Origin of the sequence: Nocardia sp. NPDC051570, assembly GCF_044454005.1 — a bacterium.
Taxonomy (GTDB): Bacteria; Actinomycetota; Actinomycetes; order Mycobacteriales; family Mycobacteriaceae; genus Nocardia.
In genome coordinates this window covers 342013-385406 of the sequence record NZ_JBITDI010000001.1, presented here as the reverse complement: position 1 = coordinate 385406, position 43394 = coordinate 342013, and the positions used below count along the sequence as shown (strand labels likewise).

Here is a 43394-nt window from a genome sequence, read left to right as displayed (position 1 = left end):
AGGTGGAGTCGTGAGCGAGCGGAGCGAGGGAACCATCAGCGCAGCGGCCTTGTGCCTTACGGCGGAGCCGAGCGTTAGCGAGGTGGAGTCGTGAGCGAGCGGAGCGAGGGAACCATCAGCGCAGCGGCCTTGTGCCTTACGGCGGAGCCGAGCGTTAGCGAGGTGGAGTCGTGAGGCACCTGCTGTCCGTCACCGATCTGGATCGCGACAGCGCGAGCGAATTGCTCGACGACGCCCAGCGTTTCGAACAGGCGCTGCTGGGGCGCGAGGTGCGTAAGCTGCCGACGCTGCGTGGGCGCACGGTCATGACCGTGTTCTTCGAGAACTCCACCCGCACCCGGGTCTCGTTCGAGGTCGCGGGGAAGTGGATGAGCGCCGACGTGATCAATGTCAGCGCGTCGAGTTCCTCGGTGTCCAAGGGCGAATCGCTGCGCGATACCGCGCTGACCCTGCACGCGGCGGGCGCCGATGCGCTCATCGTGCGGCATCCGGCCTCGGGTGCGGCCCATCAGATCGCCCGCTGGTTCGGCGAATTGGAAACGGGCGCGAGCGGCTACGCGGGAACGGGCCCGGCGGTCATCAACGCCGGTGACGGTATGCACGAGCATCCGACCCAGGCCCTGCTCGACGCGCTCACGCTGCGCCAGCGCCTCGGCGATCTCAACGGTAAGCGGATCGTGCTGGTCGGCGACATCCTGCACAGCCGGGTCGCGCGCTCGAACGCGTTCCTGCTGGCGATCCTCGGGGCCGAGGTGGTGCTGGTCGCGCCGCGCACGCTGCTGCCCGTCGGCGTCGACGCCTGGCCGGTGCGGGTCGCGCATTCGCTGGACGCCGAACTGCCCGGTGCGGACGCGGTCATGATGCTGCGGGTCCAGGCCGAGCGGATGAACGGCGGGTTCTTCCCGTCGGCGCGCGAGTACTCGATCAACTATGGACTGAACGAGCGGCGCATGGCGCTGCTCGACGAGCACGCGGTGGTGCTGCACCCGGGCCCGATGCTGCGCGGCATGGAGATCGCGTCGGCGGTGGCCGATTCGCCGAAAGCGGCGGTGCTGCAACAGGTTACCAATGGCGTGCATATGCGCATGGCGGTGCTGTTCCGCCTGCTGATCGGAACCGGGGAGGCGGTGGCATGAACGGTCAAGCCCGGAGGCGGCAGCGGAGCGTAACCATGGAGGGCTGCGTTCATGCCAGGGAGGACAGAGCATGAACGGTCAAGCCCGGAGGCGGCAGCGGAGCGTAACCATGAAGGGCTCCGTTCATGCTAGGGAGGACAGAGCATGACCACTATCGTGATCAAGAATGTGCGCCTCTACGGCGAGGGCGAGCCGGTCGACGTGCTGCTCGCCGACGGTGAGATCCGCGATATCGCAATGGATCTGGGCCCGATGGATGCCGAGACCATCGACGGCGCCGGGCAGATTCTGCTGCCGGGCTTCGTGGATCTGCACACACATCTGCGCGAACCGGGCCGTGAGGACACCGAAACCATCGAAACCGGTTCGGCCGCGGCCGCTCTCGGCGGCTACACCGCGGTGTTCGCGATGGCCAACACCAGCCCGATCGCCGACAGCGTCGTGGTCACCGATCACGTGTGGCGGCGCGGACAGGAGATCGGCCTGGTCGATGTGTATCCGGTCGGCGCGGTGACCGTCGGGCTCGAGGGTAAGCAGCTGGCGGAGATGGGCACCATGGCCGCCGGTGAGGCCGGGGTACGGATGTTCTCCGACGACGGCCACTGCGTCTACGACCCGCTGATCATGCGCCGCGCCCTGGAGTACTCCAACTCTCTCGGCGTGCTCATCGCCCAGCACGCGGAGGAGCTGCGGCTGACGAAGGGCGCTGTGGCGCACGAGGGTCCGAACGCCGCGCGGCTGGGCCTGCAGGGCTGGCCGCGGGCGGCCGAGGAGTCGATCGTGGCCCGCGACGCGCTGCTGGCCCGCGATGCCGGTGCGCGCGTGCATATCTGCCACGCCTCCACCGCGGGCACCGTCGAACTGCTGAAATGGGCCAAGGGTCAGGGCATTTCGATCAGCGCCGAGGTCACTCCGCATCATCTGCTGCTCGACGATTCGCGGCTGGAGACCTACGACCCGGTCAACAAGGTGAATCCGCCGCTGCGCGAGGCCTCCGATGCCCAGGCCCTGCGCCGGGCCCTGGCCGAGGGCATCATCGACTGTGTGGCCACCGACCACGCCCCGCATGCCGTACAGGACAAGTGCTGCGAATTCGCCGCCGCCCGGCCCGGCATGCTGGGCCTGGAGACCGCCCTGTCGGTCATCGTCGAGACGATGGTGCGTACCGGACTGCTCGACTGGCGTGGCGTGGCGCGGGTGATGAGCGAAAACCCTTCGCGCATCGCGGGTCTGGACGATCAGGGCCGGCCGCTGGCGGTCGGCGAACCGGCCAATCTGACGCTGGTCGATCCGGAGACGGAATGGACCGTGCGGGCAACGGAGCTCGCGAGCATATCCACCAACACGCCTTTCGAGGCGATGACCCTGCCCGCGCGGGTGACGGCGACGTTCCTGCGCGGCCGGGTCACGGCCCGCGACGGTAAAGCGAGAGTGAGAGGCTGATGGAGCGACTGCTGTGGGTGCTCGTGCTGCTGGCACTGTTCCTATTGTTCCTGTGGCTGATGTATCGGGCCTGGCAGAAGAAGGCGCGGACGCAGGCCGCCTCGGTCGGTGAATTGCCGCCGGTGCCTGCGGAATTGGGTGCGCAACTGCTGGAGCCGACCACGGGCCTCTACACCGGAACAACGCTGGCGCCCAGCTGGCAGAACCGCATCGCGGTGGGTGATCTGGGGTTCCGGGCCACGGCGGAGCTCACCCGATTCGAGCGCGGCATCCTGCTCGAACGCGACGGCGCGATGCCGATCTGGATTCCCCAGGAATCGGTCACCGCGGTACGCACCGAGCGGGGCCACGCGAACAAGGTCATGACAAAAGATGGTGTGCTGGTAATTCGCTGGAAGCTGCCGACCGGGACCGAGGTGGACACCGGATTCCGAGGGGACGACAAGTCGGTGTATCCGGCCTGGACGGCGAGCGCGATCAGCACGATGACGGGAGAAGAGGCATGAGCGACGCTGTGATGGTGCTGGAGGACGGTCGCGTATTCCGCGGCGCGTCCTTCGGCGCCACCGGAGAAACGTTGGGCGAGGCGGTGTTCTGCACCGCGATGACCGGCTATCAGGAGACCCTGACCGATCCCAGCTATCACCGCCAGATCGTGGTGGCCACGGCCCCGCAGATCGGCAATACGGGCTGGAACGACGAGGACGACGAGTCGAAGAAGATCTGGGTCGCGGGCTACGTCGTGCGTGACCCGGCCAAGCGCGCCTCCAACTGGCGCGCCACCACCACGCTGCAGGACGAGCTGGAACGTCAGCAGGTCGTCGGCATCGCGGGGATCGACACCCGCGCGCTGGTGCGGCATCTGCGCAGCCGCGGCTCGATGAAGGCGGGCATCTTCTCCGGCGCCGCCGCGGCCGCCTCGGCCGAGGAGCTGCTGGCCCGGGTCACCGGCCAGCCCTCGATGCTGGGCGCGGATCTGGCCGAACAGGTCAGCACCGACGACGTCTACACGATCGAGCCCATCGGCGAATATCGCTTCACCGTGGTCGCGGTCGACCTGGGCATCAAGACCAACACCCCGCGCATGTTCGCCGAGCGCGGTATGCGGGTGCACGTGGTGCCCTCGGGCGTCACCCTGGACCAGATCAAGGAGCTCAACCCCAACGGGGTGTTCCTGTCCAACGGCCCGGGCGACCCGGCCACCCAGGACAACGCGGTCGAGCTCACCAAAGCCGTTCTCGGCGAGGGCATTCCGCTGTTCGGTATCTGCTTCGGCAACCAGATCCTGGGCCGCGCACTGGGTTTGCGGACCTACAAGATGAAGTTCGGCCACCGCGGTATCAACGTGCCGGTGATCGACCACACCACCGGGCAGATCTCGATCACCGCGCAGAACCACGGTTTCGCGCTCGAGGGTGAGGCCGGGCAGCGCTTCGACACCCCGTTCGGCGCCGCCGAGGTCAGCCACACCTGCGCCAACGACGGCACCGTCGAGGGCGTGCGACTGATCGACGGTCGCGCCTTCTCCGTGCAATACCACCCCGAGGCCGCCGCGGGTCCGCACGACGCCGCCTATCTTTTCGACCGCTTCGCCGGTCTCATGGAGGGAGTCTGATGCCACGCCGCGAGGATCTGCACCACATCCTGGTGATCGGCTCGGGCCCGATCGTGATCGGCCAGGCCTGCGAATTCGACTACTCCGGCACCCAGGCGTGCCGGGTGCTGCGATCCGAGGGCCTGCGGGTATCGCTGGTCAACTCGAATCCGGCCACGATCATGACCGATCCGGAATACGCCGACGCGACCTACGTCGAGCCCATCACCGCCGAATTCGTCGAGAAGGTCATCGAAAAGGAGCGCCCCGACGCCATTCTCGCGACGCTGGGCGGCCAGACCGCGCTCAATACCGCGGTCGCATTGCATGAGCGCGGTGTGCTGCAGAAGTACAACGTCGAGCTGATCGGCGCGGACTTCGAGGCAATCCAGCGCGGTGAGGACCGGCAGAAGTTCAAGGACATCGTCGCCAAGGTCGGCGGCGAATCGGCCCGCTCCCGGGTCTGCTACACCATGGACGAGGTCCACGACACCGTCGCGGAACTGGGTTTCCCGGTGGTCGTGCGCCCGTCGTTCACCATGGGCGGCCTCGGTTCGGGTATGGCCTACAACGATGCCGACCTCGACCGGATCGCCGGCGGCGGCCTGTCCGCCTCGCCGACGGCCAATGTGCTCATCGAGGAGTCCATCCTGGGCTGGAAGGAATTCGAGCTCGAGCTCATGCGCGACAGCCGCGACAACGTCGTGGTGGTCTGCTCGATCGAGAACGTGGACCCGATGGGCGTGCACACCGGTGATTCGGTGACCGTCGCGCCCGCGATGACGCTGACCGACCGCGAGTACCAGAAGATGCGCGATCTGGGCATCGCCATCCTGCGCGAGGTCGGCGTCGACACCGGCGGCTGCAATATCCAGTTCGCCGTCGACCCCAGCGACGGCCGCCTGATCGTCATCGAGATGAATCCGCGTGTGTCGCGCTCGTCGGCATTGGCTTCCAAGGCAACGGGTTTCCCGATCGCGAAGATCGCCGCGAAGCTGGCCATCGGCTACACCCTCGACGAGATCGTCAACGACATCACCAAGGAGACGCCCGCCTGTTTCGAGCCGACGCTCGACTACGTGGTGGTCAAGGCCCCGCGATTCGCGTTCGAGAAGTTCGTCGGCGCCGATGCGACCCTCACCACCACCATGAAGTCGGTCGGCGAGGCGATGTCGTTGGGCCGCAACTTCTCCGAGGCGCTGGGCAAGGTGCTGCGTTCGCTCGAGACCAAGGCCGCGGGCTTCTGGACCCAGCCCGACGGGCGCTGGACCGATGTCGCGGCGATCCTCGACGATCTGCGGGTACCGGTCGAGGGCCGCCTCTACCAGGTGGAGCGCGCGCTGCGCCTGGGCGCGAGCATCGAGGACGTCGCGGCGGCCTCGGGTATCGACCCGTGGTTCGTCGCCGAGGTCGCCGGTCTGGTCGATCTGCGTGTCGAGATCCTCGCCGCGCCCGTGCTGGACGAGCCGCTGCTGCGCCGCGCCAAGCACAACGGCCTGTCCGATCGCCAGATCGCCGCGCTGCGACCGGAATTGGCGGGCGAGAACGGCGTGCGCGAGCTGCGTCATCGCCTCGGCATCCGGCCGGTGTACAAGACCGTGGACACCTGCGCTGCCGAATTCGAGGCCAAGACGCCGTACCACTACTCGAGCTACGAACTGGATCCGGCCGCCGAATCCGAGGTCGCCCCGCAGCTCGAGCGCGACAAGGTGATCATTCTGGGCTCGGGGCCCAACCGCATCGGCCAGGGCATCGAATTCGACTACTCCTGCGTGCACGCCGCGCAGACGCTGTCGGCGGCCGGGTACGAGACGGTGATGGTCAACTGCAATCCGGAGACCGTCTCCACCGACTACGACACCGCCGATCGTCTCTACTTCGAGCCGCTGACCTTCGAGGATGTGCTCGAGGTGTATCACGCCGAGCGCGAATCGGGCACGGTCGCGGGCGTGATCGTGCAGCTGGGCGGGCAGACCCCGCTGGGCCTGGCGCAGCGGCTGACCGATGCCGGTGTCCCGCTGGTCGGCACCTCCGCCGCGGCCATCGACCTGGCCGAGGATCGCGGCGAATTCGGTCATGTGCTGGTCGAGGCCGGCCTGCCCGCGCCGAAGTACGGCACCGCCACCACCTTCGACCAGGCCAAGAAGATCGCCGCGAGCATCGGCTATCCGGTGCTGGTGCGGCCGTCCTATGTGCTCGGCGGGCGCGGTATGGAGATCGTCTACGACGAGGGCTCGCTGGAGGGCTACATCTCCCGGGCCACCGAGCTCTCGCCGGAGCATCCGGTGCTGGTGGACCGGTTCCTGGAGGACGCCATCGAGATCGACGTCGACGCGCTGTGCGACGGCGAGGAGGTCTTCCTGGGCGGCGTGATGGAGCATATCGAGGAGGCCGGTATCCACTCCGGCGACTCCGCGTGCGCGCTGCCGCCGATCACACTGGGCCGCAGCGATATCGAGGCCGTGCGCCGCAGCACCGCCGCGCTGGCCCAGGGCATCGGCGTGCGTGGCCTGCTCAATGTGCAGTACGCGCTCAAGGACGATGTGCTCTACGTGCTCGAGGCCAATCCCCGTGCCAGCCGGACGGTTCCGTTCGTGTCCAAGGCCACCGCGGTGCCGCTGGCCAAGGCGGCGGCGCGAATCATGTTGGGCGCCACCATCGCCGAGCTGCGCAAGGAGGGCATGCTGCCCGCCGAGGGCGACGGCGGGCACGCGCCGATGGACGCGCCCGTCGCGGTCAAGGAGGCCGTGCTGCCGTTCCACCGCTTCCGCCGCCCGGACGGTTCGGGCATCGACTCGCTGCTGTCGCCGGAGATGAAGTCGACCGGCGAGGTAATGGGCATCGACGCCGACTTCGGTACCGCATTCGCGAAGAGTCAGACCGCGGCCTATGGCTCGCTGCCGACCGAGGGTACGGTATTTGTGTCGATCGCCAACCGTGACAAGCGAGCCATGGTGTTCCCGGTGAAGCGGCTGCACGATCTGGGTTTCCGGATCCTGGCCACCGAAGGAACGGCAGAAATGTTGCGGCGCAATGGAATTCCGTGCGAGCGGGTACGCAAGCATTCGGAGCCGTCGCCGACCGACAAACCGACGATCGTCGATCAGATCAAAGATGGCGAGATCGACATAGTGTTCAACACCCCTTACGGCAATTCGGGGCCTCGGGTCGACGGCTACGAGATCCGGACCGCCGCGGTGGGTGCGGACATTCCATGCATCACCACGGTGCAGGGCGCGGCCGCGGCCGTGCAGGGCATCGAGGCAACGATCAACGGCGGCATCGGGGTGCGCTCACTACAAGAGCTGCATGCCGTGCTGCGCGGCTGACAGGTAACAGGAGAGGACAACTACGGTGGGAGCCATCGGGTTTGGGGCAGGTGCCCGTCCCGTCGGCGCAGGACGGGTCAAGCCCCGTCGGCGTCGGGCGTTCGATACCGGTGAGGCGGCATTGCCGGGCGGTGGGGATATCCGGGGCATGCGGAAGGTCGGCGGGTATTCGACCGTCGGATTCCGCGACACCCCGCCCATGGGCCGGTACGCACTCGTTATCGACGAGGATCCGATCGAACCGGAGCTGGCGACCGCCGGCGCCGACGCGGAGGGCCGGTGACGTCGTTCGGTGAACGGTTGCGCGAGTCCACCGGGCGACACGGCGCGCTGTGTGTGGGCATCGATCCGCATCCGCCGCTGCTGCGCGCCTGGGGCCTGACCGAGGACGTCGAGGGGCTCAAACGCTTCGCCGATACCTGTGTCGAGGCGTTCGAGGGCCGCGTGGCGGTGGTCAAGCCGCAGGTGGCCTTCTTCGAGGCGTACGGCTCGGGCGGGCTCATGGTGCTCGAGGACACGATCGCCGCGTTGCGGGCGGGCGGCACGCTGGTGCTGGCCGATGCCAAGCGCGGTGATATCGGATCCACGATGGCCGCCTATGCGGCGGCCTGGCTCGGTGACGGTCCACTAGGCAGCGACGCCGTCACCGTCTCGCCCTATCTGGGCTTCGGATCGCTCACTCCCGCAATCGAAGTGGCGATGACCAACGATCGCGGCGTGATCGTGCTCGCGGCCACCTCCAATCCGGAGGCCGCCGCCCTGCAACGCACGGTGACCGCCGACGGCCGCACGGTCGCCCAGACGATGGTCGACGACGCGGCCGCTTGCAATGCGGGCGCGTCGTTCGGTTCGGTCGGTGTGGTGATCGGCGCGACGCTCACCGAGGCCCCGGATCTGAGCAAGCTCAACGGCCCGATCCTCATGCCGGGCGTCGGCGCTCAGGGCGGGGGAGCGGGGTCGATCCGTGCCCTGGTGCCGCCGGAGAGCCTGTCGGCGGTGCTGCCCAACGTGTCTCGCGAGGTGTTGGCGGCCGGGCCGTCGGTCGCGGCCCTGCGCACTCGCGTGCATCAGCTCGCCGAGGAGTTCGCCTTCCTGCAGGCATGACGCATGACAACCCCCGAACGGGCCGGTCTCGAATGAGACCGGCCCGTTCGCTTTCTGTGCCCCGCTGCGGTTTTCGAAGGCCCGGATCGGATGAGGGCTACGGATCTGTGTTTTGCCGCGTCAGCGTGCGTTTGAGGCGTTGTTTCGGCCCCGACCCGCGCGGTCGCCATCGATTCGGTCGCGCGACTCGGAGCGCGGGAGTGCGTGACATGCGACACGCAGGGGCAGAAAACTGCGACACGCCGAGAATCTCGAGAAAGTTCCTGGTCGGGGGATAACGACCGGATTACAACCGCTGCGGGTACCCCGGCTGTCCGGCATCGACGCCGGTCAGAGGGCGGAAAATCGCAGGTCATCACGTAAATCGCGAGATCGGCGGTAGGATCTGCGCTATCGGTCCGATGGGACGCGACGGGGCGTCCGCACGCGCGATACCGTGCCCGAATCCCGCGCTGACCTGGGGGGTGGGTTCGCAATCGGCAGGCGGCGTGGGTACGGTCGCACAGACCGCCGGGTTACCGGCGGGAGATCATGCAATGAACGATGAGACGGAGGAACCGTGGCCCTTCCCCAGCTGACTGACGAGCAGCGCGCCGCTGCTTTGGAGAAGGCGGCTGCCGCTCGCCGCGCTCGGGCAGAGCTCAAGGAGCGCCTGAAGCGTGGCGGCACCGACCTGAAGACGGTCCTGAAGGATGCCGAGACCGATGAGGTCCTGGGCAAGATGAAGGTGTCGGCGCTGCTCGAGGCCCTGCCCAAGGTTGGCAAGGTCAAGGCCGCCGAGATCATGACCGAGCTCGAGATCGCCCCGACCCGTCGCCTGCGCGGCCTGGGTGATCGTCAGCGCAAGGCGCTGCTGGCGAAGTTCGACCAAGCCTGATCACGAGGGTGGTCGAGCACACGCAGAAGGGTCGACTGGTAGTACTGGTCGGCCCCTCGGCCGTCGGCAAGTCGACGATCGTCCGGTGCGTCCGAGAACGACTGCCGGACTTGGTCTTCAGTGTCTCGGCCACCACTCGGGCCCCCCGGCCCGGGGAGGTCGACGGCCGCGATTATCGCTTCGTGACCAGGGCCGAGTTCGACGTCATGATCGAACAGGGGGACCTGCTCGAATGGGCCGATATTCACGGCGGCCTGCAGCGGTCGGGAACACCGGCCGCACCCGTGCGCGACGCACTCGCCGCCGGGCGCAACGTTCTGGTGGAGGTGGATCTGGAGGGGGCGCGCCAGGTCCGCAAGGTGATGCCCGAGGCTCATCTGGTCTTCCTGGCACCGCCCACCTGGGAGGAGCTCGTCGCCCGACTGACCGGGCGCGGCACCGAATCGCCCGAGGTCATCGAGCGTCGCCTGCAGACGGCGAAGATGGAATTGGCCGCCTGTGACGAGTTCGACACCGTGATCGTGAACGACGATCTGACCAGCGCCTGTGAGCAGTTGGTATCGTTGTTTGTTAGCACAATTCTGAAATGAGTGCGGCCGGATCCGGCCGAATTCACACCACCCGAGACCCGCAGGAGCCTCCCTAGTGAGCGATACCAAGGCCGTGCCCACCTATGACACCCCCATCGGCCTGACCAACCCGCCGATCGACGAGCTGCTCGAGCGCACGTCGTCGAAGTACGCGCTGGTCATCTATGCGGCCAAGCGGGCCCGTCAGATCAACGATTACTACAACCAGCTCGGCGACGGCATCCTCGAGTACGTGGGTCCCTTGGTCGAGCCGGGCCTGCAGGAGAAGCCGCTGTCGGTGGCGCTGCGCGAGATCCACTCCGATCTGCTCGAGCACTCCGAAGGCGAGTAACGGCTTTGGGGCGTTGGCGTCAGGGCCCGGAGGCGGCAGCTTGCGTAACCACGCAGGGCCCCGCGAACGCCCCCGTCGTATACAGCCGCCCACCACACCCGGACCCCGAAGAGGCGTAGTCAGATGCGGATCGTTGTCGGCGTGGGCGGCGGGATCGCCGCCTACAAGGCCTGCTCTCTCATTCGCAAGTTCACCGAGACCGGGCATCACGTCCGAGTGATCCCGACCGAGTCGGCGCTGCAGTTCGTCGGCAAGGCGACCTTCGAGGCGCTGTCCGGAAATCGGGTCGACACAGGCGTTTTCGCCGATGTCCCCGAGGTACCGCATGTGCGGATCGGCCAGGAGGCCGACCTCGTGGTGATCGCGCCCGCGACCGCCGATCTGATGGCACGCGCCGCGATGGGCCGTGCCGACGATCTGCTCACCGCGACGCTGCTGACCGCGCGATGTCCCGTGCTGTTCGCCCCGGCCATGCATACGGAGATGTGGGAGCATCCGGCCACGGTGGCGAATGTGCGGACGCTGCGCGAGCACGGCGCGATCGTGATGGAACCCGCCTCCGGCCGCCTCACCGGCGCCGATACCGGTCCGGGCCGGCTGCCCGAGCCCGAGGAGATCTTCGCGCTGGCCTCGCTGCTGCTCGAGCGCACCGATGCCATCCCGCGCGATCTGGAGGGCCGCCGCATCGTGGTGTCTGCGGGCGGCACGCGCGAACCGCTGGATCCGGTGCGGTTCCTGGGCAATCGCAGTTCGGGTAAGCAGGGCTATGCCATGGCCCGGGTGGCCGCCCAGCGTGGCGCCCATGTGATCTTGGTCGCGGGCAATACCATCGGACTCGAACCCCCCGCCGGCGTCGAGGTGGTGCATGTCACCACCGCCGAGCAGCTCGGTATCGCGGTGGACAAACACGCCGCGGGCGCCGATGCGGTCATCATGGCCGCCGCGGTCGCCGACTTCCGGCCCGACCATGTGGCCGCCGCGAAGATCAAAAAGGGTGCCGGAGAACCGGATTCGATCGGCCTCACCAAGAATCGCGACATTCTCGCCGGGCTGGTGCAGGCGCGCCGCGACGGCCGGCTGCCGGGTCTGGCGATCGTCGGATTCGCCGCCGAAACCGGTGACGAGCAGGGCGATGTGCTGACCTACGCCCGCGCGAAGCTGAAGCGAAAAGGCTGTGACCTGCTGGTAGTCAACGCGGTTGGCGAAGGTAAGGCCTTCGAGGTCGACAACAACGACGGTTGGCTACTCGGCGCCGACGGCACCGAACAGGCCCTCGATCACGGATCGAAGGCGTTGTTGGCCAGCCGGGTGCTCGACGCGCTGGGACCCCTCCTGCGCTGACGCGCCGCCGGTTCCGGCTTATCCTGAAATATGGCACGCAATGCGTCATGGCATTGTGTGTGTCAGCGCACCGGCCGCCGAAACGGAGCCCTGTGGAGGTGTTGTCGCTGGTGGGGGCGTCGCGCCAGCGGCGTCATCGCCCACCCCGTCGGTGGTTTGGAATAGTCTGAGTCAAAGGACTGTGCGATGACGTCATGCCGTTACCGTCGCAGTCCCGAGACAGAAACCCGTTGAGGGAGAGGGATTAACTGTGCGCACGTCCGGTAGCCGGCTATTCACTAGTGAGTCCGTGACCGAGGGTCACCCCGACAAGATCTGTGATGCCATCAGCGATTCCGTACTCGACGCGCTGCTCGCGCAAGATCCGCGCAGCCGTGTCGCGGTGGAGACCTTGGTCACAACCGGCCAGGTCCACGTGGCCGGTGAGGTCACCACATCGGCCTATGCGGACATTCCGACGATCGTGCGCGAGAAGGTGCTCGAGATCGGGTACGACTCCTCGGCCAAGGGCTTCGACGGTGCCTCCTGCGGCGTGAACGTCGCCATCGGCGCGCAGTCGCCCGATATCGCCCAGGGCGTTGATCATTCGCACGAGGCGCGCGTCGGCGGCTCCGACGACGAGATCGAGCGGCAGGGCGCGGGCGACCAGGGCCTGATGTTCGGTTATGCCACCAAGGAGACCCCCGAGCTCATGCCGCTGCCGATCGCGCTGGCGCATCGCCTGTCGCGGCGGCTGACCGAGGTTCGCAAGTCCGGCGTGCTGCCGTACCTGCGTCCCGACGGTAAGACCCAGGTCACCATCGAATACGACGGTGCGCGCCCGGTCCGACTGGACACGGTGGTCATCTCCACCCAGCACGCCGCCGATATCGATCTGGACAACCTGCTCGCCCCCGATATCCGCGAGAAGGTCGTGGATTCGGTGCTCGCCGAGCTGGAACTGCCCGAGCCGCTGGACATCTCGAACATCCGGCTGCTGGTGAACCCGACCGGCAAGTTCGTACTCGGTGGCCCGATGGGTGACGCGGGCCTGACCGGCCGCAAGATCATCGTCGACACCTACGGCGGCATGGCTCGCCACGGTGGTGGCGCGTTCTCCGGCAAGGATCCGTCGAAGGTGGACCGTTCGGCCGCTTACGCCATGCGCTGGGTCGCCAAGAACGTGGTCGCCGCAGATCTGGCCGAACGGGTCGAGGTGCAGGTCGCCTACGCCATCGGCAAGGCCGCACCGGTCGGTCTGTTCGTCGAGACCTTCGGCACCGAAAAGGTCGATCCCGCAAAGATTTCCGCGGCCCTGGCCGAGGTCTTCGACCTGCGTCCCGGCGCGATCATCCGCGACCTGGACCTGCTGCGCCCGATCTACGCCCCCACGGCGGCCTACGGCCACTTCGGCCGCACCGACGTGGACCTCCCGTGGGAGCACACCGACCGTGCGGACAAGCTCCGCGCGGCTGTCGGCCTGTAAGGAGGCGGCTGGATGGGTTGCTGTGGGAGGCCGCATCTGATGCGCGCGGACAAGCTCCGCGCGGCCGTCGGCCTCTAGTTGGCCACCCCGGTGCCGGAAGCGGCGGCAGTCGCGCGTCCCATCGCGCGCGTTCTGCCGCTGCTCGAACCGGCCCATCTGGACCGGGATTTCGACTACCTGGTTCCCGCAGACCTGGACGCGCACGCCCAACCGGGCGTGCGCGTCCGCGTGCGTTTCTCGGGCCGCCTCATCGACGGCTTCATCCTGGCCCGCCTCGAAACCTCCGACCACACCGGCAAACTCGTCCGCCTGGAGCGAGTCGTCTCCCCTGAACGGGTCCTCACCCCCGAGATCCTCCGCCTGGTCGAGGCCGTCGCCTCCCGCTACGCGGGCACCCGAGCCGACGTCCTCCGCTTGGCTATCCCACCCCGCCACGCCAAGGCCGAATCGGAAACCCCGAAGCTCAAAACCACACCGTCCCAGGACGTTCCGCCCGGGCCCGGTCCGACGGATTCCACCGAGTCGGACGACAACCCGAACACCCCCGCCCCCTCGGAGTCGGCTACTCCGGCGAACGACGTCTCTCATCCATTCACCCAGCAGGACAACCCTTCTGGCCCCCTCACCGACCCCGACGACCACTCGGACGCTCCCGTCCAGGCGGCCGACCCCGCTGATCCCCCCACCAAGTCCGACGGCCCCACTCATCGCCCCACCCGGGCAAAGCCTTTCTCCGACTTGCCCACTCAGGCGGACAACCTCGCTGGTTCTCCCGCCGGGGCGAATGCCCTCTCCGTTTCCCCTGCCGAGGCGGACGCTCCCTCAGAGTCCGTTGGTGAGGCGGATGCCCGCTCGGTGTCCGTTGGTGAGGCTGACGTCCGTTCGGTGTCCGTTGGTGAGGTGGACGCTTGCTCGGTGCCTGTTGGCGGGGCGGATGCTCGCTCAGAGTCTGTTGGTGAGGCTGACGTCCGCTCGGTGTCCGTTGGTGAGGCAGATGCCCGCTCGGAGTTTGTTGGCGGGGCGGATGTCCGCTCGGTGTCCGTTGGCGAGGCGGATACCCCTTCGGAGTCCCCTGACGAGGCGGCTGCCCTCTCAGAGTCCCCTGCCCGGACGGAGTCCGGGCAGGGGCAGCACCGGGATGGGGCTGTGGCCATGGATGTTTCGCAATTCCCCGGTTGGCGGAAGTATCGGCATGGGGAGTCGTTTCTCACGGCGCTGGGACAGGGGCGGGGGCCGCGGGCGGCGTGGCAGGCCTTGCCGGGGGAGGAGTGGGCTCGGCGGATTGCGGAGTTGGCGGCGGTGACCGTCGCTGGTGGGCGCAGTGTGCTGGTGTTGGTGCCGGATCAGCGGGATCTGGATCGGGTGTTGGGGGCCTGCACCGAATTGGTGGGGGATGCGGTGGTGGGGCTGGCGGCGGGGTTGGGGCCCGCGGCGCGGTACCGGCGGTGGCTGGCGTCGTTGCGGGGGAGTGCCCGGGTGGTGGTGGGCACGCGCAGCGCCGTCTTCGTGCCCGCGAAAGAGCTTGGGCTGATCGTCATCTGGGACGATGGCGACGACACGTATGCCGAGCCGCGATCGCCGTATCCGCACGCACGCGAGGTGGCGATGTTGCGGGCGCACGAGACGGGGGCGGCGTTTCTGGCGGGCGGATTCTCGCGGACCGCGGAGATTCAGGCCGTGGTGGAATCGGGATGGGCGCACGATCTGCTCGCCGATCGGTCCGTACTGCGCGAGCAGATGCCGCGGATCAGCGCGCCGGGCGATAGCGACGTTGCGCTGGAACGAGATCCGGTCGCACGGGCGGTCCGCATCCCCGGCGTCGCCTTCACCGCCGCCCGCAACGCGCTGGCGGCGGGGGAGTCGGTACTCGTGCAGGTTCCCCGGCGGGGATACGTCCCGGCATTGTCGTGCGCGAAATGCCGGACGCCCGCGCGCTGCCGGCAATGCAACGGGCCCTTGGCATTGCCGGACAATGCCCCGACGAGCCGGTCGAGAGGTGCGGGAGCCCAGTCCGATCGGGCCGGGGCCAAGGTCGAGGGTCGATCCGATGGCCGGGTACGACCCGAGCGAGCCGCAGGACCCGACGGCGGCGAGCAGCACCGCACACAACTACTCACCGGCTCCGCCCGGGATCTGGGAGTCGCGTTCTCGCGCAGCACATCCGGCGAGGTCGCGCACAGCCCCAGCTGCCGATGGTGCGGTAAGACCGAGGCCGCGTTCCGCTGCGGATCCTGCGGTTCGCGGGCGCTGCGGGCCGTGGTGATCGGCGCCGCGCGCACGCAGGAAGAACTGGGCCGGGCATTTCCCGGCGTGCCGATTCGCGGATCCGGCGGCACGGCCGTACTGGATTCGATACCCGAGGGTCCGCAGGTGGTGGTGGCGACCATCGGGGCCGAGCCGGTGGCGCCCGGCGGATACGGAGTAGCCCTGCTGCTGGACGGCTGGGCCTTGCTGGGCCGGGCGGATCTGCGCGCGGCCGAGGATGCGTTGCGCCGCTGGATGACCGCGGCCACGCTGGTCCGCTCGACCGGCCGAGTGATCGTCATGGCCGATCCCGCCGCCCCCACGGTGCAGGCCCTGGTCCGTTGGGATCCGGTGGGCCACGCGGATTTCGAACTCGCCGCCCGCACCGAGGTCCGCTTCCCCCCGGCCGTGCGCCTGGCCGCCATCGACGGCACCGCCGACTCCATCGCCGAATTGCTCGGCGAGGCAAAGCTTCCCCCCGAGGTCGAAATCCTGGGTCCGGTCGCCCTGCCCCCGGGCGCGCGAAAGCCCTTCTCCTCCGGCGATTCCCCCATCGAGGTCGAACGCATGATCCTGCGCGCCACCCGCCCCGCCGGCATGGCCCTGTCCCGAGCCCTCGCCGCCGCCCAGGCCGTCCGTAGCACCCACCGCTCCGACGCCCCCCTCCGCGTCCAGATCGACCCGATCGACATCGGCTGATCCCCCCCGGCCCTACGAACTCATCCACGCGATTCAGTCGGCCCGGCCGAAGATCGTTTCGGCTGCTCGGGTCAGCGAGGACTCGATGTGGGTGCGGTCGGCGCCCATGCCGACGAGGATGTCGACCGTCGCGGGGATCAGGATCTGGGTGATCGCGCGGTCCTCGGCGCCGAAGCTGCCCGAGAGGTCTAGCAGGACGATGCCGTGGATGAGGCTCCACAGGCGGGCGGCCACGTCGCGGATCGGGTCGGCGCGGATGCGTTCGGCGGCGATCATGCGGTCGACGACGGTGACCAGCTGTTCGAAGGTCTCCGCGCCGATCGCGTCGGTCACCGGGGCAGCGGTGAAATCGTGGGTCGTGGCGGGCGGTTCGGAGGGGGTGGCGAGTCCGAACATCAGGCGGTAGCGCTGCGGATTGTCCAGGGCGTACCGGCGGTAGGCGTACCCCATGACGAAGAAGTCGGCGACTGGATCCGCACTCGGCGCCACCGCGCTCAGCGCCGCGCCGAATCGGGCGAACGCCTCAGCGACGATCGCGCCGAGCAGTTCGGTCATCCCGCCGAAATGCGTATACACCGCCATCGTCGACGCGCCGGCCGCGGCCGCGACCCGGCGGGCCTGCAGCGATTCGGGGCCATCGGTCTCCAGCAGCTCGATCCCGGCCTCGATCAGCTGCGCCCGCATGGCCGAATTCGTCTGCCGGGAGCGGGAATTCACCATTGCCACACCTCCATAACAGCGTTATCCTAACCCCATAACAACGTTATTCCTTAATGGGAGCCTGCCATGGGTAATCGCTATCTCGAGGGCGTCTTCGCCCCGATCGAACACGAGTACACGCTGACCGACCTGAAGGTCACCGGCGCTATCCCGGACCATCTCGACGGCCGCTATCTGCGCAACGGACCCAATCCGGTCGGCGAGCTGGATCCCGCGCTGTATCACTGGTTCATCGGGGACGGCATGGTGCACGGCGTGCGCCTGCGCGACGGCCGTGCCGAGTGGTACCGCAATCGCTGGGTGCGCGGCCCGGTCACCGCCCGCGCGCTCGATGAGCGGTTGCCGCGCAGGATGGACGACGTCTCGGGCATCGGCGCCAATACCAACGTCATCGGTCACGCCGGGCGCACCCTGGCCCTGATCGAGGGGGGAGTACCCAACTACGAACTCACCGAGGAACTCGACACCGTCGGCGTCTGCGATTTCGACGGCACCCTCACCGGCGGCTACACGGCCCATCCCAAGCGCGATCCCGAAACCGGTGAGCTGCACGCGGTGTCGTATTCGTTCCAGCGCGGCAACAAGGTCCAGTATTCGGTGATCGGCGTCGACGGCCGGGCCCGGCGCACGGTCGATATCGAGGTGAGCGGTGCGCCGATGATGCACGACTTCTCACTGACCGAGAACTACATCGTCTTCTACGATCTGCCGGTCACCTTCGACGCGCGCCAGGCGGTCGAGATGACCGTGCCCCGCGCACTGCGCCTACCGGTGCGACTGTTGTTGTCCGCCTTGGTCGGTCGCGTACCGATCCCGAATCCCCCGGGGACGCGGCAGAATCGCCCCTCCCGGGACCGGCGGATGCCCTACCGCTGGAATCCGCGCTATCCGGCGCGCCTGGGCGTCATGCCGCGCGCGGGCGGCAACCAGGACGTGCGCTGGTTCGATATCGAACCCTGCTACGTCTTCCACCCCATGAACGCCTACGAGGACGGCGACACCATCGTGCTCGACGTGGTGCGCTACGCGACGATGTTCGCCGGCGACTACCACGGCCCGAACGACGGCCCGCCCGCCCTGGACCGCTGGGAGATCGATCTGAGCGGGAGCAAGGTCCGGCAGAACCGCGTCGACGACCGCGCCCAGGAGTTCTCGCGGGTCGACGGGCGGCGCACCGGTAGGAGGCACCGCTACGGATACGCGCCCGCAGTCGGCGTCGACCTGGGCGGCAGTCCGCAATTGCTCAAGCACGATTTCGTCGCGGGGACCACCGCCGCACGATCCTTCGGACCCGGAAAGTCCTTGGGCGAGTTCGTCTTCGAGCCCTCCGCCCCCGACGCCGCCGAGGACGACGGCGTACTCATGGGCTTCGTCTACGACGCCCCCTCCGACACCAGCGATCTGGCCATCCTCGACGCGGGCACGCTCGAGGACGTGGCCCGCGTACATCTGCCGCACCGGGTACCGGCGGGATTCCATGGCAACTGGATACCGTCCGCCTAGTACGGTCCGGTCGGTTCGTGTCCCTCCTCACACTTGTCGATGATGCATTGCCGATATATCGTCAATAGCGTCAACGTAAGGACAAGCCTGAGGAGGCAAGCCATGGAAAACATGGAGAACATTGAGATGCGCGGCCGTTGGCGCGGCCGCCGACCGGGTCGCGAACAGGGCGGCCCGGAACAGTTCCACCGTCATCCGCGCGGCCGGCGCGGCGGCGGGCCCGAGTTCGGACCGTTCGGTCCGGACTTCGGCCAGGGCGGACACTTCGGCCGGGGTCGCGGTCGCGGCGGCCGGGGTCGGCGCGGCGATGTGCGCGCGGCGATTCTGCTGTTGCTGCAGGAGCGTCCGATGCACGGCTACGAATTGATCCAGCAGATCCGCGAGCGCAGCGAGGATGTCTGGCGGCCCAGCCCGGGATCCATCTACCCCGCGCTGGCGCAGCTCGAGGACGAGGGTCTGGTGATCATCGAGCGCGTCTCGGGTCGCAAGACCGCCAAGCTCACCGATGAGGGCGTCGAGTACATCCGGGCGCACGCCGAGGAACTCGGCGATCCCTGGCAGGAGGTGCGCGACGGCATCGGCGATCAGGCGCTGGATCTCCGCGAACTGGTCGGTCAGCTGATGGGCGCGGTCGCCCAGGTGGCCCGGGCCGGCACGCCGGAACAGGCGGCCAAGGCGGCCGAGGTGCTCACCGAGGCCCGGCGTTCGCTCTATCGGATCCTGGCCGACGACGACACCCAGGAAAAGTAGCGGCTCCGAAACGTTGTGCCCAGGCGCGTAATTCCCCGGTCCATACGGAATGATCGTGACATGGTACAGCGGTGGAGTTGGTGGGCTCGGGGTGTCTCACAAGGGTGGCGAACGGTGATCACGGGTGGAGCGGTGTGCGCGCTGGTGCTGGGCACCGGCGCGTCCGCCCTGGCAGATCCCGTCGCGGGCGATATCGCCGAGGCGACGCAGTATCGGCCGGCGGCCGTGCCCACCCAGCACGGTCCGGTGCAGTCGGAACATCTGACCGCGTCGTGGTACATGAAGAACCATCCCGACGCGGCTCCGCTGGGGGCCAACGACTTCGGCTGCCGCCCGACCGCCGAACATCCGCGCCCGGTCGTGCTCGCGCATGGCACCGATGCCTCGGCCTACTCCGACTACTCGGCGATCGCCCCTCAGATTCACGACGCCGGATTCTGCGTCTTCGCGCTGAACTACGGCGGTAAGCCGGGCGCGACCAGTTACGGCACCGAGGATCTGCGCGTATCGGTGCGGCAGATGGGCGAATTCGTCGATCGGGTGCTGACGGCGACCGGTGCGCGGCAGATCGATCTGGTCGGATTCTCCCAGGGTGCCACCGTGACTCGCTACTACGTCAACAAGGCGGGCGGCGCGGCGAAGGTGGGGAACTGGGTCGGCCTGGCCTCGCCGACCTACGGCGGAGTCATGTACGGCCTGGTGCCGGCGGCCAATGCGGTGCCGCCGCTGTGGAATGCGTTCGAGAAGGTCACCTCCACCGCCGCGGTGCAGCAGGCGCAGGGCGCGCCGTTCATGGTCGAGCTCAATGCCGGTGGCGACACCGTGCCGGGTGTGCGTTACACCACGGTCGGTAGCCGGGTCGACGAGATGATCCAGCCCTTCGACAACATCGCTCTCCGGGGTCCGGGCGCGACGAATCTGGTGCTGCAGGATCTGTGCTCGATCGATCTGACCGGGCATTTCCATATGGTTTACGACCCCTATGTGCAGCAGCTGCTGCTCAACACCCTCGACCCGGCGCACGCGCGCGAACCGGTCTGTCGATTCGTCCCGCTGGGCACCGGAATTCCGGAGGTCGTGCTGGGGGCGCACTCCTGATCGTGGGACATCCGTAAACTGAGATGTCCGTATTCGCTCGCCCGGGGAGTTTGCTCGTGACCGTCCAGCCCGTTCGCCTGTTCGGCGATCCCGTCCTGCGCGCCCGCGCCGACGAGGTCACCACCTTCGACCGGGAGCTGCGCCAGCTGGTGACCGATCTGACCGATACCATGCGCGCCAGCGGTGGTGTCGGGATGGCAGGCCCGCAGATCGGGGTCGGCCTGCGAGTGTTCGTCTACGACACCGGTGATGCCGCGGGGCATGTGGTGAATCCGAGTTATGAGGTGCTCGGCGAGGAGGAGCAGACCGGGCCCGAGGGCTGCCTGTCGATTCCGGGGCTACGTCACGACGTCACGCGCGCCCTGCGGGTGCGGGCACATGGGGTCGATATGACCGGCACCGCAGTGGAATTCGAGGGCCGCGCCCTGCTGGCGCGCTGTGTACAACACGAGACGGACCATCTCGACGGTGTGCTCTATCTGGACCGTCTGAATCCGGCGACACGGAAGGAGGCGATGCGCGCGGTGCGCGAATCGGAATGGTTCACCACGGGCAAGACAGTGATGTCGGCCGCTGAAGTAGCCGCCACCAAGGCCGCCGCGGCGGCGGAGCGGAGTAGCTGATGCGCCTGATCTTCGCGGGTACGCCGGAACCGGCGGTGCCCTCGCTGCGGCGATTGATCGAGTCCTCGCGTCACGAGGTGATCGCGGTGGTGACCCGGCCGGATGCCGTGGCGGGCCGGGGTCGCAAGGTGACCCGCTCGCCGATCGGGCGGCTGGCCGACGAGCACGGCATTCCGGTATTCACCCCGCGTAAACCGTCGGAGCCCGAATTCGTCGCAACGCTGACCGAATTGGCCCCGGACTGCTGTCCGGTCGTCGCCTACGGCGCGCTGCTGCCCCAGCAGGTGCTCGACATTCCGCGGCACGGCTGGGTGAATCTGCATTTCTCGCTGCTGCCCGCCTGGCGCGGCGCGGCGCCCGTCCAGGCGGCGCTGCTGTCCGGCGATGAATTCACCGGCGCGTCGACCTTCCGGATCGAGGCCGGTCTCGACACCGGTCCGGTGTTCGGGGTGATCACCGAGAAGATCGCGGTCACCGATACGGCAGGAGTTCTGCTCGATCGCCTCGCCGAAACCGGTGCGCACCTGTTGGAATCGACCCTGGACGGCATCGAGGACGGCATCGTGCAAGCCGTCCCGCAGGCCACCGAGGGCGTGTCCTACGCGCCGAAGGTCGACGTCGACGCCGGCCATATCCGTTGGCATCAGCCCGCATTGGCGATCAACCGCCGAATCCGCTCGGTGACCCCCGCCCCCGGCGCGTGGACCGAGGTGGACGGCAAACGCCTCAAGCTCGGCCCGGTGGAAATGGTCGAGGAGTCCCTGCCCGACGCAACCATCGAGATCCGCAAATCCGGCGTCTACGTCGGCACCACCACCACAGCCGTCCGCCTCACACAGGTCCAGCCCGAGGGCAAACGCATGATGCCCGCCCTCGACTGGGCACGCGGCGCTCGCCTGCAGCCGGGCACGGTCATCGGATGACCCGCCCGGATCGCAGACAGGGCGACAAGCCGGCCGATACAAGCGGTTCCGCCGCCGGGCGCGATCGTCAGCGCCGAGGCGACGACAAGGCCCGAGATGGACGGCCACGCGCGCAGGGAGCGGGCGGCGACACGCCCACCCGGCGAGCGACCGGCGGCCCCGGTAACAGCGCACGAGCCGAAGAGAATTCGCGTGGGCGGTCGGTGACCGGTGGTTCCTCGGGACGTGGTCGCGGCAATGGCTCGCGAGATGAACAGGATTCGCGAGGTCGCGGGCGGCCCGCGGGCGGCGGAACATCGGGTCGTAGTGGGCGTGAGGATGTTTCGCAGTCGAAGGGGCGTTCGCGGGCGGGGGGTCCGGGTACGGACCGGGCCGATTCGGCGAAGCGGCCGGGGCGGGGTGCCGCGCCGATCGACGCCCCGCGGCTGGTGGCTCGGGATGTGTTGCGGGCGGTGCGGGAGCGTGACGCCTATGCGAATCTCGTACTGCCGGGGCTGCTTCGGGAGCGCAAGATCACCGGGCGGGATGCGGCGTTCGCGACCGAACTGGCGTATGGCTCGTGCCGATCGCTGGGACTGCTCGACGCGGTGATCGCGGCCGGGGCGGGGCGTGCGGTCGAGGAGATCGACGGCGCGCTGCTGGATGTGCTGCGGCTCGGGGCCTATCAGATGCTGCGGACCCGGGTCGGGGCGCATGCCGCGGTCGATACGTCCGTGGAGCTCGTGCGCGCCGAATCCGGGGCCGGTAAGGCGGGATTCGTCAACGCGGTACTGCGCCGGGTGGCCGAGCGCACGCCCGAGGAGTGGGTCCAGGCGCTGGCTCCGCGGGATCCGCTGGGGCACGTGGCCTTCGAATACGCCCATCCGACGTGGATCGCGCAGGCCTTCGCGGATGCGCTCGGGGCGCGGGCCGGTGAGCTGAAGGATCTGCTCGCCGCCGACGACGAGCGCCCGGCCGTCCATCTGGTGGCCCGTCCGGGCGAGATCAGCGCCGAGGAGCTGGCGCTGGTGACAGGCGGCGAGGAGGGTCGCTGGTCGCCGTATGCGGTGTATCTGGACGGCGGCGATCCGGGCAAGCTCGAACCCGTGCGCGAAGGCCTGGCCGCGGTGCAGGACGAGGGCAGCCAGCTGGTGGCCCTGGCGCTGACCCGCGCCCCGCTGCTCGGCCCCGACACCGGCCGCTGGCTGGACCTGTGCGCGGGACCGGGTGGTAAGGCGGCACTGCTGGGCGCGCTCGCCGATATCGACGGCTTCGCGGTGGACGCCGTCGAACCGGCTGAACACCGCGCCGAACTGGTCCGCAAGGCCACCGCCGCGCTGCCGGTGACCGTGCATGTGACCGACGGCCGGGCCAGCGGACTCGAACCGGGCTACGACCGCATCCTGGTCGACGCGCCCTGTACGGGCCTGGGCGCGCTGCGCCGCCGCCCGGAGGCCCGCTGGCGGCGCACCCCCGGTGACGTTCGCGATCTCACCGTGCTGCAGCGCGAATTGCTCACCGCCGCATGGGATCTGCTGCGCCCGGGCGGCGTGGTGGTGTACTCGACGTGCTCGCCGCATCTGCCCGAGACCGTCGCCGTGGTCGCCGATCTGGTCCGCCGCACCGACGCCGAACAGCTCGACACCGCGGCGCTGCTGCCCGATGTGCCCGAGACCGGCGACGGCCCCGCCGCGCAGCTGTGGCCGCACCGGCACGGCACCGACGCGATGTTCCTCGCGGCCCTGCGCAAACCGGGGCTCGCCGAAGGCTGATCGGCTATAGCAGTTCGGTATCGGGAGAGTTAAACTCCCGTGCGGATCGGAACTCCATGCTCGAACCTCACGAGATCGGAGAAAACCACATGTCGAAGGCCACCTTCTCGGTCGACGGACTGCACTGCTGGGGCTGTGTGGGCACCGTCGAGAAGAGCATCTACGCCATCCCCGACGTCCACTCGGTGACCGTGGATCTGAACATGAAGGGCGTCTCGAAGGTGATGGTCGAGGCCGACCATCAGCTGCAGGCCGAGGAGATTCAGCGGGCGCTGAGCCACGAGGGCAACTTCACCGTCGTCTGAGTTCAGGCGTCGGGCACGTTGCGCTCGAGCTCGTCGAGCCAGGCGGTCGCGACGGCATCGCTGGGCGCCCGCCAATCGCCGCGCGGCGACAGCGAGCCGCCGGACCCGACCTTCGGGGCATTGGGCAGGGTCGAGCGTTTGAACTGACTGGTCTGCACGAACCGCCGCAGGAATTCGGCGAGCCAATGCTTGATCGTCGGCAGATCGTATTCGTGGCGGTCCGCGGGGTCGATGAGGTCCGGCCAGCGCCCGCGGGTGCGGTCGGACCAGGCCTGCCGGGCGAGGTAGGCGATGCGGCTGGGCAGATAGCCGAAGCGCAGCAGGTAGTACAGGTGGAAGTCCTGCAGTTCGTACGGGCCGACGGTGGCCTCGGAGCTCTGGCCGGGCTGGGCCGTGCCGCCGGTCGAATCGGCCTCGGCGGGAACGAGTTCCGGTGAGATCTCGGTCGCGAGAATCGAGGTCAGCACCTCGTCGGCGGCCGCGCCGAGCTCACCGGTGTCGACGGACCAGGCGATGAGGTACTTGATCAAGGTCTTCGGGACCGACGCGTTGACGCTGTAGTGCGCCATCTGGTCGCCGACGCCGAAGGTGCACCAGCCCAGCGCGAGCTCGCTGAGATCACCGGTGCCCAGCACGAGCGCGTGATTCTGATTGGCCAGCCGGAACAGATGTGAGGTCCGGTCCCCGGCCTGCACGTTCTCATAGGTCACGTCGTACTGCGGAACCCCTTCGGCGGCGGGATGATTCAGATCCCGCAGCATCTGCGTCGCCGACGGGCGGATATCGATCTCGTGCGCCGAGACACCCAGGGCGCGCATGAGCCGATGCGCGTCGCCTCGGGTGCGCGTGCCGGTGGCGAAGCCGGGCATGGTGTAGGCCAGCACATTCCCGCGCGGCAGGCCGAGCCGATCCATCGTCTTGACCGCGACGATCAGGGCGAGCGTCGAATCCAGACCGCCCGACACCCCGATCACCACGCGCTCGGAACCGGTCGCGGCCAAACGGGTGCTCAGCCCCTCCACCTGGATGTGATGCACCTCGGCGCAGCGTTCGTTGCGGACCGCCGGATCGGCGGGAACGTATGGGAAGCGCGGGATCTCGCGTCGCAGTGGCGCCGCCCCGACCGGGATGTCGAGCTCGACCTCGATCCGGCGCAGGCGGGTCAGCCGGTCGCGGTGATCGTGCACGTTATCGGCGAAGCTGGTCATCCGCAGCCGATCGGCGGCCAGCCGGTGCAGGTCCACCTCGGCGGTCACCAGCTGAGGATGATCGGCGAAACGCTCACCCTCGGCGAGTAATTCACCGTTCTCGCACACCAGGGCCTGACCGTCGAAGGCCATATCGGTGGTCGATTCCCCGTGTCCCGCAGCGGAATACAGATACGCCGCGAGATAGCGGGCCGAATGCGATGCGCACAGCTGCCGCCGATAGTCGGCCTTGCCGACGACGATATTGCTCGCCGACAGGTTCACCAGCACGGTCGCCCCGGCCAGTGCGGCGAAACCACTGGGCGGCAACGGAACCCAGCCGTCCTCGCAGATCTCCAGATGAAAGACGAAGCCGTCGAGATTGTTCGCGACGAACAGCAGATCCGCACCGAAGGGCGCCCGCTGACCGGCGAGGGTGATGTGGTCGTCGAGCACCTCCCGCGCGGCCGCGAACTGCCGCTCCTCGTAGAACTCGCGATAGTTGGGCAGATAGCTCTTGGGCACCGCGCCGAGTACCCGACCCCGATGGATCACGATGCCGCAGTTGAACAGCCGTCCCTGGGTCCGCACCGGCGCGCCGACCACGAGCACGGGCGCCAGCCCCGCGCTCTCGGTCACGATCCGATCGAGCGCCCGGACCACGGCCTGATCCAGCGCGTCCTGATGGAACAGATCGTCGGCGGTGTAGCTGGACAGGCCGAGTTCGGGAAAGACCGTCAGCACGACCCCGTCATCGTGGGCCCGGCGCGCCAATCGCAGCGTCTGGGCGGCATTGAAGTCCGGATCGGCCACCCGCACCGGGGGCACCGCCACCGCCACCCGCGCGAATCCGTGCCGATACAGCGAGTCGAACGACAGTTCCTGCGGCACACCGACCCCCTACTCCTCGGGACGAGGTGATCATGGTCGGTACGCAATCTACCCCGTGATCACTCCCGGGCCGATTGGTCGCGGAGGCGGGCAAGGGTTTTGGCGAGGATGCGGGAGACGTGCATCTGGGAGATGCCCATGCGCTGGGCGATCTGGGTCTGGGTCATCGATTCGAAGAAGCGCATGGTGAGGATGCGGCGCTCGCGTTCGGGCAGGCCCGCGAGCAGCGGGCGGATCGCCACGTACTCCTCTACCCGATCGAACTGCGATTCCTCCTCGCCGAGCGTGTCCAGCAACGAGGCCTCCGAATCGCGGCCCACCGAGACCGCATCGATCGAGGAGGGCTGATAGGCGTTGCCCGCGATGACGGCCTGGGTCACCTCATCGGCGGAGATGCCGAGTTCGGCGGCGATCTCCTTGGCGGTGGGGGAGCGGCCCAGGCTCTGCGACAGCGCATCGATGGCCGCACCGATGCGCAGATGAGTCTCCTTGACCCGCCGGGGAACCCGCATGGCCCAGGTGTTGTCCCGGAAGTATCGGCGGACCTCGCCCATGATCGTCGGCACGGCGAAGGACAGGAAGTTCGAGCCGCGCGAGATGTCGAAGCGGTCCACCGCATGCACCAGGCCGACCCGGGCGACCTGGGTCAGATCGTCGAACGGCTCACCACGTCCGCTGAACTTGCGGGCGATGTGATCGGCCAGCGGGATGCAACGCTGAATCAACTGGGCGCGCAGCACGGCGTGGCGCGGTTCGTCGGCGCCGGTCGCGGCCAACCGCTGGAAAAGCACTGCGACGTCGTCATATCCGGAGACCGATTCGGTGACCTCGTCCACCTCGTCGTCGATCTCGGTGTCGTTCTCGTCGAGGTCGTCGTCGGTCTCGGCGGCTTCGTCGGATGCCGCCGCGGGCTCGGGCGGGGTGGCGGGGGTAGCCGGGGTGGAATCGAACACGGTGTCCTCGTCAGCCACTACGCCTTCCCCCGGGCCCGCCGGAATTCCACGATCGTCGGATAGCCGGCGGCCTGCTCGTCGAAGGCCTCCTGGGTCGCGCCGATCTCGTCGGTGAGCGTGCGCAGCACATGCCAGCCGAAGGCGTGCTCATCGGGCAGGCCTTCGTGGGCGGCGATTCCACTGACGCGCACCAGCAGATCCTTGTCGCCGACGGTGAATCGGCATTGCAGCGTCGTACCGGGTGCGGCGAGCGCGATGAGCGTCGAACAGGCCTCGTCGACCGCGAGTCGGATATCGGCTACCTCGTCGAGGGTGAAATCGCTGAGTAGGACGAGGGTTTCGGCGAGTCCGCGCACGATCGGCAACTGTGACACGGTGGCGGCGACGCCGATCTCCACCGGGGTACTGCGCAGTCCCTGTTCCGCCGAAATGTTGATCACCCTCAGAAGGTTACCCAAATCCACCCCAGGTAATCGGGGGTATCCCCGCAGTGGCCGGGCCGTGACCGGGCGTCGCTACACTCTGCGCCTGTGTCCACCTCCTCGAACGCGTCGTTCCATCGCCCATCGCCGATGATCGCCCCGTCCATCCTGTCCGCGGACTTCGCGCATCTGGCCGAGCAGATCGACGCGGTCGCGGGTGCGGATTGGCTGCACGTGGATGTGATGGACAACCACTTCGTGCCGAATCTGACCCTCGGCCTGCCGGTGGTGCAAAGCCTGTTGAAGGCCACCGACATTCCGCTCGACTGCCACCTGATGATCGAGAATCCGGACCGCTGGGCACCGCCGTATGCCGAGGCCGGCGCCTACAACGTGACCTTCCACGCCGAGGCCACCGACGATCCGGTCGCGGTGGCGCGTGATATCCGCGCGGCCGGGGCCAAGGCCGGACTGTCGGTCAAGCCGAACACCCCTATCGAGCCCTACCTCGAGATCTTGCGCAACTTCGACACCCTGCTGGTGATGAGCGTCGAGCCCGGTTTCGGTGGGCAGTCGTTCATCGCGCAGGTGCTCGACAAGGCGCGGACCGTGCGGAATCTGGTGGATTCCGGCGAGCTGCGCCTGGTCGTCGAGATCGATGGCGGCATCAATATGGACACCATCGAACAGGCCGCCGAGGCGGGTGTGGACTGCTTCGTCGCCGGTTCCGCGGTCTACGGCACCGACGATCCGGCCGCGACGGTGGCGAAGCTGCGCGACCGGGTCATCGGGGTCGAGGCCGCGAACTAGTCAGCGCGCCTGCGATTTTCGGCCGCCCGCGGCGCGGGTCGCGTCGATGACCGCCTCCATCGGCGGCACGGCGTCGGCGGTCTCGGGGGCCTGCACCCAGGTGCGGTAGCCGGTGCGCTCGTCGTCGGCCGAGGGCAGCACCACCTGGCTGCCGGCGCAGGCGACGGTGGCGTAGAGCCGGAACAGTTCCGCGGAGACCGAGGTCGTGAGCGTGTCCGGGCGGGGAGCCCCGGTGATGAAGGTCCAGCGCCGGGCGCGTGGATGATGGACGACGGGACCTGCCAGATCGGCCTGCGCCAACCGCTGCTGGACGCGCTCGCCCAGTTCGGCCGGCATGGTGATGGCGCAGTATCGGGTGCCGATCTCCAGCAGGATGTGGCGTGAGGCCGGATCGATCGAGGCCGGCAGATGGAATTCGCGACGGTACTGAACGCAGCGAACCTCGAGTGTCGAATCGAGAAGCGTGGTCACGCCTACCCCCATCTATTGGTTGCAGAAGTTGAACGTTTGGATTCAACTGCATAACAATATTGCGTCCGATTCTATCCAGACGCAAGCTTCGCGTGTAAGCGCGTCGTCGAATGGGTAAACATTCTTCTTCGGCCTGTGGCCTGCGCGTTTGATGCACCGTGCGGGAAAACGTCGAATCAATTTACAGACCGGTTGGATTATTTCCATATCGAAGGTCTTTTGGTTTGGCAAGCCCGTGAAATTCGGGGGTCTATTCATTCGTTATTGCAGATATCAGGTCCTGCTGTCTGCTTCAGCGGCGTTTCTCCGAACCGTAGTCTCGAACCGACGGCCGGGTGTTGCGTACCACCCGGCGTCGTTACGCTGATGACGTACCGGTCCGGCGGCGGGGAACAGTCGCGTCGGCCGGGCTGTTGGCGCTAGCGGGAGGCCCGCGCGGCGGGCATCGGTGACGGGAGATAGAGGGCATGTTCACAGGCATCGTCGAGGAACTCGGTGAGATCGTCGCGCGCGAGCCGTCGGCCGACTCGGCCCGGCTGACCATCCGCGGCAGGCAGGTGACCTCCGATGCCAAACACGGCGACTCGATCGCCGTGAACGGTGTATGCCTGACCGTCGTCGACATCGTCGACGGCGACAGTTTCACCACCGACGTGATGGGCGAGACGCTCAATCGCTCCGGCATCGGCAAGCTCGACGTCGGCTCGAGGGTGAACCTCGAGCGCGCCGCGGCGGTGAACAGCCGCCTGGGCGGGCATATCATGCAGGGCCACGTCGACGGCACCGGCGGCATCCTCGCGCGCACCCCCTCGGAGAACTGGGAGGTGGTGCGAATCTCGTTGCCCGACAGCCTCGCCCGCTACGTGGTCGAGAAGGGCTCGATCACCGTCGACGGCATCTCGCTGACCGTCTCCGGCCTCGGCGTCGACGAGGCCCGCGAGCCCGGCCACCGCGACTGGTTCGAGGTCTCGCTCATCCCCACCACCCGTGAGCTCACCACCCTCGGCGCCGCCCAGGTCGGCGCCACGGTCAACCTCGAGGTCGACATCATCGCCAAGTACGTCGAACGGCTGCAGCAGCGCAGATAGGCCTCACCGCCGAGTTCGCGGCCCCGGCTCGTTTCTGGACTGACGGAGCGGGGGAGCGAAGCGGAGGAGCGGAGGAGGGAAGAAACGAGCCCCAGGGGGCCGCGAACCGCCGCGACGAAGGAGCGGCAATCGAACACCGTAGTGTTGTAAGGGCACCGAATTCGAGATGGAGCACAACAGACGTGACCAGGTTCGACACCATCGAGCGCGCCGTCGCCGATATCGCCGCGGGTAAGGCGGTCGTCGTCGTCGACGACGAGGGCCGGGAGAACGAGGGCGATCTCATCTTCGCCGCGGAGAAGGCCACCCCCGAGCTGGTGGCCTTCATGATCCGCTACACCTCCGGCTACATCTGTGTGCCGCTGACCGGCGCCGACTGCGATCGGCTGGGACTGCCGCCGATGTACGCGGTCAATCAGGACAAGCACGGCACGGCCTACACCGTCTCGGTCGACGCGCGCGAGGGCGTGAGCACCGGCATCTCCGGCGCCGATCGCGCCACCACCATGCGCCTGCTGTCCGATCCGCTGGCCAAGGCCACCGACTTCACCCGCCCCGGACATGTGGTTCCGTTGCGCGCCAAGGACGGTGGCGTGCTGCGCCGTCCCGGCCATACCGAGGCCGCCGTGGATCTGTCGCGCATGGCCGGGCTCGAGCCCGCGGGTGTCATCTGCGAGATCGTCAGCCAGAAGAACGAGGGCGATATGGCGCGCACCGAGGAGTTGCGCGTCTTCGCCGACGAGCACGACCTCGCGTTGATCTCCATCGCCGACATGATCTCCTGGCGCCGCAAGCATGAGAAGCAGGTCGAGCGCGTCGCCGATGCCCGGATTCCGACCCGGCACGGCGTCTTTCGCGCGGTCGGCTACAAGAGCATCTACGACGAGGTCGAACATGTCGCGCTCGTGCTCGGCGATATCGGCGTCGGCGGCGGCGAGGATGTGCTCGTGCGGGTGCATTCGGAATGTCTGACCGGTGATGTGTTCGGCTCGCTGCGCTGCGACTGCGGCCCGCAGCTGGACGCGGCCATGGAGATGGTGGCCGGCGAGGGTCGCGGCGTGGTGCTGTACATGCGCGGGCACGAGGGCCGCGGCATCGGGCTGATGCATAAGCTGCAGGCCTATCAGCTACAGGACAGCGGCCACGACACCGTCGACGCCAATATCGAACTGGGTCTGCCCGCCGACGCGCGCGACTACGGCACGGGCGCGCAGATCCTGGTCGACCTCGGCATCACCTCGATGCGCCTGCTGACCAACAACCCCGCCAAGCGCGTGGGCCTGGACGGCTACGGCCTGAGCATCACCGAGCGTGTCCCGATGCCGGTCCGCCCCACCGCGGAGAACCTGCATTACCTTCGCACCAAGCGCGACCGCATGGGCCACGATCTGGTCGGCCTGGACGACCTGGACCTCGGCGAAACCGCCCAGTAAACAAAACCACGGAAGGTGGATCTGTCACCATGAGCGGTACCGGCGTACCGGATTTCGCGCTCGAGGATGCCAAGCAGCTCAGGCTCGGCATCGTCGCCTCGCGCTGGCACAGCAAGATCTGCGACACGCTCGTGGCCAATGCCGAGCGAGTGGCTCGGCAGGCCGGGGTCGAGGAGATCACGGTGGTGCGGTGTGCGGGCGCGATGGAGCTGCCGGTGGTGGCGCAGGCGCTGGCCCGCGGGCACGATGCGGTGGTCGCGCTGGGCGTCGTGATCCGCGGTGAGACACCGCATTTCGAGTACGTCTGCGATGCCGTCACGGCCGGGCTGACGCGGGTGTCGCTGGACGAGGGCGTTCCGGTCACCAACGGCGTGCTCACGGTCAACACCGAACATCAGGCCCTCGATCGCGCCGGACTGCCGGATTCGGCCGAGGACAAGGGCGAACAGGCCGCGGCGGCCGCGCTGGACGCGGCCCTGACCCTGCGGGCGCTGCGACAGGACGCGTGATCGCGTGCCGGTCGTCCGAATCTGGAAGCGCGAACCCCAGCTGGCGACTCCGGCGCCGGAATGGGATCTCGAGGTTCGCCCGCGTCGCTCGGCACGCACCGCGCGCATCGTGGCGGCGGTCATCGCGATCGCCTTCACCGTCGCCGGAATCGCGACCCCGCACACCTCGACCGGCGTGAATCTGCGCGTGGCCGATCAGGTCGCGATCGTCTGCTTCGGCCTGCTGCTGGCCGGGGCGACCCTGCTGCTCACCCGGCCGCGGGTCCGGGTCGGCCCGGGTGGGGTGTCGATCCGCAACATCCTGGGCGACACCGATTTCCGCTGGAGCGATATCCGCGGCGTGTCGATTCCGGACAAGAAGTCCTGGGCCCGGCTGGAACTGGCGGGCGACGAGTATGCGCCGATGCTCGCGATTCGGGTCAACGATGGTGAGCATGCGGCCCGGGCGATGGACCGGTTTCGGGAGCTGGGTGCGAAATACACTGGGGCGCAGGGGAACTGAGCGTGTTCGCGGCCGCCGCGGCCGAGCTCGATTGTGAATGCTGGTAATTCGCTGATCTCGTGCCGCTCGCGTTCGTGTGGCCGAAGTTCGCCAGGCGTGATAGCACTTCTTAGCTCGGTGACCGATGAGGGGTCCCGACCGAAGAAGTCGAAGGGTTATTCGTACATGCGTCGTTTGTTGCTCCTGCTGCCGATCCTGATCGCCGTCGGCTGTTCGTCCGGCTCCGGACACTCCGCTGTCGACGAGAAGGACACCACGGCCGCGATCGTCGATCTGTTCCAGAAGAATGCGGCCGAGGCGCCCGCGAAATCGTCGTGCGACGGCACGCTCGATGCGACGGCCGGTGCGACCGTGAAGTGCAAGGCCGACGACAGCGCCGGCAAGACCTGGCCCGTCACGGTCAAGGTGGCCAAGGTGGACGGCGGCAAGGCCGATGTCGAGGCCGCGTTCGACGATCCGATGGTCGCCGCCGACGACGCCAAGGACAAGGTTTCCCGGATGTACCGGCAGATCGCCGACGGTGAGGTCACGGGCGTGGACTGCAAGGGCCTGCAGAAGTTGGAGCCCAACAGCTCCCGCAAGTGCACGGTCACCGAGGCGGGCGGTAAGAACGTGCCGGTCACGTTCGTCGTGTCCGCGGTGAAGGGCGACCAGTACTCCTACTCGGTCGGCCTCAGCAGCTGAATTCGGTGAGCGGGCTGGCCCGCGGCCAGCCCGCCGATCGTGGCCGACGCTACTTCGTATCGCCCATCACCGCGCCCTCGCGGCGCGGATCCGCGCCACCGATCCAGCCGTCGCTCTCCCGTTTCAGGGCGCTCAGGCCGCTGGATTGCGGATCCACCGAGACCTGATGTCCGAGTTCGCGCAGCCGCTGCACGAGCGGATCGTGATCGCCGTGGTCGGTGGCGTTGATCGCCGGATGTTCGCCACCGACTCCGGTCACCGGGCCGTTGGCAGCGCCGAAGGCCACCTGGCCCACCGCCTGCTGCGGATCCAGACCCCAATCCAGCAGTCCGACAAGGGTTTTCACGACGAACTGGATGATCACCGAGCCGCCGGGCGAGCCGACGACATAGTTCAGATTCCCGCGTGAGCCGTCGGGGGCGCGATCGAAGACCAGCGTGGGGCTCATCGAACTGCGCGGCCGCTTATCCGGCTGCACCCGGTTGGCCACCGGGGTGCCGTCCGGCGCGGCCGGATCGGCGTTGAAGTCGGTGAGCTGATTGTTGAGCACGAATCCGTCGACGACGTGGAACGCGCCGAACTCCGATTCGACCGTGGTCGTCAGCGATGCGGCGTTGCCGTACTTGTCGACCACCGAGATGTGGCTGGTGCCGTGTTCGGGGGGCTGCGGACCGTTGCCCACCGGGACCGGTCCGAAGTTGCCGGGCTGGGCCGTGCCCATGCTGTGATTCGGATCGATCAGTCCCGCACGCTGTTTCAGGTAGTCCTTGTTCAGCAGCGCGTCGGGGGAGTTCCCGGGCATCGGAATGAAGTCGGAGTCGGCGACGTACTTGTCGCGGTCGGCGTAGGCCAGCCGTTCGGCCTCCGAGATCAGATGCACCGCTTGCACTTTGGGTTTACCGCCGTTGCGATCGAGATTGTCCGGCGGCAGCGCCGCCAGGTCGAAGTTGGCCAGGATGCCCAGCGTCGCGGCGACGGTGATGCCGCCCGAGGACGGGTTGGGCATGCCGCAGACCTCGTGGCCGCGATAGTCGGCGCAGATCGCGGTCCGCTTCTTGGCCTGGTAACCGCTCAGATCCGCGAGGGTGATCTGCCCGGGTGTGCGGCCGCCGGAGGTGGTTGCCGTGGCGTCCACGACGTCCTGGGCGATGGCCCCGGTGTAGAAGGCGTTCGGGCCGTCGGAGGCGATGGCGCCCAACGTCTTCGCGTAGGCCGGGTTGGTGAGGTGGTAGCCGGTGGGTTTCGCCGATCCGTCCGGCTGCAGGAAGTATGCCTTGGCATTGGCGTCGCGGGCCAGATCCGGTGCGGCGTCGGCGATCTCGCTCGCCAGCCGCGGGCTGATCGAGAAGCCCTGGTCGGCAAGGGAGATGGCCGGGGTGAACAGATCCCGCCACGGCTGCTTACCGTGTTCGTTATGTGCCATCTCGAGTAGTCGCAGGATGCCCGGCACACCGATGGATCGGCCGCTGGCGCGCGCATTCGGTTGCGGCACAGTCCGATCGGTGTCGCTGACCCAGCGCAGATAGTTCTCCGTCGCCGAGGCCGGCGCCACCTCGCGGCCGTCGTAGGCGTCGACGGTCTTGGTGTTCGCGTCGTAGTACATCAGGAAGCCGCCGCCGCCGATTCCGGAGCTCTGTGGTTCGGCCAGACCCAGCACCATCTGGGCCGCGACCAGCGCGTCGGCCGCGGTGCCGCCGTCGGCCAGCACATGGCAAGCCGCTTGGGACGCAAGCGGATTCGCGGTCGAGACGGCGAAGCTGCGGGTGCGTACCGGGGTCATGTTGGTGCGGTAGCCGGTGGCGGCCTCCGGAGTGGTGGACAGGTTGGTGCCGGTCCCGGTCGAGGCCGGTGCGACCGGTGTTCCGTTGGGGGTGTCGGTGCACGTTGCGCCCGACGAGGAGGGATTCGACGATGAGCAGCCGGTCAGTACCGCCGTGGCGAGTAGCAGTGCGGCGGCCGCACCGGACAGGGTGTGTCGCATGCGCCTCATGGTCGGACCTTATCGTCCGGATCCGAGGGCGGGCGGGCATTTCGCGGCGTCGAGAAGGCCGCTCGACAAGAGCGTTTCGGCAGTTATTTCCAGCCGGCTGGACCTGATTCGACCGAAATGACTCTATTGTGTTGGCAAGCCGCCACCCAGGCCGCTGTGCGAGGTCCGGCTATTGACCAGGTAACGTCAGGGCCTCACGGAGTCGACGAAGGAACAACCGACAGATGACCCAAGTGCGAGGCAACGCGCACCTCGACGCGGAAGACAGTGGCTATCACAAGAGCCTCAAGCCACGTCAGCTGCAGATGATCGCCATCGGCGGCGCGATCGGTACCGGACTATTCCTCGGTGCCGGCGGCCGCCTCCACAGCGCCGGGCCGGGACTGTTCCTGGTCTACGGCGTGTGCGGCATCTTCGTATTCTTCATCCTGCGAGCGCTGGGCGAGCTGGTGCTGCATCGGCCGTCGTCGGGATCATTCGTGTCCTATGCGCGCGAATTCTACGGCGAGAAGGCGGCGTTCGTCGCGGGGTGGATGTACTTCCTGAACTGGTCGATGACCGGCATCGTGGACACCACCGCGATCGCGACCTATCTGCACTTCTGGGGGCCGTTCCAGCCGATCGCACAATGGATTCTGGCGCTGATCGCGTTGGTTCTGGTGCTGAGCATCAACCTGATCTCCGTGAAATGGTTCGGTGAGCTGGAATTCTGGGCGGCGCTGGTGAAGGTGATCGCGCTGGTGTCGTTCCTGATCATCGGCACGATCTTCCTGGCCGGGCGGTTCGAGATCCAGGGCCACGCAACCGGATTCGGCGTGATCTCCCATACCGGGGGCTGGTTCCCGACCGGCATTCTGCCGCTGGTGACCGTCACCTCCGGCGTGGTGTTCGCCTATGCGGCCGTGGAGATGGTCGGCACCGCGGCGGGCGAGACGGAGAATCCGCAGAAGATCATGCCGCGAGCGATCAATTCGGTGATCTTCCGCATCGCGGTGTTCTACATCGGCTCGCTGATACTGCTGGCGCTGCTGCTGCCCTATACGGCGTATTCGTCGGGGGAGAGCCCGTTCGTCACATTCTTCTCCAAGCTCGGTATCGGCAATGCCGGATCGATCATGAACTTCGTGGTGTTGACCGCGGCGTTCTCGAGTCTGAATGCCGGACTCTATTCGACGGGCCGAATTCTGCGATCGATGTCGATGAACGGCAGCGCGCCGAAGTTCACCAGCCGCATGAACAAGCGCGGTGTGCCTTACGGCGGCATCCTGCTGACCAGCGTGGTCGCCCTGTTCGGCATCGCGTTGAACTACTTCGTTCCGGCGCGGGCCTTCGAGATCGTGCTGAATGTGGCGTCGCTGGGCATTCTCGCGTCATGGGCCACGATCGTGCTGTGCCAGCTGCAGCTGTGGCGCTGGTGGAAGCGCGGCGAGGCCGAGCGGCCCTCGTTCCGGATGTTCGGCACGCCCTACACCAGCTTCGCGACGCTGGTCTTCCTGTTCGCCGTGCTGGTGTTGACCGCCTTCGACTATCCGGTGGGCACCTGGACGGTGGCCAGCCTGGTCATCATCGTCCCGGCACTGGTCATCGGCTGGTTCGCCGCCCGTAAGCGGGTGCTGGCAATCGCCCGCCAACGCGAGGGCTACACGGGCGAATTCCCCGTGGTGGCAAACATTCCGATCGACGGCGAATGACCCCTACGCCCGCACGTTGTCGCGGGCGGTGCGGACCTGCCAGCGGCCCTCGATCCGGCCGAGCCGGATCGGGTGGTCGAAGCAGGCGCTGACGTTGGCGTCGGTGAGAACCTGTTCGACCGGGCCCTGCGCGATGCTGTGGCCCGCGCGCAGCAGCATCGCATGGGTGATGCCCGGGGGCAGTTCCTCGAGGTGATGGGTCACCAGCACCGAGGCCAGTTCCGGATGTGCGGCCCGCAGCCGATCGAGCCGATCGATGAGCTGTTCGCGCCCGGCGACGTCGAGTCCGGTGGCCGGCTCGTCGAGCAGCAGCAGGCGAGGTTCGGTCAGTAGCGCGCGGGCGATCAGTGCGCGGCCGCGCTCGCCCTGGGACAGGGTGGGCCAGCGGGCATCTCGGCGGTGGGCGAGCCCGAGCAGTTCGATCAGCCGGTCGGCCTGGGCGATATCGGCCGCGGTGGCACTCCAGCGCGGCAACAGGTCGGCGGTATTGGTGCGTCCGGTCAGCACCACCTCGTGCGCGGTCAGCGGATACGGCGGGGCGTGGCGCGGGTCGACATGGCCGATGGCCGTGCGTAATTTGCGCATATCCACCCGGCCCAGCCGGTGGCCGAGGACCTCGACCCAGCCGTGCGTGGGATGTTCGACGGCGCCCAGCAGCTTCAGCAGTGTGGTCTTGCCCGCGCCGTTGGGCCCGAGCAGCGCCCAGTGTTCGCCGGGCCGTACCGACAGCGAGACCTCCTGGAGAATGCGGTTGCGGTTGCGCACGAAGTCGACGGCACCGACCTGGAGAATGGGGGAGGCGGCCATGCCGATCACGGTAACAAACTCCTCAGACAAGCTGATGTGTGAGTCATATCATGGGACGACTCGGTACGCTGGCCGCGTGACAGTCGACGCGGTGTTATTCGATTTCTCCGGAACCCTGTTCAGGCTCGGGGACGATGAGAGCTGGGCAGCGGACCTCATCACGGCGGATGGGCGTCCGATGGACGCGAACGAATCGGCGGAGATCCTGCGCCGGATGACGACACCGGTCGGTCAGTCGGTGCGGTTCGACGAACGGACCCAATACGCCTGGGACAACCGGGATCTGGACTCCGAGCTGCACCGGGAGGCGTATACGGCGGTGCTGCGGCAGTCCGGTGTGCCTGAGGCGCAGGCCGAGCGGCTCTACGCCCGCAGCGTGAATCCGGACGGCTGGACGCCCTATCCCGATACCGGGAAGGTGCTGGAAGGCCTTGCGGCACGGGGGATTCCGATCGCGGTGGTCAGCAATATCGCATTCGACTTCCGGCCCGCCTTCGTCGCCCGCGGCTGGGCGCCCTACATCACGGCCTTCGCGCTGTCCTATGAGATCGGTGCGATGAAGCCGGATCCGCGGATCTTCGAATGGGCGCTCGAGCGGGTGGGGACCCGCAACGCCCTGATGGTCGGCGACAGCGCCCACGCTGACGGGGCCGCGACGGAAGTGGGCTGTAAGTTCGCGCTGGTCGAGCCGCTACCCACCTTCGAGCGCCGGACCGGATTGCTCGACGCGGTGGTATCGCACGGCCTGCTCTGAGCGCTCAGCGGTCGGGCAGGTGATGGTCCAGCAGGATCGCGAGCTGAGCGCGGGCGTCGGCGAAGGGTTCGACCGATTTGACCGCGCGGCTCTGCACGATCGTGCCCTCGATCACCGACAGCAGCAGACTCGCCAGCGAGCCGGCGGCCGCCCGATCGATCCCGGCGGCGGTCATGCCGTCGGCGAGCCGGGCGGTCCAGTCGCTGAACGCCTGCCCGGCCGCGGACTGTACCGCCGGATCCAGCTCGTCGAGCGCGGCGGCCATCATGAACGACCCCTTGCGGTATTCGCTGAATTCGAGCGGCCTGCGCCAGAACGCGAACAGATCGTCGAGCCACTCCTCCGCCGAGGGCGCCTTCGCCAGCGTGTCGGCCATCGTGCTCAGATGCCCGTAGACCAGGCGCGACACGATCCGCGCGGCGGTCTCCACAAGTTGTCCCTTGCCCGACGGGAAGTGCTGATACAGCGAGTTGCGCGAGGCATTGCTGCGTTTGAGCAGCTCACTGAGCCCGGCGGCATGCACACCGTGCTCCTGCACGATGGTGATGGTGCTGGCCAGCAGCCGAGCGCGGGGACCCGCTGTTGTCATTAAGCGTCCCTTCCAAAGCTTGTGTGAACCGATCGGTTCATGTTAGATCGTACGCAGGTGAACCGATCGGTTCATGTGGAGAGGAAGCCGTGTCCGCCCAGATTGCCACCGCCACCCCTGTCGCCCATGCCGGTCTGCTCGGCCTCGGGGCGTACCGTCCCCGGCGGGTCGTTCCGAATGCCGAGATCGTCGATCGGATCGCCTCCTCCGACGAGTGGATCAAGACCCGGTCGGGCATCGCCGCGCGCCGCTGGGCCGAACCGGACGAGACGATCGTCTCCATGAGCACCGAGGCCGCGCGACGGGCGCTGACCGCCGCCGGCATCGCGGCCGAGCAGATCGATACGGTCGTGCTGGCCACCTCCTCGCAGATGGTGCTGGGACCGTCCGCGGGCGCGGTGGTGGCGACCGAACTCGGCATGCACGACACCGCGGCCTTCGACGTCTCGGCCGGATGCGCCGGATTCTGCTACGCACTTGCCAACGCCGCCAATCTCGTCCGCTCCGGACAGGCCCGGTACGTGCTGGTGATCGGAGTGGAGCGGCTGTCGGATCTGCTGGACCCGGCCGATCGCACATGCGCGTTCATCTTCGCCGACGGCGCGGGCGCGGTCGTGGTGGGTCCCGCGGAGACCGAGGGGATCGGCCCGGTGGCATGGGGATCGGACGGCGCCCAGACCGCGGCGATCAAGCAGGACAAGGACTTCCAGCAGTACTTCGCCGAGGTCGCGGCCGCGGAGGCCAGCGGCGGCAGCACCGTGCGGCCGTATATCCGGATGAACGGGCAGGCCGTATTCCGTTGGGCGGTCACGTTTTTGGAGAAGGCGTGCCGCGAGGCCTTCGACGTCGCCGGGATCACGGCCGACCAGCTGGACGCCTTCGTGCCGCATCAGGCCAATATGCGCATCATCGACGCGCTGATCAAGGCGCTCGCCATCCCGGAATCGGTCGCGGTCGCCCGCGATATCGTCGAGACCGGAAACACCAGCGCCGCCTCGATTCCGATGGCCATGGAACAGCTGCTGCGTTCCGGCGGGGCGAAGCCGGGCGATACGGCCCTGCTGCTCGGCTTCGGCGCCGGTCTGGCCTATGCGGGCCAGGTGGTGAATCTGCCCCCGATCGACTGAGCTCAGCAGCCCAGCCGCGTCGCCAGATCCTCGAAATCGGTGGCGTTGATATCGAATTCGGCCTCGAATCGGATATCGGCGAGGGCGGGATCACCGTATTCGGCGGGCCGGGCGATGAAGGCGGTGCGCATGCCCTCGGCCTGAGCCGCGCGCAGATCGTACTTGTGGCTGGCGACCATCATGATGGCCCCGGGCGGCAGATCGAGGTAGCGCGCGGCCAGCGCATAGGTGCGGGGATCGGGTTTGAAGGCGCGCGCCATCTCGGCGGCGAAGACGGCGTGCCAGGGGAAGTCGCAGTGCCGGGAGATCGCGACCACGGCGTTCACATCGGCGTTGGACAGCGTGGCCAGGGTGTAGGCGGTGCGCAGCCGAATCAGGCCCGCGCGCGCATCGGGCCAGGGGTCCAGGCGTTTCCACGCATCGGTCAGGTCCCGGCGCCCGGCCTCGTCGAGCTCGAGGCCGCGCCGGGTGAGCAGCTCGTCGAGGGCGGTGCGGTAGAGGGCGGCGACGCTGACCCATTCGCCTGCGCCGCCGACCGCCCTGGTGCTCTCGAAATACGCTGTGCGCCAGTCGTTCACGAACCGCGACCAGTCCAGATCCGGATACCGCGGACCGAGGATCCGGCGGGATTCGCGCGTCACGGTCGTGTGGAAATCCGTTGCGGTGCCCTGCACATCGAACAGCAGGGCACCGGGTCGATCGATCACAGGGCGCGGGTCATGGCCCGGCCCGCCGCGCGACCGGAGAAGATGCAGCCGCCGAGGAAGGTGCCCTCGAGGGCGTTGTAGCCGTGCACCCCGCCGCCGCCGAATCCGGCCACCTCGCCCGCGGCGTACAGGCCGGGGAACGGGCTGCCGTCGGCGCGGATCACCTGCGAGTCGAGGTTGGTCTGCAGACCGCCCAGCGTCTTTCGGGTGAGGACGTTGAGCCGCACGGCGATCAGCGGGCCGTGGTCCGGATCCAGGATGCGATGCGGGGCGGCCACGCGGGCGATCTTGTCGCCGAGCGCGCGGCGGGCGTTGGCCACCGCCATCAGCTGCGCGTCCTTACCGAACTTGTTGGCCACCTCCCGATCTCGCGCGACGATCTGGCGTTCCAGATCCGCGGCGTCGAGCTGCGGGCCGCGCGCGATCTTGTTCATGCCCGCGACCAACTCCGCCACGGAATGCGCCACCACGAAGTCGACGCCGTGATCGACGAACGCCTGCACCGGGCCGGGCGCACCCTTGGCGAGGCGGCTGCGCAGCGCGACCTTGAGATCCTTACCGGTGATATCGGGATTCTGTTCGGAGCCCGAGAGCATGAACTCCTTCTCGATGATCGACGTCGAGAGCACGAACCAGGAGTAGTCGTAGCCGGTGGACAGGATCGCCTTCATGGTCGCGTTGGTGTCGAAACCCGGGAAACACGGTGCGTCCATGCGCACTCCGTTGGCGTCGAACCACAGCGAGGACGGGCCGGGGATGATGCGGATGGCGTGATCGGGCCAGATCGGATCCCAGTTGTGGATGCCCTCGGTGTAGTGCCACATGCGATCGCGATTCACGATGCGACCGCCCGCGGCCTCGGTGATGCCCAGCATCCGGCCGTCGACATGGGCGGGCACGCCGGAGATCATGGTCCGCGGGCACGGGCCCAGGCGTTCGGTGGGCCAGTTCTGGCGGATCAGCTCGTGGTTGTGCCCGATCCCGCCGGAGGACACCAGCACCGCCGGGGCGCGAAGTTCGAACTCGCCCACCACCTCTCGCGAGGAGGCCTTACCCCGGTCCAGATCGGTGGGTTCGAGCACGCTGCCGCGCACGCCGACGACCGCGTCGTTCGCCACGATCAGCTCGTCCACCCGGTGCCGGAACGCGAATTCGACCAGGCCGCGCCGTTCGGCCGCCAGGACGGGTTCCAGGAATACCCGCAGCACCTCCGGCCCGGTGCCCCAGGTCAGATGGAAGCGCGGCACCGAATTGCCGTGGCCGTCGGCGTGCGATCCGCCGCGCTCGGCCCAGCCCACGACCGGGGTGACCCGCAGGCCGAGATCGTGCAGGTACTGCCGCTTCTCGGCGGCGGCGAATTCGACGTAGGCGCGGGCCCATTGCCGGGCCCAGAGGTCTTCGTCCTCGCGATCGAATCCGGCCGAACCCTGCCAGTCCTGCCAGGCCAGGTCGATCGAATCCTTGATACCCAGTCGGCGCTGTTCGGGACTGTCGACGAGGAACAGCCCACCCAGTGACCAGAACGCCTGTCCGCCAAGGTTGTTGCGATTCTCCTGATCGAGTACGAGCACTCGGCGACCGGCCTTGGTCAACTCGTAGGTTGCCACGAGCCCGGCCAGCCCGGCTCCGACGACGATCACATCCGGCTGCTGCGACGGTGCCATCCGTCCTCCGTTCGGAGTGTTTCGATACATTGGTGTATCCGTTGGGGGCAGCGTAGCAGAGGCGGTCCGTTGAACGGACCGATTACTTCCGCTCGACACGGTCGCTCGGCCATGCTCTTGGTCGCGGGCCGGCTCGGGGGCTTTCATTTCATAGGATTCGAACCGCACGGCCGACGGATGCGGCAGGCGCTCTTCGGGGCGATATCCGTGCGTCCGGTGGGTCGACAGAATGATCGCGAGGGGCGACGAGCGAAGCGATTCGGCGGCGCGGGGGCGGGCTGGCAGAGCCGCCCGTCGAGGTGCACGTACTGGGTCCGGTGCTGGTCCGGGCCGACGGGCGGCAGATCGCCGTCGACCGTCCGTTGGAGCGGGCGGTGCTGGTGCGGTTGGGATTGGCGCGCGGGACGCCGGTCGCGGACGGGCGGATGGCCGTCGATCTGTGGGGCGACGGCGATGTGAATCGGCCGATTCCCCGTCTGCGCGTACTCATTTCGCGATTGCGCGCGGCGCTGGGCGATCATGCGAACGCGGTGTTGCGCTCGCCCGCGGGGTATCGCGTGAACATCGTCGTCGCCGATCTGGCCGCCGCCGAGGCCGCGGCCGATCGCATGCACGCCGCGCGGCGGGCCGGTCGCCACGAGGAGGTGCGCGCCGCCGCGCGCGAGGCGCTGGCGCAGTGGCGCGGACCGGCGCTGGCGGATCTGATCGCGGTGCCGTTCGCGCGGGCCGAGGCGGCGCGCCTGGAGGAGTGGCGGCTCGGCCTGACCGTGACCGGACTCGACGCGGCGGTGCGACTGGGCGCCGACGCCGAGGTGATCGCCCAGCTGGCCACCCTGGTCGCCGAGCATCCGTTGCATGAGCCGCTCGCGCGCCTGCACGCGATCGCGGTGTACCGCACCGGAAGTCAGGCCGATGCGCTGGAACGGCTGCAGCGGCTGCGCCGGACGCTGTCGGAGGAGCTGGGCGTGGATCCGGCCCCGGAGACCGCGGAGCTGGAACTGCGCATCCTGCGGCATGATTCGTCGCTGCGTGCCGCGCCCGGCCGCTCGGAATGGCCGAATCTGTCGGCGGCCCTGGAGAATTCCGCGGGCACGCCCTGTGCGCACACCGGGCCGCGGCTGGCGACGACGTTGCACGAACCGTGGCTGGTCCGCTCGTGGTATCAGGAGGTCCGGCGACACTTCCGGGCGCTGATCGACGCGCCGGGCGCGACCCCGGCCGAACGCGCGAACGCGCTGAGCCGCCACGCCTTTCACGTGTTGATGACCGGCGGGCTCGACGCGGCGGCC

Annotated in this window: 40 protein-coding genes and 1 pseudogene (1 of these 41 running past the window's edge); 31 read left to right on the top strand and 10 right to left on the bottom strand. The window is 68.1% G+C overall.

Annotated elements, in window-relative coordinates; all coding sequences use genetic code 11:
• Window positions 1-170 precede the first annotated feature (170 nt).
• From ACIA76_RS01770 to ACIA76_RS01705, 14 genes and pseudogenes are all read left to right on the top strand, one after another.
• A complete protein-coding gene (locus ACIA76_RS01770) occupies window positions 171-1136 on the top strand; it encodes an aspartate carbamoyltransferase catalytic subunit (RefSeq protein ID WP_397147255.1) in 966 nt (321 codons plus the stop codon).
• A gap of 144 nt (window positions 1137-1280) precedes the next feature.
• The gene (locus ACIA76_RS01765) at window positions 1281-2579 is read left to right on the top strand and encodes a dihydroorotase (RefSeq protein WP_397147253.1); all 1299 of its coding nucleotides are present in this window, start codon (window positions 1281-1283) and stop codon (window positions 2577-2579) included.
• Entirely contained in the window at window positions 2579-3085 is a 507-nt protein-coding gene (locus tag ACIA76_RS01760; protein WP_397147251.1) for a transporter, read from the top strand. Before ACIA76_RS01765 ends, ACIA76_RS01760 begins: the two co-directional genes overlap by 1 nt.
• A complete protein-coding gene (gene carA / locus ACIA76_RS01755; RefSeq protein ID WP_397147249.1) occupies window positions 3082-4194 on the top strand; it encodes a glutamine-hydrolyzing carbamoyl-phosphate synthase small subunit in 1113 nt (370 codons plus the stop codon). The genes ACIA76_RS01760 and carA overlap by 4 nt, the downstream gene beginning before the upstream one ends.
• A complete protein-coding gene (carB, locus tag ACIA76_RS01750) occupies window positions 4194-7502 on the top strand; it encodes a carbamoyl-phosphate synthase large subunit (RefSeq protein ID WP_397147246.1) in 3309 nt (1102 codons plus the stop codon). The genes carA and carB overlap by 1 nt, the downstream gene beginning before the upstream one ends.
• A gap of 148 nt (window positions 7503-7650) precedes the next feature.
• The gene (locus tag ACIA76_RS01745; RefSeq protein WP_397147244.1) at window positions 7651-7785 is read left to right on the top strand and encodes a hypothetical protein; all 135 of its coding nucleotides are present in this window, start codon (window positions 7651-7653) and stop codon (window positions 7783-7785) included.
• The gene (gene pyrF, locus ACIA76_RS01740; protein ID WP_397147242.1) at window positions 7782-8606 is read left to right on the top strand and encodes an orotidine-5'-phosphate decarboxylase; all 825 of its coding nucleotides are present in this window, start codon (window positions 7782-7784) and stop codon (window positions 8604-8606) included. Before ACIA76_RS01745 ends, pyrF begins: the two co-directional genes overlap by 4 nt.
• A 559-nt stretch (window positions 8607-9165) precedes the next feature.
• Window positions 9166-9483, top strand: coding sequence for an integration host factor, actinobacterial type (gene mihF, locus ACIA76_RS01735; protein ID WP_040748769.1), 318 nt, complete (start codon window positions 9166-9168; stop codon window positions 9481-9483).
• Window positions 9484-9491: 8 nt separating this feature from the next.
• The gene (gene gmk / locus ACIA76_RS01730) at window positions 9492-10073 is read left to right on the top strand and encodes a guanylate kinase (RefSeq protein ID WP_397147239.1); all 582 of its coding nucleotides are present in this window, start codon (window positions 9492-9494) and stop codon (window positions 10071-10073) included.
• 55 nt (window positions 10074-10128) lie between these two features.
• On the top strand, window positions 10129-10404 hold the full coding sequence (rpoZ, locus tag ACIA76_RS01725; RefSeq protein ID WP_397147237.1) for a DNA-directed RNA polymerase subunit omega: 276 nt from the start codon (window positions 10129-10131) through the stop codon (window positions 10402-10404).
• Between the two features lie 123 nt (window positions 10405-10527).
• Entirely contained in the window at window positions 10528-11745 is a 1218-nt protein-coding gene (gene coaBC / locus ACIA76_RS01720) for a bifunctional phosphopantothenoylcysteine decarboxylase/phosphopantothenate--cysteine ligase CoaBC (protein ID WP_397147235.1), read from the top strand.
• 250 nt (window positions 11746-11995) lie between these two features.
• A complete protein-coding gene (gene metK, locus ACIA76_RS01715) occupies window positions 11996-13210 on the top strand; it encodes a methionine adenosyltransferase (RefSeq protein ID WP_397147233.1) in 1215 nt (404 codons plus the stop codon).
• A gap of 90 nt (window positions 13211-13300) precedes the next feature.
• Window positions 13301-13738: pseudogene (locus tag ACIA76_RS01710) on the top strand (primosome assembly protein PriA); the annotation flags it as partial.
• A gap of 507 nt (window positions 13739-14245) precedes the next feature.
• On the top strand, window positions 14246-16153 hold the full coding sequence (locus ACIA76_RS01705; RefSeq protein ID WP_397147956.1) for a primosomal protein N': 1908 nt from the start codon (window positions 14246-14248) through the stop codon (window positions 16151-16153).
• Window positions 16154-16186: 33 nt separating this feature from the next.
• Here ACIA76_RS01705 and ACIA76_RS01700 read toward each other — a convergent pair whose 3' ends face one another.
• Window positions 16187-16873: a TetR-like C-terminal domain-containing protein gene (locus tag ACIA76_RS01700; protein ID WP_397147230.1), complete on the bottom strand. Its 687-nt coding sequence runs from the start codon at window positions 16871-16873 to the stop codon at window positions 16187-16189.
• A 66-nt stretch (window positions 16874-16939) separates the two neighbouring features.
• Between ACIA76_RS01700 and ACIA76_RS01695 the strand changes: the two genes are divergently transcribed.
• The 7 genes from ACIA76_RS01695 to ACIA76_RS01665 all read left to right on the top strand — a co-directional run bounded on the left by ACIA76_RS01695 (window position 16940) and on the right by ACIA76_RS01665 (window position 23826).
• Window positions 16940-18376, top strand: a complete 1437-nt coding sequence (locus ACIA76_RS01695; RefSeq protein WP_397147228.1) for a carotenoid oxygenase family protein — start codon at window positions 16940-16942, stop codon at window positions 18374-18376.
• Between the two features lie 102 nt (window positions 18377-18478).
• Window positions 18479-19126: a PadR family transcriptional regulator gene (locus ACIA76_RS01690; RefSeq protein WP_397147226.1), complete on the top strand. Its 648-nt coding sequence runs from the start codon at window positions 18479-18481 to the stop codon at window positions 19124-19126.
• A gap of 117 nt (window positions 19127-19243) precedes the next feature.
• Window positions 19244-20224: an esterase/lipase family protein gene (locus ACIA76_RS01685; RefSeq protein WP_397147954.1), complete on the top strand. Its 981-nt coding sequence runs from the start codon at window positions 19244-19246 to the stop codon at window positions 20222-20224.
• Between the two features lie 56 nt (window positions 20225-20280).
• The gene (gene def, locus ACIA76_RS01680; protein WP_397147224.1) at window positions 20281-20847 is read left to right on the top strand and encodes a peptide deformylase; all 567 of its coding nucleotides are present in this window, start codon (window positions 20281-20283) and stop codon (window positions 20845-20847) included.
• On the top strand, window positions 20847-21770 hold the full coding sequence (gene fmt / locus ACIA76_RS01675; RefSeq protein WP_397147222.1) for a methionyl-tRNA formyltransferase: 924 nt from the start codon (window positions 20847-20849) through the stop codon (window positions 21768-21770). Before def ends, fmt begins: the two co-directional genes overlap by 1 nt.
• Complete coding sequence (locus ACIA76_RS01670) at window positions 21767-23521, top strand: RsmB/NOP family class I SAM-dependent RNA methyltransferase (protein ID WP_397147220.1); 1755 nt, start codon at window positions 21767-21769, stop codon at window positions 23519-23521. Before fmt ends, ACIA76_RS01670 begins: the two co-directional genes overlap by 4 nt.
• 89 nt (window positions 23522-23610) lie before the next feature.
• Entirely contained in the window at window positions 23611-23826 is a 216-nt protein-coding gene (locus ACIA76_RS01665) for a heavy-metal-associated domain-containing protein (protein ID WP_397147218.1), read from the top strand.
• 2 nt (window positions 23827-23828) lie between these two features.
• Here ACIA76_RS01665 and ACIA76_RS01660 read toward each other — a convergent pair whose 3' ends face one another.
• The 3 genes from ACIA76_RS01660 to ACIA76_RS01650 all read right to left on the bottom strand — a co-directional run bounded on the left by ACIA76_RS01660 (window position 23829) and on the right by ACIA76_RS01650 (window position 27297).
• Window positions 23829-25904, bottom strand: a complete 2076-nt coding sequence (locus ACIA76_RS01660; RefSeq protein ID WP_397147216.1) for an NAD(+) synthase — start codon at window positions 25902-25904, stop codon at window positions 23829-23831.
• A gap of 59 nt (window positions 25905-25963) precedes the next feature.
• Window positions 25964-26752 (bottom strand): SigB/SigF/SigG family RNA polymerase sigma factor, encoded by a 789-nt coding sequence (locus tag ACIA76_RS01655; protein ID WP_397147952.1) that lies wholly within the window; start codon window positions 26750-26752, stop codon window positions 25964-25966.
• A gap of 122 nt (window positions 26753-26874) precedes the next feature.
• On the bottom strand, window positions 26875-27297 hold the full coding sequence (locus tag ACIA76_RS01650; RefSeq protein ID WP_397147214.1) for an ATP-binding protein: 423 nt from the start codon (window positions 27295-27297) through the stop codon (window positions 26875-26877).
• Between the two features lie 132 nt (window positions 27298-27429).
• Between ACIA76_RS01650 and rpe the strand changes: the two genes are divergently transcribed.
• Window positions 27430-28089, top strand: a complete 660-nt coding sequence (rpe, locus tag ACIA76_RS01645; RefSeq protein ID WP_397147950.1) for a ribulose-phosphate 3-epimerase — start codon at window positions 27430-27432, stop codon at window positions 28087-28089.
• On the opposite strand, the gene ACIA76_RS01640 is transcribed toward rpe, so the two are convergent.
• Window positions 28090-28560, bottom strand: coding sequence for a hypothetical protein (locus ACIA76_RS01640; RefSeq protein ID WP_397147213.1), 471 nt, complete (start codon window positions 28558-28560; stop codon window positions 28090-28092). It lies immediately after the preceding gene.
• Between the two features lie 467 nt (window positions 28561-29027).
• Between ACIA76_RS01640 and ACIA76_RS01635 the strand changes: the two genes are divergently transcribed.
• The 5 genes from ACIA76_RS01635 (at window position 29028) to ACIA76_RS01615 (ending at window position 32776) form a co-directional block, all read left to right on the top strand.
• Window positions 29028-29648, top strand: coding sequence for a riboflavin synthase (locus ACIA76_RS01635; protein WP_397147211.1), 621 nt, complete (start codon window positions 29028-29030; stop codon window positions 29646-29648).
• 182 nt (window positions 29649-29830) lie between these two features.
• Window positions 29831-31081: a bifunctional 3,4-dihydroxy-2-butanone-4-phosphate synthase/GTP cyclohydrolase II gene (locus ACIA76_RS01630; RefSeq protein WP_397147209.1), complete on the top strand. Its 1251-nt coding sequence runs from the start codon at window positions 29831-29833 to the stop codon at window positions 31079-31081.
• Between the two features lie 29 nt (window positions 31082-31110).
• Complete coding sequence (gene ribH / locus ACIA76_RS01625; RefSeq protein WP_397147207.1) at window positions 31111-31590, top strand: 6,7-dimethyl-8-ribityllumazine synthase; 480 nt, start codon at window positions 31111-31113, stop codon at window positions 31588-31590.
• Window positions 31591-31594: 4 nt separating this feature from the next.
• Window positions 31595-32092: a PH domain-containing protein gene (locus ACIA76_RS01620; RefSeq protein WP_397147205.1), complete on the top strand. Its 498-nt coding sequence runs from the start codon at window positions 31595-31597 to the stop codon at window positions 32090-32092.
• Between the two features lie 165 nt (window positions 32093-32257).
• Complete coding sequence (locus ACIA76_RS01615) at window positions 32258-32776, top strand: DUF4333 domain-containing protein (RefSeq protein WP_397147203.1); 519 nt, start codon at window positions 32258-32260, stop codon at window positions 32774-32776.
• Between the two features lie 49 nt (window positions 32777-32825).
• Here ACIA76_RS01615 and ggt read toward each other — a convergent pair whose 3' ends face one another.
• The gene (ggt, locus tag ACIA76_RS01610; RefSeq protein WP_397147948.1) at window positions 32826-34757 is read right to left on the bottom strand and encodes a gamma-glutamyltransferase; all 1932 of its coding nucleotides are present in this window, start codon (window positions 34755-34757) and stop codon (window positions 32826-32828) included.
• 233 nt (window positions 34758-34990) lie between these two features.
• Here ggt and ACIA76_RS01605 point away from each other — a divergent pair, with 233 nt between their 5' ends.
• A complete protein-coding gene (locus ACIA76_RS01605) occupies window positions 34991-36457 on the top strand; it encodes an amino acid permease (RefSeq protein ID WP_397147201.1) in 1467 nt (488 codons plus the stop codon).
• Window positions 36458-36460: 3 nt separating this feature from the next.
• Here the strand turns inward: ACIA76_RS01605 and ACIA76_RS01600 are convergent, their stop codons facing one another.
• The gene (locus ACIA76_RS01600) at window positions 36461-37264 is read right to left on the bottom strand and encodes an ABC transporter ATP-binding protein (protein WP_397147199.1); all 804 of its coding nucleotides are present in this window, start codon (window positions 37262-37264) and stop codon (window positions 36461-36463) included.
• Between the two features lie 34 nt (window positions 37265-37298).
• Here ACIA76_RS01600 and ACIA76_RS01595 point away from each other — a divergent pair, with 34 nt between their 5' ends.
• The gene (locus ACIA76_RS01595; RefSeq protein WP_397147197.1) at window positions 37299-38018 is read left to right on the top strand and encodes an HAD family hydrolase; all 720 of its coding nucleotides are present in this window, start codon (window positions 37299-37301) and stop codon (window positions 38016-38018) included.
• A gap of 4 nt (window positions 38019-38022) precedes the next feature.
• Here the strand turns inward: ACIA76_RS01595 and ACIA76_RS01590 are convergent, their stop codons facing one another.
• A complete protein-coding gene (locus ACIA76_RS01590) occupies window positions 38023-38607 on the bottom strand; it encodes a TetR/AcrR family transcriptional regulator (RefSeq protein ID WP_397147195.1) in 585 nt (194 codons plus the stop codon).
• Between the two features lie 89 nt (window positions 38608-38696).
• On the opposite strand from ACIA76_RS01590, the gene ACIA76_RS01585 reads away from it, so the two are divergent.
• Window positions 38697-39734 carry a beta-ketoacyl-ACP synthase III gene (locus ACIA76_RS01585; protein WP_397147193.1) on the top strand — a complete coding sequence of 346 codons (1038 nt, stop codon included), beginning with the start codon at window positions 38697-38699 and terminating at the stop codon, window positions 39732-39734.
• A 2-nt stretch (window positions 39735-39736) separates the two neighbouring features.
• Here ACIA76_RS01585 and ACIA76_RS01580 read toward each other — a convergent pair whose 3' ends face one another.
• Together ACIA76_RS01580 and ACIA76_RS01575 are read right to left on the bottom strand one after the other, a co-directional pair.
• Window positions 39737-40441: a haloacid dehalogenase type II gene (locus ACIA76_RS01580; RefSeq protein ID WP_397147191.1), complete on the bottom strand. Its 705-nt coding sequence runs from the start codon at window positions 40439-40441 to the stop codon at window positions 39737-39739.
• Window positions 40438-42105 (bottom strand): FAD-binding dehydrogenase, encoded by a 1668-nt coding sequence (locus tag ACIA76_RS01575; RefSeq protein WP_397147189.1) that lies wholly within the window; start codon window positions 42103-42105, stop codon window positions 40438-40440. The genes ACIA76_RS01580 and ACIA76_RS01575 overlap by 4 nt, the downstream gene beginning before the upstream one ends.
• Before the next feature lie 299 nt (window positions 42106-42404).
• Between ACIA76_RS01575 and ACIA76_RS01570 the strand changes: the two genes are divergently transcribed.
• Window positions 42405-43394, top strand: the 5' portion of a protein-coding gene (locus tag ACIA76_RS01570; RefSeq protein ID WP_397147187.1) for a BTAD domain-containing putative transcriptional regulator. It continues 258 nt past the right edge of the window; the window shows 990 of its 1248 coding nt (coding positions 1-990); it begins with the start codon at window positions 42405-42407; its stop codon lies off the right edge, out of view.

Coding starts and splice junctions, on each gene's coding strand:
- ACIA76_RS01765 (WP_397147253.1), top strand. CDS start 1,281: ATGACCACTATCGTGATCAAGAATGTGCGCCTCTACGGCGAGGGCGAG.
- ACIA76_RS01700 (WP_397147230.1), bottom strand. CDS start 16,873: ATGGTGAATTCCCGCTCCCGGCAGACGAATTCGGCCATGCGGGCGCAG.
- ACIA76_RS01605 (WP_397147201.1), top strand. CDS start 34,991: ATGACCCAAGTGCGAGGCAACGCGCACCTCGACGCGGAAGACAGTGGC.
- ribH (WP_397147207.1), top strand. CDS start 31,111: ATGAGCGGTACCGGCGTACCGGATTTCGCGCTCGAGGATGCCAAGCAG.
- ACIA76_RS01760 (WP_397147251.1), top strand. CDS start 2,579: ATGGAGCGACTGCTGTGGGTGCTCGTGCTGCTGGCACTGTTCCTATTG.
- rpe (WP_397147950.1), top strand. CDS start 27,430: ATGATCGCCCCGTCCATCCTGTCCGCGGACTTCGCGCATCTGGCCGAG.
- coaBC (WP_397147235.1), top strand. CDS start 10,528: ATGCGGATCGTTGTCGGCGTGGGCGGCGGGATCGCCGCCTACAAGGCC.
- fmt (WP_397147222.1), top strand. CDS start 20,847: ATGCGCCTGATCTTCGCGGGTACGCCGGAACCGGCGGTGCCCTCGCTG.
- ACIA76_RS01590 (WP_397147195.1), bottom strand. CDS start 38,607: ATGACAACAGCGGGTCCCCGCGCTCGGCTGCTGGCCAGCACCATCACC.
- ggt (WP_397147948.1), bottom strand. CDS start 34,757: ATGCGACACACCCTGTCCGGTGCGGCCGCCGCACTGCTACTCGCCACG.
- carB (WP_397147246.1), top strand. CDS start 4,194: ATGCCACGCCGCGAGGATCTGCACCACATCCTGGTGATCGGCTCGGGC.
- ACIA76_RS01635 (WP_397147211.1), top strand. CDS start 29,028: ATGTTCACAGGCATCGTCGAGGAACTCGGTGAGATCGTCGCGCGCGAG.
- ACIA76_RS01615 (WP_397147203.1), top strand. CDS start 32,258: ATGCGTCGTTTGTTGCTCCTGCTGCCGATCCTGATCGCCGTCGGCTGT.
- carA (WP_397147249.1), top strand. CDS start 3,082: ATGAGCGACGCTGTGATGGTGCTGGAGGACGGTCGCGTATTCCGCGGC.
- ACIA76_RS01695 (WP_397147228.1), top strand. CDS start 16,940: ATGGGTAATCGCTATCTCGAGGGCGTCTTCGCCCCGATCGAACACGAG.
- ACIA76_RS01575 (WP_397147189.1), bottom strand. CDS start 42,105: ATGGCACCGTCGCAGCAGCCGGATGTGATCGTCGTCGGAGCCGGGCTG.
- ACIA76_RS01670 (WP_397147220.1), top strand. CDS start 21,767: ATGACCCGCCCGGATCGCAGACAGGGCGACAAGCCGGCCGATACAAGC.
- ACIA76_RS01600 (WP_397147199.1), bottom strand. CDS start 37,264: ATGGCCGCCTCCCCCATTCTCCAGGTCGGTGCCGTCGACTTCGTGCGC.
- ACIA76_RS01665 (WP_397147218.1), top strand. CDS start 23,611: ATGTCGAAGGCCACCTTCTCGGTCGACGGACTGCACTGCTGGGGCTGT.
- ACIA76_RS01595 (WP_397147197.1), top strand. CDS start 37,299: ATGTGTGAGTCATATCATGGGACGACTCGGTACGCTGGCCGCGTGACA.
- ACIA76_RS01745 (WP_397147244.1), top strand. CDS start 7,651: ATGCGGAAGGTCGGCGGGTATTCGACCGTCGGATTCCGCGACACCCCG.
- ACIA76_RS01690 (WP_397147226.1), top strand. CDS start 18,479: ATGGAAAACATGGAGAACATTGAGATGCGCGGCCGTTGGCGCGGCCGC.